We start from the raw sequence: 57,671 nt of genomic DNA on the forward strand, positions 1-57,671 counted from the left end.
TCAAAAAGTACACCTTATGAGAGCTACATTTTTCCATTATCCCCTTTTTTCATCCAAAAGAACTTTATACTCTCGTAATCTACGGTAAAAGGTAGCTTCGCTCATATCGCACTGCTGTAAAACCGCGGTAATGGACAGCTTTTTTTGTTGCCATGCGTTGACAATTTCTCCAAAATCACCAGGCAAGGGCTTTCCGGGTCTGCCGAATTTAATCCCCTTTGCTTTTGCGGCGGCAATCCCTTCTGCCTGTCGTTTTTTTATGTTTTCACGCTCATTCTGCGCCACAAAAGACAGGATTTGCAGCACCAGATCGGCAATAAAAGTCCCCATCAAATCTTTCCCGTTTCTGGTATCCAGCAGCGGCATATCCAAAACACAAATATCAACACCGATTTCTTTGGTAAGTACACGCCATTGCTTTTGGATTTCCTCATAATTGCGCCCCAATCGATCAATACTCAGGATATACAGCAGATCCCCGGCTTTTAGTTTTCGCACCAACCTTTTATAATGAGGACGTTCAAAATCCTTGCCGGATTGCTTATCCAAGAAAATATTTTTTTCGGGTACAAGCACTCTTCGTAAAGCAATCATCTGTCGGTTCTCATTCTGATCTGTGCTTGATACTCGCACATATCCATAAATGTTCATGTTACTTATTTCTCCCATCTTAAAAAATGATAAAAAGGAAGCAGGAATGGTATATCACCGCTCCTGCTTCTTGTTTTCTCTGCGTAACGTAATGATTTTCTGATTTTTCTGAAACTTCTCCACCATTTGCTCTTCGTTGAAGGAATACGGGTTGTCCTCGCACAGTTCGGCACAGAGTTGTCCAATTTCTTCCCGCAGCTCTGTGCAGTCTGGTCTGCGGAAGAAGCGGTGGTGCAAGGCTTACGTGTAGTCGTTCATGGTATTCTGCCCTCCTTTCCAAGACACACAATACCGGAAACATTCAGGAATAGCTGTTATGAAATGACTTTTTACAGTCGATCCCATCGCTGCGAAGTTGCTGGTACAAAGAATATCCCAGGCAACCAGCTTTGTACTCACATACAAACTGGAACCTTTTGCCTCCTTGTCATGATGACTCCTCCTTTTGTATACGGTAATTCCTGTCTGCTTTTGTTTCACACCTTAAGTATGACAGGTAAATCCCCACCTTACAATTGGAGGAGTCATTTCACATTGTCTATGGCAGTCGCGGAAAGTTATATCAGAAAGTTCCTAGTTGAAAATGGCTTTTTGAATAGGATGGATTATGCAGCGCAGATCACCGCTGCGCTTTTGATACTTCTATGTACTATTACAAAATTGTGTATACAAGTAATGTGGCATCAGTTAGGAGCAATAGGCCAGAAAGAGAGTTTCTATGAGTAACGAACAACAATGCCATTCTACGGGAAATGGGCACAGTACAGCAGCATTTTTACAGATGGTGTGACAGGAGAATCTGGAAAAACTACTGGAAATCCTGGTTCATGATCCTGATTTTGAACGGCTATAAATGGATACCAGTTACTGTACTGTAAAAATAATCAAATATTTGTGTTGAAATTCTGTATTGGTGACAATATAATAATAAGGCTTGCTATATTTTATTCCATTTATTTCTTTTCAAGGAAACTAATATAGTGGATCGAAACAGCTGCAAGATAAGCCGATATCCAAAGGCGAAATAGCAAAAAAAGAGAACAAAGTAACAGGGAGGTTGCTTGGTGAGTAGTTGGAGGAAGATGAGAAAGCGCGCACATGCCATGCTTTTGGTGTGTGCCATGCTGTTATCTCTATGCATGACGGATTTTGTGGTGCGCGCAGAAGAGACGCCCACAGGGCTTTGTGTCCACCATATGGAGCATAACGAGGAATGCGGCTATACGCAGAGGCAGGCGGGAACAGACTGCACCCACACCCATGATGACAGCTGCGGATATGTACAAGCACCGGAAGACACACCCTGTACCCATGTGCATGATGAGGTATGCAGTTATGTGGAGGGTCAAGATGAGATCCCCTGCGATCAGAACTGTATGGATACAGACAGTGATGGTATAGTGGATCATGTGGAGGGCTGTACCTATCGGCCTGCAGCAGAAGGCGTGCCATGTACCCATACACACGACGAAATATGCGGTTATGTAAAAGGTCAGGATGGGAACCCCTGTACCCATGTGCACGATGAAACATGTGGCTATGCGGATGCCGGAACCATAACAGATGGCGTTGCAGTGACTCGCGGTGTGGGTTCCGTTGTCCACAGTATGGTCCAGTTTGCGGCAGCCGACCAAGTGGATGCCACTCTCTACGATATCAAGGCCCAACTCCTCACCAGCCAGGATGATCCCGGTACAGATACCGAGTGGAGTACCTGGGACGACACTGTAACCGATACGAATATCCCGGAGAAAGAGCTGCATCTTCAGTATGAATCCGACTCCAGCAAGCGTATTTTGGATTACGGACCGGCCAACAGATGGCCCTCCCAAAAGGTAGGACTGATGACAGATGTGGGCTGATCCAAACTGGAGATCCGCCAGTGCCAGAATCCAAAGGACTCTGACCTTGACAGTCACAAAGAGGATCTGGGCAGCCGAAATCTGGTTAACCTCTTTTCCGGCAGTGTCACCGTACATGTGAAAAACCTTTATACGCAGCCCGCAGGTGATTTGAGGGTCAGTAAGATTGTGACTGGAGAAAATCCGGATACAACCACAGCTTTCCATTTTCGGGTCACTCTTACCGGTGAGTCCACGGATCCGGATACACAGCAGCCTATTTCCGGTTCGGATATTACAGGAACTTATGGCGGCATGACCTTTCAAAATGGTGTAGCTGACTTTACCCTTACCCACGGACAGACTGTTACGGCCAGCAGGCTGCCTGCGGGGCTGACGTACACAGTGACGGAAGAAGCGTCGGAGGAATATACTGCCATTTGGACGGGACAAAATGGAACGATCCAAACGAACGCAGTTGCGCAAGTTCATTGTATCAATGAGAAAAATGAAGACTCAGTCCCCGCTGGAAACCTGAGCATCACCAAGACTGTCACTGGAGAAGGCGATCGGGAAAAAGCCTGAACCTTTTCAGTGACCTTGAAGGATAGCACCGGTGCCAATCTGAGCGGCAGCTTCGCCTACTCGGGAAGCAAAACAGGTACGCTGACAAGCGGCGGAACCATCCAGCTCAGGCACGGGGAGACAGTAATCATTTCCGGAATTCCTGCCGGGACCCAGTACCTGGTGACCGAAGCCGAGGCCAACCAGAATGGCTATGAGACCACGGTAACCGGAGCACAGGGAAACATTATAGAAAATGCTACCGCTCAGGCTATGTTTACCAATGAGAAAAAAGACGGGGGCGGTGGCGGAGTTTCGGATCTCACCGGAAGCCTGAGTATCACCCAAACCGTTACCGGAGAGGGGGATCCAGAAAAGCCTGGACCTTTTCGGTGACTTTGAAAGACAAGAGCGGTGCTGATCTGAACGGCAGTTTCTCCTACTTAGGCAGTAAAACAGGTACGCTGACAAGCGGCGGAACCTTCCAGCTCAAGCACGAGGAGACAGTGACCATCTCCGGAATCCCTGCCGGGACCCAGTATCTGGTGACCGAAGCCGAGGCCAACCAGGACGGCTACCAGACCACGGTAACCGGGGCGGAAGGGATGATTCAGGAGGGTGTCCTTTCCACAGCGGTATTTATCAATGATTGGAGCAAGAGCACTACAACGCCGGAGATTCCAGATAACCAGGACGGCTCCAGAGACCCCAACACCCCTCAGACAGGGGATAACAGCCTGACCGGGCTGTGGGGAGTGCTGTGCGCAGTCTTCTTGCTTGGGCTGCTGCTCACCTGGATGATCGGCAAAGTTCAACAGAAGAAGCGAATCCAGAAATAACAAACCAGGGCGTCGGCGAGTTTCCTCGCCGACGCCCTGGTTCAAAATGGAGCTTTATGAAAAAACGAAAATTTACCCTTCGTCATGGGATCATGTTGGTCTGTACCCTGGGATTTTTTTTGTCCGGCGGGATGCTGCTGAGAGATTTGAGCCGTTCCGCCTGGGAACGGGCGGCCAATGAAAGATTGGCGCAGCGGGTGGAGCAGATGTCTCCCACTGTATCCCCCTCTCCCGGGGAAACGATCTCATCCCCGGAACAGGAGGATCCGCAGCGCAATTACCGACCGCTGCTAGAAGAAAACCAACATTTGGCTGCCTGGCTGACCATAGAGGGAACAGGAGTGGACTACCCCGTTTTGTATACACCGGAAGAACCAGAATACTATCTGCGGCGAGCTTTTGACGGCAGCTATGCAGTCAGCGGCAGTTTGTTTATTGGCACGGACTGTGTTCCCGATAGCAGTAATGTTTTGATCTACGGCCATGAGATGAAGGATGGATCCATGTTCGGTGAACTGGATCGCTATGCCCAGGAGGAGTATGCCAGGGCGCATCCGGAGATCTTCTATGACAGAATCTGGGAGGATGGAAGCTATGAGCGCCGGACCTTTTTGGTCATGGCAGCCGTCTACAGCCAGGTATACCAGGTAGAGCAGGAAAATGTATTCCGCTATTACTACGGTACCGACCTGTCAGAAGAAGCAGCTTTTGAAAACTATGTAACCCAGGTCGAGGCAGCATCTATATATGATCTGGGCGTTACTGCAAAATATGGGGATCGTCTGCTTACCTTATCCACCTGCAGCTACCACACACAGGACGGACGCTTTGTGGTTGTGGCTCGGGAAAGTACACCTCACACAGGCAAATTGCCATAAATTAGAAAAACCGATAAATCGCTACGATATATCCCATACATATCTTCCATTTATATCTGGTGTAAATGCAGCCTCAGGGAAGAAACGGATGGAATTAATCTATTCAAAAATGGGTGGGGCTTGGCTCAGATCTTCCTAAGAGCGTAGACAAGAATTTCAAGGATGGAGAATTATGAATTTAAAAGAAAAATTGTATTCAAAAGTTAGTGCTTATAATAAACCAGTTTCAGAACAAGATATTCGATTATTTGAGCAAAAATATAATATTTTGCTTCCACAAGAATTAGTAATATTTTATACAAGTATATGTAATGGATGCAAAATGCCAGATGGAAGTGAAATAAAAAAATTAGAAGAATGGGAGATAAATCCATCGTATATTATTAAAGATTTTCCATTTGAAGACTTTTGGATTTGGGAAAATGATGAGTCTTATGATGAGAGTAAGCTACAAGAAACTTTATTTGGGAATATTGAATTAGTTGACATTGGAGATTGCCAAACATGGAATATAATTGTTCAAGGGAAAAAGAAAGGAGAGATGTGGTTTTTTGCTGATGTAGGAATTCAACCATGTGTTCCACCAAAAGGAATGTTAGAGTGGATTGAAGGTTGGCTTGATGGAGATAACGAATATTTTGGTATAGAATAGAAGTGGACTTTGGGAGGTATATCATAAATGTATATCAATTATTTGGGCTATCAAGAATATGGAACACGCAGCGCCAAGGTGCTTTCAACGGAAAAAGAAACTTTAACCGAAACTAAATTGTCCCGGCTTTTTTCTATGATTAGACGCGAGAAAATCAGAAATGTCAATGCTGAAAATAAAGAAGATGGGATCTCTATCTGCATTTTCTTTAATGACACAAATTCACACATTGAAATTATTGATGAGGAAGAAGAAACTCGGTATATCTATGACAATATGCTGGGTGATGATAGTGACATTGGTTTGTTCGGCTACGATTTTCCAAAATGGTCCGTGTGTGATAATTTGGAAACAACAATCGATATTTTGAAAGAATTTATAGAAAGTGGTGAAAAACTTCCCACTGTTTCTTGGAGAGAAGATTGGTAAATAAATTTCCCTTTATTGGGAAGTTGGGCGGTGCGGAAAAGAAGCAACAAAAGAAGGAAAGCTGAAACCCATAAAATAACCTGAAACGACTCTCCCTCAAAAATTTTAAAGTTACTGTCCAAAACACTTGTCTTTATTCGTTTAGTAAATATGATCACCCCTGTTTTCGTTCCGAAGCAAAACCAGGCACTTTTGTTGCAATAGCCACCCAAACAGATTCTTGTGCGTCCAGAAGCAGCCAACCAGGCTGCCTTTCTTTTAAACAGATTTTTTAACCTTTTTGAGAAGGCAGCAGCCGTTCCCATGCCCGATAGATGCGCAGAATATTTTCCGGGTTCGCACCGGGGCCAAATTCGCATTGGGCGATACAGCCGCCGTCCTGCCACAGAGTTTCACAGACACTTGCAACAGCCGCATCAATTTCGGAAAGCGTGCCATGCGGAATGAGGTTCTGCCGATCAATCTCTCCCCAGAAGGTAAGCTTGCCCTTAAACTGTGCCAGGTTTTCCACACCCATACAGAAAATCTGGCTATTCATGGCGTCCAGACCAAGGTCAATCAGCTTTGGAATGATGCGCAGTGTGTTGCCGTCGGAGTGCATAAACATCTTTTTGCCGTGTGAATGGGCAATCTCAATGTAATCTCGGTACATTGGCCGGAAATACTGATCCCACAGCGCGGGGGAAATCAGCAGATCGTTCTGCGAACCCCAATCATCCATCATGTTCAGCGCATCCACATTGGTTTCAGCCCACTTTGTCAGCAGGCGGCAATAGAAATCGTGCATTCTTTCGAAAAAGTCCAGCATCGCGCGGGGCGGATCGAGCAGATCCATATAAAGGTTTGCCGTGCCGCGGATAAATTGCAGCTGCTCAAATGGGCGAGGACAACAGCCGCCGAACAGGAACTTATCCTTTTTCTCCGCGCAGGACGCGTTGACCTGCTCCACGTTAAAGGAAAGCAGCTCCTCGGGGATGTGCACATTTCCCACATCCGCCCAGTCGTCGTCCAGCACGATAGGGCGCTTGACCTCGCCGATCACGCCGCCATGAATATTTGTAAACACACAGCCCCACTCGTCCGTGTACTACCCACAGCATAAGGATCGCCCTGTGTGGGCGCAACCGCTTGATACTGTACCTGAGGGCCATCAAAATCCCAGATAAATTCCTGTTCCAGCTGCTTCATCGTTTCCGGATAATGCTCTGTTGCCCAAGGGAGCGTCCACAGCTGGCGCGGTGCCCTTTCTTCTGTATTGCGGAATTCCAATGTGCGCAGAACAAGCTCCTTTGATGTCATACTGTCTCCTCCATCCCACCATAGAAAGCAGTGCACAGGCTTTTTGTACCACTCTGTTCCCTGTTGTCCCCAGCGTCCGGCACCGCCTTTTTCGATAGTATACACCTCCCTTTCCTGCCACGTCAAACTCCAGATGAAATTCTCTGTATCGCCCGGCATATTTGCCCCAGCTTCCGGCAAGAATAGCCGTGGAGGTGTACAGCTTATGAAATTTGATGGAAAGCATGGAAAAAATACCAAAGGCTTTTATCTTGCTCTAGGCATCTGTCTTCTGGCTGTCGGAATCGCGGCCTGGACGACATATGACAGCGTGGTGAATTTTACCGCACGCGACGAAGCGCTGCAAAGTCAGCCGTCCTATCAGGCAACGGAAAAAACGGTAAGCGGCGTTAAAGAAAGCTCTTCCAGCCCGATTCTGAGCGCAGAATCCTCGCAGCCGGAAACATCGCAGACGCAGCAAAAACCGGAACCTGATCCCATTTCCAGCGCGCCTGAAAAAACAGAATCTTCTCAGGCGCCCGTGAAGGAACCGGAACCGGAGTCTGAAGCAGAGCCTGTGCAGGAAACAGCCGTGGAGCCCGAACAGGAGCCGGATCCTACTCCTGAAAGCCTTTCCTATCCGATCGGCAAAAGCGTATCGCAGCGATTCAGTGGGGACAACCCTGTTTATTCGGAAACCATGGGAGACTGGCGTGTGCACAGCGGTGCGGATATCCCGGCACAGGCTGGGGAAAACGTAACGGCGGCCTGCGCAGGCACCGTTTCAGCGGTATCGCAGGACGAACTGTACGGCGGCTGCGTTGTGGTCACACAGGGCGAACTGGAAGTGTATTACTATGGTGTGGATGAAATTGCGGTAAAAGCAGGTGACACCGTCGCGCAAGGGGATGCCATCGGCGTTCTGGGCAGCGTGCCGTGTGAAAGCGCCGACGGCGATCATCTGCATTTTGCCGTCAAGCGCGCGGGGGCATGGATCGATCCGCTTGAGCTTCTTTCCTGAGAGTCCGGCCATCGTTTCCCTTTCCTCCGGGATTCCTCGTTGACGCTCCCTCCTCTTGTGTGATAAACTGGAAAAAATATCTGGAAAATCGCAAGGGATGGGGGCGTCGCTGTGTCTGGGCTGAAAACGAATGGAGTTCTGCGCATAGGGCTGATTCAAATGAATTCTTTGCCCCGCGATCCCCGGCAAAACAGAAAAAAGGCGGAGTTTCTGATTCGCAAAGCTGCACTGGCAGGCGCTGATCTGGTGCAGCTTCCCGAAACCTGGAACACCGGTTTTTTTCCGAAAGAGGAACTGCTTTCCCTGGCGGAGCCGGAGGATGGAGAAAGCCGAAAGCTGCTTTCCCGCCTTGCCAAAGAGCTTCATCTGGCAATCGCGGGCGGATCCGTTTTAACCCGCCGCGGAAATCAGGTCTGCAATTCCTTTGTTTTTTACACCAGCGAAGGACGTCTGGCGGGAGAATACGACAAGATACACGCATTCTCCCCTTCGCAGGAAAACGTGTATCTCCAGGCAGGCAGCAGCCTGTGCTGCCTGGAAGCTGGAGGAATACGGGCCGGTGCGCTTCTGTGTTATGATCTCCGCTTTTGTGAACAGGCGAGACTTCTGGCCTTGCAGGGAGCGGAGCTTCTTCTGGTCTGTGCCCAATGGCCGCGTGAACGGATGGAGCATTGGCGGATACTGGCCCGGGCCCGAGCCATCGAAAACCAGGTATTTGTTTCAGCGGTCAACGGGTGCGGGTGTTTTGATGGTGTGCAAAGCGGGGGCGGCTCTCTGGCTGTCTCCCCATCGGGAGAAATACTGGGCCAGGCGGGAAAGGACGAGGAAATCCTTTTCACGCAACTGAAAACAGCCGAGAGAGCCGCACTCAAAAGGCAGATGGATCCTCTCAGCGATCGCAGGCCGCTTCTGTATGCGGGCCTTTGCCAGCCCGCGCCGCATCAATAAACGCTTTCCCGAACAGGGCGAAGCGGCAGCAGCCGCTCCGCTCTTTTTGTCATTTTCCCGAAAGGGAAATGAGACGAAGCTGTGACGAAAGTGTAATAAAAAAGATATTGGTATCTGTCGCCTTTTGTGGTAAAATAGTCGAAAGGCTGTCGGCGCTTTTGATGACTGCAAAAACTCGGCCGCGCCGTACCGGACGCCGCAGGCGGACATGGAAAAGCCCGCTTTGGGCGTACAAGGGAAGGGTTGGATGGTAAACAATGATTTTCAGCAGCTTGATCTATTTGTTTTTCTTCTTTTTGATCGTACTGCTTGCGTATTATCTTGTGCCGCGCAAGCTGAAAAATTTATGTCTGGTGATATTCAGTCTGGCATTTTATGCATGGGGTGAACCCGTTTATGTGGTTCTGATGATCCTCACCATTCTGGTGGACTTCTGCTGCGGACTTTTGATCGGCCGCTTTTCCGAACGAAGGGGTGCAGCCCGCGCCATTGTGCTGGGGAATGTTCTGATTAACCTTGGTTTGCTGGGTTGGTTTAAATACGCAGGGATGCTTGTCAGTACGTTTGACCAGATCACAGGGCTTGGCGTTTCCATCCCGGAGGTTGCCCTGCCGATTGGTATTTCCTTTTATACCTTTGAAAGCATTTCCTACTCGGTGGACGTTTACCGCAAAGAAGCGCCTCCGATGAAGAACATCATCAATTTTGCCACCTACCTGTCCTTCTTCCCCCATCTCGTAGCCGGTCCCATTGTGCGCTATGAGAAACTTCAGGCCCAGGTAGTCCAGAGACAGGAGACACTTGAGAAATTCACAGCGGGCATGATGCGTTTCTGTCAAGGTGTTTTCAAAAAGGTTTTGCTTGCCAACAATCTGGCAGGGCTCGCTGAGCGCGTCCAATACATGGGAAATCCCTCCACACCGGAAGCATGGATGGGCATTCTCGCCTACACCTTCCAGATTTACTTTGACTTCTCCGGCTATTCGGATATGGCCATCGGCCTTGGCATGATGTTCGGCTTTGAACTGCCGGAAAACTTCGATCACCCCTATATTTCGCGCAGCGTATCCGAATTCTGGCGCAGATGGCACATGACGCTGGGCGGCTGGTTCCGGGAATATGTATATATCCCGCTGGGAGGAAACCGCCATGGCAAACTGTCTACCGTGCGAAACCTTGCGATTGTCTGGGTGCTGACGGGACTGTGGCATGGAGCAAGCTGGAATTTCGCCTTCTGGGGTGCTTACTACGCCGTTCTTATCATTTGTGAAAAGCTCTTCCTGGGCAAGCTTTTGGAAAAAACGCCTGTCTTTATTCAATGGCTCTATACCTTCCTTGCAGCCGTGATTGGCTGGGTCTTTTTCTCCTATACCGACATCGGTGCAGCATTCCGTGTCCTCGCGGCCATGTTTGGATTCCCTGGAAGCGGAACCGACTCTCTTGGCGTATATGCTTTGCTGACATACGGCGCGACCATGCTGATTGCCGCAGTATGCAGCACTCCGGCGGCAGGAAATCTTCTGGAAAAGCTGCGCACCTCCGGAAAGCCCGGAAAGGTAATCTGGTGCACGGGATTTCTGGTGCTGTTCGTTGTCAGCATCGCATTTTTGGTGGATAATTCCTACAATCCGTTCCTGTATGCCAAATTCTGAGAAGCTGTTTTGTAAAACTGCAAGGAGTATTTTTCTATGAAAATACAAAACGTAAAGAACGAATGGAAAAAATGCGAACCCGAATATGCGATTCTCACTATCATCTTGCTGTTGTTTCTGGTGGTGGGAGCTGTGTGGATTATATTTGCGCCAAAGGAAGATTTCTCCGAAGATGAGAACCGCGCATTGGAGCCCACTCCCAAGATAAGCGTGGAGAGTTTGCTTGACGGATCCTTTATGGATTCCGTGGAAAGCTATATCGGAGACCATTTCCCTCTGCGCAAGCAGTTTATTTCCCTTTACAATGCCACACAATATGGGATAGGCAAGCGCGATGTGAGCGGCAACTACTCGTCCACTCCCGCGGAGGGCGGCGTTTATTTTGGGCGCGACGGGCATTTGTATGAAGTACTTCTGCCGGACCGTACCGGAATTTTCGAAGAGAACGCGCAGGCTCTTGTCAACTTTGCAAAAGCTGTGGATGTTCCCGTGTATTTTCTTCCCGCTCCATCCGGCAGCCAGGAACAGCCGGAAAAGCTTCCTCTCTTCGCACCAAACCACAGCCAGCGCGAAGAGCTGCAGCGCCTGAAAGAGCTGGCCAGGGACGAGGCGGTCGTTGTTGACACATTTGATGCTTTGAGCAGCATCAATGGAGACTACTATTACAAAACGGATCACCACTGGAATACTTTTGGCGCATACGCCGCTTATCAGGTGCTTTGCAGCGAAATGGGCCTGACCGCCACTCCGCTGGACAGCTATGAGCTGCGCACCGTAACACAGCCGTTTTACGGTACGCTGTATTCCAAAGCGGTTTCCTGGTTTCAGCAGCCGGATCGCATGTATCTGCCTGAACTCAAGCAGCCGCAGCAGATTACGCAGTATGTCAATGGGACCGGGCCGCGGGAAGGAATCTACTGGGAGGAATATTTGGAGCAAAAGGATAAGTACTCTGTCTATCTGGGCGGAAACCGCGGCGTGGACGTGGTGAAAAACGCGGATGTGACAAACGGCCGCAAGCTTCTTATCCTCAAGGATTCCTATGCAAACAGCATGATCCCCTTCCTCAGCACGAATTTTTCCGAAATTCATCTGATTGATCTGCGGTATTACAACTTTAATGTATATGATTATATGAAAGAACAGGGAATCACGGATGCAGCCGCCATTTACAGCGTCAAACAGCTTTGCGATGTATCCATTGCCAATAAGCTCATTGTTCGCTGAATAAAATTAAGTCTTTGAGAAAAGGCGCTTGGCTGCTCCCCCAGCCAGCGTCTTTTTTCTTTAAAATTGCCGCGGACGGATGCGGCCGCGCGAATTGACAAGAGACGGGATGCAGTCTATAATCAGGAGACAGGGGCAGGTTGACTGCCGTAATTTTGCCGCCGCGTCCTGCTTGGGGGACCGAACGGCAGCAAGGAGAGGATCGTAATGAAACAATTTCTGTGGGTTATGCAGGACGAGCTGGGCCTGCACGCACGTGTTGCGGGCGACTTGGTCAAATGCGTGAACTCCTGCACCAGTAAGGTAACTCTCGAAAAGGGTGGAAAACAGGCCGACGCCTCCCGCCTTTTCGCGGTGATGGCGCTGTGTGTCAAGCAGGGTGAGGAAATCACCGTCACAGTGGAAGGACCGCAGGAAGAACAGGACAGCGCCATGCTCCAGGAGTTCTTCCGCGATAACATGTAAGACGCCGGGACATGAGAAAGATCAGAGGAGTGGCAACCTCCGGCGGAGTTGCGTGCGGGCTTGTCCATTTTGTATACGATCCCGTGGCGGCCCCTGTCTTTTGCAAAGCAGCAGATGTACAGCAGGAGCTGGCACGTGTGGAGCTGGCCTGGGAAACCGCCAGAGAAGAGCTGGATCTTCTCTGCGGGATAGCAGGGCGCGAAATCGGCGGGGAATGTGAAAAAATATTTGAGATTCACCGGATGATGCTCGACGATGAGGATTACAGCGAAGCAGTCCGGCGGGTGATTCTGGAGCAGGGAGCATGTGCGGAATTTGCCGTGCGCCGCGCGACCATACAGCTTGGCGCAATGTTTTCCGGGATGGAGGATGCGTATATGCGCGCCCGCATCGCGGATGTGCAGGATATTGGCCGGCGCCTGCTCCATGCACTGAACCCCGCGCTTACCGTACAACCGCCTTTGCCGGAAGGCTGTGTGGCCGCCGCACCCTATTTTACGCCAAGCCAGATCCTTCAGCTGTGCGGAGACGGGGTGCGCGGCTTTTTGGCGCAGGAAGGATCCAGTAAATCGCACGCGGCAATTCTTGCCAGAATGCTTGACGTCCCGGCTGTAACGGCGCTCGGCGCGTCCTACAGCCGCTTATACGACGGGGGCATGGTGATCGCGGACGGTTTTACCGGAGACATCATCCTGGACCCGGACGATCGGGCGCTGGCCGCTTATCGGGAATACGCAAAGCGTCCCGCTGTGCGGGAGGAAACGCTCCGCCAGCTTTGCAGCCTGCCTGCCCGCACACGGGGCGGACGGCGTGTCGGTATCCTGGCCAACATCTGGAAAACCTCCGATCTGCCGCTGGTGGTAAGCAGCGGCGCGGAGGGCGTTGGCCTTTTCCGGACGGAATCGCTGTTCCGCAACCGCACGGAACCTCCCGGAGAGGAGGAACAGCTTCGGATCTACCGATCCGCAGCACGGCAGCTTGGTGATCATCCCATGACGGTGCGCACGGCCAGCCTTGGAGCACACAGCCAGGTTTCCTGCATCCCCTATGAAGAGGAGCCAAATCCTGTGATGGGAGTGCGGGGAATCCGCTTTTCTTTGGAGCATCCCGATCTCTTCTCCGCCCAGCTGCGCGCACTTCTGCGTGCCGCGGCAGACTTCCCTGTGGGTCTGACCTTCCCCATGGTTACAGGGGTAGAGGAGCTGCGCCGCGCAAAGGAGCTGCTGCATCATGCAATGGAAGAGCTCCGTGACAGGAATGTGCCTTTCTGCGAAAACATCCGTGTGGGGGTTATGGTGGACACGCCCGCCGCGGCGCTGATTGCGGAGGCACTGGCCCGGGAAGTGGATTTCTTTGATGTGGGAACCAATGGGCTGACGCAGTTTGCCCTTGCGGCCGATCGGGCCAATCCTGCGCTGACCACACTGTATGACTTTCATCACCCTGCTGTACTGGAGTTGGTAAAGCGGGCTGTATTTGCTGCGAAAAATGCCGGGATCCCTGCTATTATCTGCGGAGACGCTGCGGCCGATCCGCTGATGCTGGGCTTTTTCCTCAGTCTGGGAGTGGAAGCGCTTTCCGTTGCTCCATCCTCCGTGCTGGAACTGCGCCGCGCCGTTCGTTCCATGGAATAATGGGAAACGAACCGCGCGGCGGGTATCCTTTTTAAGGAGTGTGCCAATGATCAAGGAAAATCAGAGAATTTTCAATTTTCTCTTTGCGATTTTCAACGCTTTGCTGTGTGTGCTTGCCATGATCTGCGCATATGGCGTCCGTTTCTATGTTCTCAGCGGAGAACATGGCGTTCATTTTACCTACTATATGAAGCTGATGGCGATGACCGTCCCGGTGAATTTTCTGCTCTGCCAATCCTTCGGTTTGAACGATTCCTTTCGCCGGAAAAATCTGATTTCCGAAATCGGGAAAGTGATCGAGGTCAGCTTTCTGGATGTGATCTTTGTTTTTCTGCTGAGCTTTTTGCTCAAGGAGGTCAACGTCTCCCGCGCCACGGTATTATTGTTTGGTGCTTTTTATGCTTTGTTCTCCACCGCAGAACGTGTCGTGGTGCGCAAAACGCTTCGGGCCCTGCGCAGACACGGTTATAATCTCAAGCACATTGTCATTGTGGGATGGACCAGCATATCCGGCGATTTTTGCCGCAGGCTGATGAAAAACAAAAATCTTGGCTATTGGATCGATGGATATATTGCGGAAAAAAAGGCTGATATCAGCCCTCTTGATCTGCCATATTTAGGGGATTTTTCCTGTTTGCAGCAGCTTTTGGCTCCCAAAGGGATTGATGAAGTTGTTGTTTCCCTCGAAGAAAAAGATTTCAACCGTTTGGGTCATATCATTGAAATCTGCGAACAGGAGGGCGTCAAGTCCAGTCTCCTCCCCTTCTACACAAAATACCTTCCTATGCGTCCGTACATCGATGAGGTGGAAGGGCTTCCGCTGATCAACCTGCGCCGTGTACCGCTGGACAACCTGCTGAACAGCTTTGTCAAACGGGCCTTTGATGTGACAGCTTCCTTTTTGGGCCTTCTGATTCTTTCGCCGTTCCTGCTGGGGGTAGCGGCAGGAGTCAAACTGACCTCCCCCGGTCCAATCATTTATAAGCAGGAGCGCGTTGGGCGCAGCAAGAAAATTTTCACCATGTACAAATTCCGGTCGATGGCTGTGGAAGGAAATGCCGACACAACCACCTGGGGAACGCGGGATGATCCGCGCCGCACACGCTTCGGGACCTTTCTGCGAAAATACAGCATCGATGAGCTCCCCCAGCTTTATAATGTCCTGCGCGGAGACATGAGCCTGGTTGGTCCCAGACCGGAACGTCCCTTCTTCGTAGAGAAATTCCGCGAGGAAATTCCGCTTTACATGATTAAGCATCTTGTGCGTCCCGGTATCACCGGCTGGGCGCAGGTGAACGGCTGGCGCGGGGACACTTCCATTGAAAAGCGGATTGAATGCGATATCCATTACATTGAAAACTGGTCGTTTCTTCTGGATATCAAAATTCTGTTTCTTACGGTATTCCGAGGCTTCATCAACCAAAGTGAGGACGCCGCGTAAAGGAATACCGTTGCAATTATGAAAGAGCCGCCCGCTTTGCCGGCGCGGGGAAAGAGAGGAATTGAATTTGCTTCCTTACATGATTTTGCTTTTGTTTACTCTGGTTCTTGGTATTTTTCTTTGTGAATGGAAACGCAACTCCGCTTCCGTGCGCTCCCGCGATCTTATTTTCCTGTGCATCGCCGGTGCCGGGCTTACGATTTTTGCTTCTCTCCGTGGAAGCAGCGTTGGCATTGACTATCAAATGTACCGCGACTATTTCTTCGCCATGCGGGAGGGCGGCGCAAGCTATCTGGTTTCTTCCAGTAACCCCTACCGTTTGGAGTGGGGGTACAGCCTGCTGAACTACCTTGTCTCACTGGTTTCCAGTGATGTGCGGGTGTTTATGGCGGCAGCCGCCCTGCTGATTGCCGGTTTGACTTGTCTGTTTATCGCGAAAAACTCTCCTTCCTGGTGGCTGAGTGTATTTGTATTTGTCAGCTTCGGATTTTATAACAATTCTCTGTGCTTCATCCGCCAGAGCATTGCCATTGCGATCTTCCTCTTTGCCATCCCCTTCCTCAAGGAGAAGAAGCTGATTCCTTATCTGGTGATTGTGGTGCTGGCCGCCTCGTTCCATAAAGCGCTGTTTATCATGGTCGTGCTTTATTTCATCGCTCATATCCCCGTCACCTGGAAATCTCTGACGGTTTACGGAGCACTGACCGCTTTGGTTCTGATCTTCAGCTGGCCGCTCTTCCACTTCGTCACACAGTTTGTCTATCAGTATTATGCAACCGAGGAAGGCCTGTACTATATGCAGGGCCGCGACTGGCAGACTGCTTTTGTCCCTGTGGTTTATATGCTGGTGATCGTTGGGCTGCGGCAGTATCTGCTGAAACGCGATCCCAAAAATATAGTTCTGGTCAATTTCTCGATCTATGCGGGACTGCTCTACATCATGACCTGCAAGCACTTCCTGTTCCAGCGTTTCGGCATGCTGTTCTTTACTGCGGCAATCCTGGTCATTCCGGAGTTTCTCGTTTCGATCGATGCAAACCGCGATGAACTGGCAGAGCTCGAACAGGGCGGAGCGGCCAAAGTGGTCAAAAAGAACGCAGGCCGGAAAAAAACAGCCATCGAGCTGCGTGAGCGGCGAAGCGCCCTGCGCAACCGTAAATACTACTACCTGTACTCTGTGGCAGCGCTTATCTTTATCGGGGTGGTCTATTATATCTGGATGCTGATGCAGGATCGCACACTCCTTCTCCCCTATGTCACCTTCTTCCAAGGGTAAGGAGGCATCCCGCTTGAAACGCATTCTTTTCTGCGCCTCCACAGTATCCCACCTCCGGCGCTTCCATCTGCCGTATCTGCAGGCGTTCCAGGAAGCTGGCTGGGAGGTATGGGCCGCATCGGATACGGGGGAATCTCTGCCATATGCGGATCGCACCGCCATTCTTCCGGTGGTCAAGCGATTTTTCAGCCCACAAAATTTAAAAGCCGTAGGGGCGGCGCGGCGCCTGCTCCAGGATGGCCGGTTTGACGCGGTCAGCGTTCACACAACGCTGGCCGCGGCCGTGATCCGGGCTGCCGCGCTGACGCTTTCCAAACGTCCCATTCTGTTTTACACCTGTCATGGCTATCTGTTCGCAGAAACAGACGGTGCGGCAAAGCGTCTGGCTTACCTTCTGCCCGAAAAGCTGTGCGCCCGTGTAACGGACGTTCTAATGGTGATGAACGAGGAGGATCGCCGGATCGCGGTGAAGCACCGGTTATCCTCCGATGGGATCGTTCACTCAATCCCCGGCATGGGGGTAGACTTTTCCCGTTATTCTCCGCTGTCCCCCGAGCAGCGTGCCTCTCTTCGTGCGCAGTACGGCTACGCGCCGGAACACGTTGTTTTTGTTTATGCGGCAGAATTTTCCGCACGGAAAAATCACGCGCTGCTCCTGCACGCCTTTGCAAAGATGGCACGGGAATGTCCGAATGCCCGTCTGTTTCTGGCGGGAAACGGCGCTTTGCGGGAAGAATGCGTCCGCCTGGCCGGGGAACTGAACGTCTCCGATCGCGTATATTTTGCCGGGGAACTCAATGGTATGGGACCAATTTACGGCATGTGCGACGCCGCGGTTTCTTCCAGCCGGAGCGAAGGTCTTCCCTTCAATGTCATGGAGGCGATGGCAGCTGGCGTTCCCGTTGCGGCTACACGGGTCAAAGGACATGTGGATTTGATCCGACCGGGAGAAAACGGCCTGCTCTTTGCGCCGGACAGCCCGGAGGAGGCAGCGGCCGCCATGGCACAGCTGTGCCGCTCTCCCAATTTGCGCGCTAAGCTTTCAGCCTCGGCTGCCGCGGATCTGGATCGGTATGCCCTCCCCAATGTGCTGCCCCAGGTTCTCGCCATTTACCGGGAACGTTTCCCCCACGACCTCAGCTCTTTCTCAAAACCATGAAAGTGTTTTTTCACTTTCTTTCAATTTTCTTGCTTCTCCAGCAAAAAACTGTCTCTTGGATGAAACAAGCAGAGGATTCTCCTGCAAAACGCGGAGAAATCCATGCTGAGATTTGGAAATTGTGTGAATTTGGACGATTCTCACAGGAAAATTCTCCGATTTGGCTTTTTTGATTGAAAATATCGGGCAACCGTAGTATAATTCAATACATTAAAGCGAAGCTTGACTACATTGCGGATGGTTCGCGGCCAGCGGACATTTTCGCACCAGGAGGGTATGATGACCATGAAAAAACGTATTCTCGCGGCTTTGATGGCGCTTGCCATGCTTGGCGCCTTCTCCGGCTGCTCCAACACGGGCAACGGCGGCTCGGCTTCCGGCGGCAGCGACTCCGACACCATCCGGATCGGCGGCCTCGCTCCCCTCACCGGCGATGCAGCCAGCTACGGCGTAGCGGTGAACAACGGCATCCAGATGGCTGTGGAGGACATCAACGCCAACGGCGGCATTGACGGCAAACAGATTAAATACATCTATTACGACGAAAAGGGCGACACAACCGAAGCGACAAACGCCTATAACAAGCTGGTGCAGGACGATAAGGTGGTAGCCATCATCGGCGACGTAACCACGAAGCCCACACTGGCTGTGGCGCAGACCTCCCAGCAGGACAACATCCCTATCATTACCGCCACCGCCACCGCGGCTGAGGTAACGCTGACCGGCCCCAACATTTTCCGTGCCTGCTTCACCGATCCGTTCCAGGGAGAGCTGATGGCCTCCTATGCCTCGGAGAAGCTTGGGGCCACAAAAGTGGCTGTCCTCTCCGATATGGCGGACGACTACTCCTCCGGCATCGCGGAGGCCTTTGTGGCCAAGGCCAAAGAGCTGGGCATGGAGGTTGTCGCGGATGAAAAATACCAGGACGGCGATGTGGACTTCAAGAGCCAGCTGACCAACATCAAGGGCCAGAATCCGGACGTTCTCTTCCTGCCGGTCTATTATGAGGATCTCCGCCTGATCTCGGCACAGGCCAAAGAAGTGGGCGTGACAGCTCAGCTCTGCGGCGCGGACGGTTGGGACTCCGTTCTCACAGATAACTTTGATTCGAGCGTGCTCAACGGCGGCGTATTTTGCAGCCAGTACAGCACGGAAAGCACCGACGAGCGCGTGCAGAACTTCATCTCCACCTACAAGGAGAAATATGAGATGGATCCGAATATGTTCGCTGTTCTTGCCTATGACGCCACCAACATGATGGCACAGGCAATTTCCGACGCGGGCAGCACGGATTCCCAGGCTATCATTGACGCAATGGCGGCGCTGGAATACGACGGCCTGACCGGTCACATGACCTTCGATGCGGATCGCAATCCGCAGAAGTCCGCTGTGATTGTCTCCATTCAGGACGACACGTACAAATTTGTTGAAAACTACGATCCGGAGGCATAACGCCGGATTGTCTGAAATTGAATTTCATGCGCCCATGCGGCGCGTGCTCAAAAGGGGATGATTTCGATCACCCCCTTTTGGATTATCTTGAGGCAGGAGGGTCAGGGATGGATTTTCTCACACAGATCATCAACGGCCTGGGCCAGGGCAGCATTTACGCGCTTGTGGCGCTCGGCTACAGCATGGTCTACGGTATCACCCAGCTTATCAACTTTGCGCACGGCGACATCATCATGGTGGGCGCCTACACCACCTATGTGATGCTCATTATGGCCGGGACGCCGCTCTGGGCCGCGATTCTCGCGGCTGTCCTGTTTTGTGCGGTGGTCGGCGTCATCATCGAACAGGTGGCCTACCAGCGTCTGCTCAACAAAAATGCTCCCCGTATCTCCCTGCTGATCACGGCGATCGGCGTCAGCATGCTGCTGCAAAACCTGTATCAGCTTATTTTCAAATCCGACGCCAAATCCGTCTCCAATGTTCTGCCGAGCTTTCCAATCCCGGTGGGACCGCTGGAAATCAGCAGCGTCACGCTGATTACCATTGTGACCTCCGTTCTGGTGATGCTCCTGCTTCAAATTCTTGTCAAGAAAACGAGAATCGGCAAGGCTATGCGCGCCACCAGTGAGGACGCGGGCGCGGCTAAGCTGATGGGTATCAGCTCCCGCAATACGATTGCGTTCACCTTCGCTATCGGCTCCGGCCTTGCGGCGATCGGAGCGGTGCTGTACTGCGGCGCGTATCCGCAGATCACCCCGTATATGGGAAGCATGCTCGGCCTGAAGGCTTTTGTCGCGGCGGTGCTCGGCGGAATCGGCAGCATCCCCGGCGCAATGATCGGCGGCATCCTGATCGGCGTGGCGGAAAGCCTGACGAAAGCTCTTGGATGGTCGCAAATCACCGACGCTGTCGTGTTTGGTATTCTGATTCTGGTGCTTCTGGTCAAGCCCGCCGGGCTTTTGGGCCGGAACATCAAGGAAAAGGTGTAAGGAGGTGCGCTGGCTGTGACTAAATCAAAGAAAACGGGGCGAATCCCCAAAAGCAAGCTTCTCTCCTATGCCGTCAACGCCGGGCTTCTCCTGGTGTTCTATTTCCTGTTTTTCGCCCTGATTGCGAACGGTACCATCAATCGTTACTCCTCCGGCATTATGACCACGATGTTCATCAACATTATCCTGACCGTCAGCCTGAACCTGGTCAGCGGATTTCTGGGCCAGCTGGTGCTCGGCCACGCGGGCTTCATGAGCGTGGGCGCTTATACGGCGGCTCTGTTCACCCTTTACTCAGGCCTGCCGATCACGATCGCTTTCCCCATCTCGATTGTCCTCGCGGGCGTGATGGCCGCTGTGTTCGGCGTGATCATCGGTGTGCCTGCCCTGCGCCTGCGCGGCGATTATCTGGCTATCATCACACTGGGCTTCGGTGAGATTATCCGCGTGATCATCCTCGCGTGTGACTTCACCGGCGGCGCCAAGGGACTGCGCGGCATCCCAACAATCCTTCCCAAGGGCAGCGACGCTACCTCCCTCGCTCTGGCAAAATACTCCTACGTTTTCTGGCTTGCCGTCATCACTGTGGTGGTGATCTGGGCGTTTGTCCGTTCCCGTCACGGCCGAGCTGTGATCGCCATCCGGGAGGATGAGATCGCGGCGGAAGCCTCCGGCATTCACACCACCTACTATAAGCTGTTCGCCTTCGTGATGGCAGCATTTTTCGCAGGAGTCGCCGGTTCTGTATACGCCCATCACATTGGCGTGCTGGATCCGGGCAAATTTAACTTTGACTACTCCGTTGAAATCCTGCTGATGGCTGTTCTGGGCGGTCTCGGCTCTATCACAGGCTCCATTATCGCGGCAGTCGCGCTGACCATCCTGCCGGAGTTCCTGCGCGGCTTCGAGGACTACCGGATGCTGATTTACGCGGTGATCCTCATCATCGTGATGCTGTTCAAACCGTCCGGCCTGATGGGGCAGCGGGAGTTTTCACTGTCCGGTCTGGCCGCACGCCTGACGGCCAAAAAGAGAAAGGGGGAATAAGCCATGGCAGTTTTGGAAGCAGAAAACCTCAGCATTGTGTTTGGTGGCCTCCATGCTGTGGATGACGTCCATTTCTCTCTGGAAAAGGAACAAATCATGGGCCTGATCGGCCCGAACGGCGCGGGAAAAACGACGGTATTCAACCTTCTCACCGGTGTGTACACTCCCACCACCGGACAGATCAAGCTGGAAGGCCAAAGCATCCTCGGCAAAAAAACGCACCAGATCACCCGCATGGGGATCGCGCGTACCTTCCAGAATATCCGCCTGTTCAAAGACATGACGGTGCTGGACAATGTGCGTGTCGCCATGAACCAGAAAATGAAATATTCCGCTGCCGCCGGGATTTTCAGTCTTCCGTCCTACTGGCGGGAAGAAGCGGAGGTGGAGGAAAAGGCTTTGGAGCTCCTGAGCGTGTTCCATCTGGAGGATCATGCGTCGGATCGGGCCAAGAATCTTCCCTATGGCCAGCAGCGCAAGCTGGAAATCGCCCGCGCTCTCGCGGCGGAGCCCAAGGTACTCCTTCTCGATGAGCCTGCCGCCGGCATGAACCCGACGGAGACGGCAGAACTGATGGAGACTATTGAGCTGATCCGCTCCCGCTTTCACATCTCCATTCTCCTGATCGAGCACGACATGAGCTTTGTCATGGAAATCTGCGAGCATCTGGTGGTGCTCGATTACGGCCGTATCATTGCTTCGGGCTCTCCCGAGGAGATCCGCTCGAATCCAAAGGTCATTGCTGCGTATCTGGGAGGTGAGTGAGATGAAGGGAGAAAATGTGATGCTTGCCGTAAAGGATCTGGAAGTCTATTACGGCTCGATCCACGCCATCAAAAAAATCAGCTTTGAGGTGCGGGAAGGAGAGATCGTCACACTGATCGGCGCGAACGGCGCGGGAAAAACCACGACCCTTCACGCGATCAGCGGTTTGGTCAAAGCGCGCTCCGGCGAGATCAATTTCTGCGGAAACAATCTGCGTTCCATGGAAGCACACAAGATCATCCGTCTCGGTCTGGCACAGGTGCCGGAAGGGCGGCGTATTTTCGCCAGCATGACGGTGCAGGAAAACCTGGAAATGGGAGCGTACATCCGCCGCGACCGGGAGCAGATCCAACAGGATTATGAGCGTGTGTTTGAGCGCCTTCCCCGTCTCAAGGAGCGCCGCCGCCAAATTGCCGGTACACTCTCCGGCGGCGAGCAGCAGATGCTTGCCATTGGCCGCGCGCTGATGTCCAACCCGAAGATGCTCCTTCTTGACGAGCCTTCGATGGGCCTCTCCCCTCTTCTCGTCAGCGAGATTTTCAAAATCATCCGCGACGTGAACGAATCCGGAATGACGGTTCTCCTGGTGGAACAGAACGCGAAGCAGGCTCTTGAGATTGCGGATCGCGCTTATGTGCTGGAAACCGGAACCATCTCCATGTCCGGCGACGCTTCGGAGCTGGCCACCGATGAAAAGGTACGTGCGGCTTATCTGGGCGGCGCTCAATAAAAATACGAGAAAACAAACAGGGTGGATTGCCAAAATGGTAATCCACCCTGTTTTATGCCAAACTGCGATCCAGAGCACGCACCCAGTCTTCCAGAGAAAGTTCCGCTTCGGGGGAAGTCTGGTAAAAGGAGGCGTGAATCATCTGGTTTCCATGAACCAGAACTACGGTAGGAAAGACAGCGGTATATGCATTGGCGTAATCTGCTTGCAGGGAATCCGGGAGAGAAAGCGACTGGTAATATTTTTGATTTCTCCGCCAGTCGTACGATTCGTATTCCCGCGCCAGTTCACGCGCCATCCATGGCGCAGCCGTCTCATAATAATCCACCGTCAGCCCGCCGGACACGGTACGGCCATCCGCCAAACGCAGGGAGCCACTCTGGTGGACAGAGAGAATCTGTGGAGCCAGCCAGTCGGTATGACGCTCTACCGTGCTTTCCAGCGGTCCGCCGGTTTTCGGTTTCCACTGCGCATCCGGAACGAAATCCTCCATGGTGGCAAAGGGAAGCGTTTCCTCATAATCCTCCAACGGCTGTGTAAAATCGCCGTGTGCATCCGCATTCCATAAGGCAAGCAGGCAGCCGAAAAAAGTACAGAGCAGGAGTAAATAGGCCGCCAGCGAGCAGTGATAGCGCCGGGCACGCGTCTGCCAGTTCTTGTGATGATTCAAAGGCTGCCCGGCGCGCAGGCGCTTCCACAGACGGTGCAGCTGCACCGCGGAGGCCGCCGAACTGCCGATGCTCCACACCACCAGCACATTTCCCAGCAGGGAAACGGGCGTTCCGAGAGTAAGAAAAACGGCAAGCGGCATCCAGTTTCCCAGAATCAGAGGGTACAGAACAAGCCACAGCAGGAAGGACACCAAGCTTCCCACCGCGCGGCGCCGGATCTGGTTCATGGAGATCGCCTGTACACGCGGGTCGGTATGCAGCTCCACCTGCTCAGCATCTTCACAGGCATACAGATAAAAATCGCCGCGGCGCGCCACAAAATGCCAGCCATACTCCTCACTGAGCGAACGGGCTTCCTCATCGGGACCCGTATTGTCATCAAACACTCTTTTTTGAGGAGCTGCTTCGACACGGTAACGAATCCGGCGCGGTTCACCACACACAAAGCAGGCAAAACCCGCAAAAAAACCGTCCTCATCCAGGATCAGTCCCTGTGCGGCCATGCTTTGCAGCCAGCTCTCCGTCGCTTCCACATCATACCCCGGACAGGGCGGGAACCGCCAGGTGCGGCGCGGCTCCTGTGTCTTGCTGCTCATCTCTTCTCCTCCCTTCGCTCTCTGCGTCTGCTACACAGCGGCGCAGACGCTCCACTTCGCTCTGATACGCCTCCTCTCCCTTCTTCGTAATGGAATAGGTGCGTTTTCGTCCATCGGAAGCGATCTCCTGAATGTAGCCTTCCTTCTCAAACTTTGCAAGAACGGTATACAGGGTAGCTGGACCAAGCCGCAGAACCCCCTGTGTTTTCCGTTCGATGAAAGCAGCCGCATCAATCCCGCACATAGGTCCACGGCGCAAAGCCATCAGCACATAAAACATGGACTCTGTTAAGCTTTCCAGCGCTTTCTTTGGCATGAAATTTTTCCTCCCATCAATATCGTTTCATGATATCATCTAACGATATTATAAATTTGCAGACACCCTTTGTCAAGCTTCCCGCAGCGCAAAGATTTGTTGTTTATCATTCTGTGCCTTTACGGAATTTTGAGAGGTTTTGGTTTGACAGCCAGGGCAATCAACGGCTAAAATGAATGTATCTATAAACCATTTCATTCGGCGTCCCTCTTACACTATCACCAATGCTTCGCGATGGCAGCGGTACCGAACGTAAGCACCGCAAAGCTGGCAAACACAACAACAGGAGGAAACAACCATGAACGAAATCACACTGGGCCGCACCGGCCTGAAGGCCCCCCAAATCGGATTGGGCTGCATGCGCATTGCCGGCATGGAGCTTTCTCAGGGAGAAAAGCTTATTCGCACCGCGATGGAAAACGGCATCCACTTCTTTGACCATGCCGACATCTACGGCGGCGGAGAGTGCGAGAGCTTTTTCGCCAAGGCATGCGGAATGAACAGTTCCCTGCGCGAGAAAATGATTTTGCAGACCAAATGCTCCATCCGCCCCGGCTGCTTTGATTTTTCAAAAGAACACATTCTCAAAAGCGTGGACGGCAGTTTGAGCCGCCTGCATACAGACTATGTGGACTTTCTGCTTCTTCACCGCCCGGATGCTCTTATGGAACCGGAGGAAGTCGCGGAAGCCTTCCGGGTTCTGAAGGAATCCGGCAAGGTCCGCTATTTCGGCGTCAGCAACCAGAACCCCGGGCAAATGGCGCTCCTGAACAAATATTGTGACAACGCCATCCAGGTCAACCAGCTTCAGTTCAGTATTGCCCACTGTGGTATGATCGACGCGGGACTCAATGTCAACATGGACAATCATGAAGGCGTGGTGCGCGACAGCGGCGTACTGGAATACTGCCGCCTGCATGACATCACCATCCAGGCATGGTCGCCGTTCCAGTACGGCATGTTCGAGGGCGTATTCCTGGGGAACACCGAGAAATACGCAAAGCTCAATGAGATCATCGATCGCCTTGCAGCGAAATACGGCGTGAGCAACTCCGCGATTGCCGTGGCATGGATTTCCCGTCACCCGGCGAAAATCCAGACCATTGTGGGAACTACCAATCCCGAGCGCCTTGCCGGCATCTGCGCTTCCTGCTCTGTGACGCTCACCCGGGAAGAGTGGTACGAGCTGTATCTGGCCGCCGGAAAGAAACTGCCATAAAAAAGCAGCGATGCTTCTCCCGCCCTGCGGCGGCGGAAAGCATCGCTGCTTTTTTACTTATTTGAGAAATGTTTTATAATCCGCGTAATTATCCGCGAGCAGACGCGGTGTGTCAAGACCGTATGGACAATGATTCGCGCAGTGGTTGCAATGGATGCAGTTTTCCACGCGCTGCATTTTCTCCTGATTGTCCTCGCTCAGCCAGCCCTGCGTCGGAGAACGGCGCAGCAGCAGGGACATACGCGCCGCCGTCGGGATATCGATCCCAGCGGGACACGGCAGGCAATAACCGCAGCCACGGCAGAAATTGCCCGCCAGCTCCTGGCGGTCGTGTGCAATGACGGCGGAAAGCTCCGGCGTCATAACAGGCGGATTCGAGACATAGGACAGGAATTCCCGCAGCTCGCTCTCCCGCTGGACACCCCAGATCGGCAGCACGTTCTCATACTGCGCGAGATACGCATAGGCGGCGGCAGAATTGGTGATAAGGCCGCCCGAGAGCGCCTTCATTGCCACAAAGCCGACATTCTTTTCCGCGCAGAGACGCACCAGCTCCTCCTCTTTCGGATCCGCCAGATAGCTGAACGGGAATTGCAGCAGATCGTAAAGGCCCGATTCCACTGCTTCACGCGCCACAGCCAGACGATGGTTTGTTATTGCGATATGGCGGATTTTCCCCTGCTTTTTCGCTTCCAGCATGGCCTCATACAGTCCGCTTCCATCACCGGGCTTTGGACAGAGGGGCGGATTGTGGAACTGGTACACATCAATATAATCTGTGCGCAGCAGGCGGAGACTTGTCTCCAGATCCTTCCAGAAGCCTTCCGCCGTCTGAGACGGTGTTTTAGTCGCCAGGAAAAGCTCCGCGCGCTTCCCTCCGCCGAAGGCTGCACCCAGCTTTTCCTCACTGTCCGTATAGCTGCGGGCCGTATCAAAATACCGGATTCCGCCGTCAAACGCCTGGTGCAGCAAGCGCACCGCTTCCTCCTGTGTGATCCGCTGGATCGGCAGCGCACCGAAGCCGTTTTTCTCCACCCGGATGCCCGTTTTCCCCAACAAAACAGATACCATGTTTATTTCCTCCCTTTTGCTCACGAGGTTTTACTCCCCCTCCCCGCCGCGTGTCCGGCGGCGGTAGGCCAGGTATTCCTCCAGAATCACAACAGCGGCCACCGCGTCGACTACTGCTTTTCTCTTTTTGCCGCGTGTATTCGTATCATTCAGATAGCTGTGCGCCGTCACAGTCGTCAGGCGCTCATCGCGCAGAGCAACGGGCAGGCCGGTCAGCGCTTCCAGCGCGGCGGCAAACTCCCGTGCGCCCTGAGCGCTCTCGCCTTCGCTGCCGTCCATGTTGCGCGGCAGACCGACCACGATCTCGCCTACGGCAAGCGCTTTCGCTTTGTCCGCCACAGCCTGCGCCAGCTTTTCCCGGTTGTACTGAGTGATCACCTCGACCGGGCTCGCGAGGATCTCTCCCTCGTCGCACACAGCAAGACCTGTGCGGGCCTTCCCCAAATCCACTGCCAATATCTTCATTTTCTCCACCAATCCTGTTTGGCCAGCGTTGAGGTTTCCGGCGTCAGGTGCGACGCATCGTTCAGCAGCACAATGCGAGCCTGGTCGTCGTCGGTAAATTCCAGCACGCTGATCCCCGTATTGTCCGACCAGGGCGTTTCATTCAGATGGTCGATTGAACCGTGCAGCAAACGGCAGATCAGGTTGCGGATGGCGCAGCCGTGCGAGACAACGCAAACCGTCTGCCCGCGATGGTCGTGCACCACTGACAGGATGCCGCGCCAGATCCGCTCGTACACCTGCCGCATTGTCTCCCCGTGCGGAGCCTCAAAATTTGCGGGATCGCGATACCAGCGCTCATTCTGTTCCGGGAAACGCACCGGCAGCTCGTCCCACCGCGTTCCGTTGTAATCGCCGCCATCGATCTCGATCAAATCCTCATACGTCTCCACCGGGAGATGATGAAAACGGTTGACCGCTTCCGCCGTCTGGCGCGCCCGGAGAAGCGGGCTGCTCACCATAGCGTCCAGCTTCGTGTTGCGCAGGCGCAGACTCAGCAGATCCAACTGCTTTTTGCCGTTTTCGCTGACTCCGCAGTCAATCCGGCCCTGGAAAATCAGCTGATCATTTCCCACAGATTCACTGTGTCGGATCAAAATCACCCTTGTCTTACGTCCAAACAAACGGCGGAACACGGCCAGAGCCTGCGTTTCATCAAAACCGCCGAAAACGTTCGCGTAATTTTTCACGCCCGTCAGCCGTTCCCGCAGGCCCAGAATCTCCTCCTCCGTCATCGAGACGCCGGAGCAATCCGCCAACGCGAGAAAGACTTCCTCAAATTTCTCTCTGGAAATACCGAGGAGACGAAGCAGCTTCTCCGCATGCTCCGCTTTGCGCTCCAACGAGAGATCCAGCAAAGACGGGGCAAACACCGCACAAGCTCTTCCATGGGGAATGTGAAACCGTTCCGTCAGCACATAACCGAGCGGATGCGGGTAAGCTGTTCCAAGGGCATTGAGCACAAAACCAGCTTGCAGCGACGCGGTATAGAGTGCTTCATGGCTCTCTTCCGTCAGCTCCTCCCCCTCATACAGAGCAAGGAGGCGTTCCCACAGGACGGGCAGGCAGCTCTCCGCGAGAGCTGCGGACATCGCGCCGCAATGTGGGGAAAGGTAGCCTTCCATCGCATGGCAGAACGCGTCAAGCCCCGTGGAAATCGTCTCCGCGCGGCTCATGGTGAAGGTATATTTCGGATCGCCGAAGGCAAAAACGGCGTAGAGATCGTCTCCCTTGCAGGAGCGCTTGCGGCCCGTGCGATCCGTCAGCACGGAAACGGCGCTCACCTCGCTGCCCGTCCCGCTCGTCGTGCCGACCAGAACAATCGGCAGCGCGCGGTTTCGGGGCGTGCTGGTGTAAAGGGCCTCCCCCTCCATGCCGGGATTCGCGGCCAGCACAGCCACAGCTTTGGCCGCGTCCATTGGCGAGCCGCCGCCGATCCCCACCACAAATTCCGCGCCAAACTCCGCGCACATCCGCGCGGCTTGCTCGCAGTCGCTCAAAAGCGGGTTTTCCCCGATCCCGTCAAACACGCGCCACGCAATCCCCACGGCATCCAGGGCGGCAGTGACATCCGCCTGCGCCCCGCTCTTCACCGCGGAGGAACGCCCCGTCACAAGCAGACAGCGCTTTCCCAGCGGCGCAAACCGCTGGGCGTTCCGACAGACAGCATCCCGCCCGCCAAGCAGGCGGACGGGAAGATAAAACTGATCCTCCAACAAGATCAAAAGCCTCCTTTTCCCGCGCTTACCACGGGCGGATCCCGCCGGTCAGCTCTGTGACGGAAGCAAGCTTCTCCTCGTCCAGATACCGGTTCAACCCCTCCAAAATCTTGACGGGAGCATACGGATCCGTAAACAGAACCGTGCCGATTTGCAGCGCCGAAGCACCCGCAAGCAGCATTTCCACCGCGTCCTGCCAGGTGGCGATGCCGCCCAGACCCACAACCGGAATCTTCACCCGCTGGGACGCCTGCCAGACCATGCGCACCGCGACGGGAAACACGGCCGGGCCGCTCAGGCCGCCGGTGTTGTTGCGGATGATGGGGCGGCGCGTGCGGATGTCAATGCGCATTCCTGTCAGCGTATTGATGAGGGAAATCGCGTCGGCTCCGGCCGCTTCCGCCGCCGCCGCAATCTCCCCGATATCCGACACGTTCGGGGAAAGCTTGACCATCAGCGGCTTTGTGCAATGCTTGCGGACCGCCGCCGTGATGGCTCCCACGCCCTCGCAGGAGGTGCCGAACTGCACGCCGCCCTGCTTGACGTTCGGGCAGGAAATATTCATCTCAATCATATCCACGTCGGAGTCGGAAAGCTTCTCCGCCATGGCACAGTAATCCTCCGGCGTATTGCCCGCGATGTTCGCGATCACCGCCGTGCCCTGCTGCCGCAGCCACGGAAGATCCTCCCGGATGAAATGATCCACGCCGGGGTTTTGCAGGCCGACGGCGTTGAGCATGCCCGAAGGGGTCTCCGCGATACGCGGGGGCGGGTTGCCGGGACGCTCCTGCAAGGTAATCCCCTTGCAGGAAATGCCGCCCAGCGTGGACAGCGGGTAAAATTCCGCGTACTCGCGCCCGAAACCGAACGTGCCGGAGGCCGCGATCAGGGGATTGGCCAGCTCCACGCCGGCAATGTTGACTTTTAAATCCGCCATTTTCGCTCCTCCTCTCAGTCAAACGCGACCAGACGCGCGTCAAACACGGGGCCATCCTTGCACACATGGCCGTGCCGCCAGCCGCCGTCCTCTGTTTTCAGCTTACAGGCGCAGCCAAGGCACGCGCCTATCCCGCAGGCCATGCGCTGTTCCAGAGAAATCTGGCACTCAATGCCGCGCTTTTCGGCCTCCGCCGTCAGCGCGCGCAGCATCGGGGTGGGGCCGCAGGCAAAGATCGCTTCGCAATCCTCCGGCAGACACTCCGTCACCAGGCCGTGATGGCCCGCGGAACCGTCGTCCGTTGCAAGAATGACCTGGTTGCCGTTCTTTTCGAAATCCTCCTGGAGAATCACCGCGTCCTTGTTCCGGAAGCCTGTCACCACCGTGGCGTTTTGCCCGAAAGGCTTTGCCGCCGCGACAAGCGGGGGAACGCCAATGCCGCCGCCGACAAAGCAGACCTTGCGGGTGGTATCCCCGAGAGCAAAGCCATGGCCGAGCGGAGCGAGGATATCCCAGCTGTCGCCTTCCTTCGTCTGCGCGAGAATGGCCGTACCCTCCCCGCGAATCTGGAATACAAAGCGCAGCCGATCCTCCTCGATCGCACAGATCGAAATCGGGCGGCGCAGCGTCTTGCCCGGAACAAAAATCTGCGCAAACTGACCCGGCACGGCGGCGCGGGCCAGCTCCCCGGCCTCCACCCACGCGCTGAACACATCGGCGGTCAGCTGCTCAAAGCGAACCACACGGCATTGCCGTACATCGTATTGCTTCATGCGGCACCTCACTCCGGCAGGCGGATTTCGCCCACCTCGCTCATGATATCGTCACGCATCCGCACAGCCTCCGCGGCAGCAGCCTTCGCGTAATCCTCGGGCGCGGCGTCCGTCTTTTTCCAGGCGCAGAGGATGGAACGCGAAGCATTCACGATCGCGCCCAGGCCGTTTTTATCAAAGCCGGGTGCCACGTCCTTCGCGCCGCCGCCCTGCGCGCCATAGCCCGGCACAAGGAAGAAGGTGGAGGGCATGGCCGCGCGCAGCTCACCGAGCTGGGCCGGATATGTCGCGCCGACAACGGCTCCCACGCCGGAATAACCGTACTTTCCGGGAAGAGAGGTTCCCCATTTTTCACAGAAGGCTCCCATAGCGCGATAGACCGTTTCGCCGCTTTCCAGCTTTTGATCCTGAAGCTCTCCGGAGGAGGGGTTTGACGTCTTGACGAGAACGAAAATTCCCTTGTCCTGCGCGGCGCAAACCTTCAAAAGCGGATCAATACCATCGGTGCCCAGGTACCCATTGACCGTCAGGCTGTCGGCTCCGAACGCTTCCACCAGCTTATCCTCCACAGCCGTCAGGCCAAGATGAGCGGTCGCGTAAGCCTCCATGGTCGCGCCGATGTCGTTGCGCTTGCCGTCCAGAATGACATACATGCCCTTTTCCTGCGCATAGCGGATGGTTTCGTGCAGCGTGCGCACACCCTGCCAGCCATACATTTCATAGTAGGCCGCCTGGGGCTTGACCGCCGGGACAATCCCGCACAGCGCGTCAATCAGACCTTTGTTGTATGCGAGAATCGCGGCCGCCGCGCCCTCTAGCGTCTGGCCGTGCGCCGCATAGGCTTCCTCCTTGAGATAGGCCGGGATATAATCCAGCTTGGGATCCAGCCCTGCCACCGTCGGGTTTTGCAGCGCGGCAATCTTTTCGATCATCTTGTTCAGAGACATCTGTGATACCCTCCATCCTGTTTTCTTGCCATATGGTTCTATCTTGGATCCCCGTCGGGGAAATTCCATTTTCCGGTGCTTTACACACCCTCACGCCAAACAAAGCGGCCGCCGCAGATGGTAGCTTTCACGCGGCCTGTCAGCTCCCTGCCCTTGAACACCGCGTTGCGGCTCTTTCCGTGCAGAGAATCCGGGTCGACCGTCCAGACTTCATCCGGGTCAAACACCACCACATCGGCGGGCGCGCCCTCCGCAAGCGTTCCCGCGTGCAGGCCAAGCAGGCGCGCGGGGGATGTGCTCATCAAACGGATCAGCTCCGTCATCGTCAGCAAACCGGGCTTGACCAGGAAGGTAATTCCCGCCGCCAGCGAGGTTTCCATCCCGATACTGCCGTTCGGCGCTTTCGCAAAATCCGCCTTCTCCTGCGGCGTGTGCGGCGCATGGTCCGTCGCAATGGCTTGCAGCGTCCCGTCGCGCAGCGCCTCAATCACCGTCAGGCGATCCTCCTCTGTGCGCAGCGGCGGACTCATGCGCTTGTCCGCGTCACGATCCCGCAGCTCCTCGTCCGTCAGGGCAAAATAATGCGGAGCCGTCTCACCTGTCACCTGCACGCCGCGCCGGCGGGCATCGCGGATCAGTGCCACACTCGTCTTTGTGCTGACATGACAGATGTGCACGGGCACACCGTAAGCAGCGGCCAGAGCGATTTCACGCGCCGTACCGCAGTCCTCAGCCGCCGCCGGAACGCCCGGCACACCCAGCGCCCGGCTCACCGCGCCCTCGTTCATCAGACCGCCAGCCGAGAGATACAAATCCTCACAGTGCGACACCACAGGAACACCCAGCTCCGCCGCGGCCCGCATCGCCTGCGCCATCTTGCGGGAATCCACCACGGGACGGCCGTCATTGCTGAACGCGCAGGCGCCCGCCTCGCGCAGAGCCTGGAAATCGCACAGCTCCGCCGCGTCTCCCAGTCCCTTTGTGATGGCCGCCGCCACATATACGTGCGCGTCGGCATTCGCCGCCTTGTCCAGAATATACCGGACAGTTTCCGGCGTATCCACGGCAGGCTTTGTGTTCGGCATACAGAGCAGGCTGGTCACACCTCCCGCCGCCGCCGCACGGCATCCGGAGAGAATGTCCTCTTTATCCGGAAAACCCGGATCGCGCAGGTGCACATGCATATCCACCAGGCCGGGGGCGGCATGCAGGCGTCCTTCGCCATCAATGATCTCCGCATCCTTCGCGTCAATCCTCTGGCCGACGGCGCGAATCGCCCCATCCTCCACCAGGATATCCGCCACAGCTCCGTCCCGGCGCGAGGCGGGATCGGTCACTTTCATATTCTTCAGCAAAATTCTGCTCACTCTTTCACAACCCTTCCGTGACAATTCGACGCGCGCCGGAGAACCTGTCCTTTGCGCCGCCGCCTTGTTTTATTATACAATAGGGAAGCCGCTGTGACAAGGCTTGCCATGCGGGACGGCGGGGAAAACACTCTTGATTTATACCCACCCCAGCAAAAGCTGTTCCGTGATCGCCAGCGTTTCACGTGCCACACACGCGGGGAGAAGATAAAACGGTGTGCGTCCCGGTACTGCATACGACGCAATCCCCTCACGCTGCGCCAGAAGCCAGGCGCGGAATTCATGGTATTCGTCCGTGACAATCAGCATCGGCTCAGGCAAATCATTTTCCTCCATCACTGCTTTGCTGAACGCGATATTCTCCTCTGTATCCGAGGATTCCGCTTCCAGATAAATCCGGGAGGGCTCTACCCCTTTTGCAATCAAACCATCGCGGATCGCGGCGGCTTCGGAAATGTCCTCGCCCGTTCCCTGCCCGCCGGAAGCCACCACAGACAGAGACGGATGCTCCAGAAGATACTCAGCCGCACGGTCTATCCGAGCCTGCAAATCCGCGCTCGGCACGGTGCCGTTGACCTTGCTTCCCAGCACCACCACCGTTCCCGACGGATCCTCCGGCGGCGCGCGCAGCGCCCCCACCGTCATGCAGGCAAAAAGGGAAAAAGTATACACTACAGACAGGATAAAAACAGATAATATTACTTTTGGTATCCACTTTTTCTGTTTCTTTGCTGTCCAGGCCGCTAACCGGGGCCAAACATGTGCCCCAACCGCCAGAACGGCTCCCGCTGCAAGTCCCACCCATGTTCCAAGGCTCCACACACCGGCAAAGACAGCCGGCAGCAGGAACAGCGCACACAGCACCAGTCCGGTAAAAAAAAGAACACTTCTCATATGGTTTCTCACAACACTCCCCCTTTCCGTCCAGCGCACCTGCGCGGAAATGATGTTTTGCACAGTATACCAAAAGATCCTGAACAGGGTGTGAATTCTACAAAAAATATGGTCCGGCACGCTCTCAGAGCGATGCCGGACCGGAGGGGAACATTCAAAAGATCGGAGGTTTGCGTGGGAAAATCCGCAAGACCTCCCGGCGTAATCAATCAGTAACGGCTGCGGGGAACATAGGTGGTATGCAGCAGCTCATGTGCTTTGTGTCCGCCGGGCTCACCAAGGAATTCCTCGTAGGCCTTTTGGATCAGCGGATTTTCATGGCTCTTGCGCAGAGGCATATTGGCGTCCTGTGTATAGAGCGCCTGCGCACGCGCCGCGCGCAGATCGGTAAAGTTGCGCACGGACGAAGGCTGGATCGGCTGGCCGCCGCCATTGACGCAGCCGCCGGGGCAGCACATAATCTCAATGAAATGATAGCCGCCTTCGCCGTTCTTCACCTTCGTGAGAACTTCGTTCGCATTATTCAGACCGCTCACAACGGCAACCTTCACATCCATGCCGGCGATCTTGTAGACCGCTTCCTTGATGCCCGCGCCGCCGCGCACTTCCTGATATTCAATGCTTTCCACACTGCGGCCCTCGAGCGTATCGGCAGCCGTTCTCAATGCAGCTTCCATTACGCCGCCGGTCGAGCCGAAGATGACGGCCGCACCGGTGGATTCACCCATCGCCGGGTCAAACGCTTCGTCCGGCAGGGTATTGAAGTCAATACGGCAGAGCTTAATCAGACGGGCCAGTTCACGGGTCGTCAGAACGATATCGGTATCGGCGATTCCCTCGCCCGCGCCCTCCATATCGTCACGATGAATCTCAAACTTTTTCGCCGTACAGGGCATGATGCTGACGACAACAATCTTGCTCGGATCAATGCCTTCCTTCTGCGCGAACCATGTCTTGATCATCGCGCCTGTCATCTGCTGCGGCGATTTGCAGGACGAAACATTCGGCAGAAGCTCCGGGAAGTAATGCTCACAGAACTTGACCCAACCGGGCGAGCAGGAGGTGATCATCGGCAGCGTACCGCCGTTCTTCACACGCTCGATAAACTCGTGCGCTTCCTCCATGATAGTGAGATCCGCGCCGAAATCCGTATCAAACACCTTTTGGAATCCGATGCGGCGCAGGGCGGCAACCATCTTGCCCTCCACATTCGTGCCGACCGGCATGCCGAAGCACTCACCCAGCGTGGCGCGGATGGACGGGGCCGTCTGGACCACAACATACTTTTCGGGATCGTTCAGGGCGGCGAGCACGTCGGCGCACTGATCCTTCTCTGTGAGAGCGCCCGTCGGGCAGGCGACGATGCACTGGCCGCAGGACACACAGGGAACATTCGCGAGCGGCTGCTCAAACATGCAGCCGATATGGGTATCAAAGCCGCGGCTGTTCGGGCCGATGACGGCCACATGCTGGTTTGCGCAGGCGGCGACACAGCGGCGGCAGAGAATACACTTGGAATTGTCACGCACCAGATGATAAGTGCTGTCGTCATAGGTGGAATCCGGCATCGCGCCCTCATAGCTGGTGGAATCCTCCACGCCAAGCTCCTGGCAGAGCGTTTGCAGTTCACAGTTGTTGCTGCGCTTGCAGGTCAGGCAAGCTTTGTTATGCACGGAAAGCAGCATTTCCAGCGTCATTTTGCGGGATTCGATGACCTTCGGGGTATTGGTGTAAACCTCCATGCCCTCATTGACCGGATAGACACAGGCGGCTACAAGGGAACGGGCCCCCTTGACCTCGACCACGCACATACGGCATGCGCCGATCTCATTGAGATCCTTGAGGTAGCACAGCGTGGGGATGTCGATCCCGGCGCTCTTGGCGGCCTGCAGGATTGTATAGTCAGCCGGCACCGAGAGGGGCATGCCGTTGATTTTGACATTTACCATATTCATGAACTCTGGCAGCTCCTTTCTTATCTCTTCTCAATCGCGCCGAACTTACATTTCTCCATGCAAGCACCGCACTTGATGCACTTCTTCGTGTCGATCACATGAGGCTGCTTGACCGTGCCGGTGATAGCGCCCACCGGGCAGCTTCTGGCGCACAGCGTGCAGCCGCGGCACTTGTCGGGATCGATGTGATAGTTCGTCAGGGCCTTGCAGACGCCGGCCGGGCAGCGCTTCTCCGTCACATGCGCGATGTACTCGTCGCGGAAATATTTCAGCGTGGAGAGCACAGGGTTCGGGGCCGTCTGGCCCAGCGCGCACAGGGAGTTCTCCTTGAGATAATAGCAGAGCTTCTCAAGACGGTCGATATCCTCCAGCGTACCGTTGCCGCTGGTGATCTTGTTCAGAATCTCAAGCAGGCGGCGGGTACCCACACGGCAGGGCGTACACTTGCCGCAGGATTCGTCGACGGTGAACTCGAGGAAGAATTTCGCGATATCCACCATACAGGTGGTATCATCCATGATAATCATGCCGCCGGAGCCCATCATGGCGCCGATGGCAAGCAGGTTGTCGTAATCGATCTTGACGTCCATCTCCGAGGCCGGAATACAGCCGCCGGAGGGGCCGCCCGTCTGCGCCGCTTTGAAGGTATGGCCATTCGGCACGCCACCGCCGATCTCCTCAACGATCTCGCGCAGGGTGGTTCCCATCGGGACCTCCACCAGGCCGGTATGCTTGATCTTGCCGCCGAGCGCGAAGACCTTCGTGCCGGAGGAACGCTCGGTGCCGATCGACTTGAACCAGTCGGCGCCGTTCAAAATGATCTGCGTGATGTTGGCCCAGGTTTCCACGTTGTTCAAAATGGTGGGCTTCTCAAACAGGCCCTTGACAGCCGGGAACGGCGGACGGGGACGCGGCTCGCCGCGCTTGCCCTCGATGGAGGTCATCAGCGCCGTTTCCTCACCGCATACAAACGCACCCGCGCCAAGACGCAGGGAAATGTCAAAGTTAAAGCCGGTACCAAAAATATCATTGCCGAGCAAACCGTACTCGTGCGCCTGGTCGATGGCGATCTGAAGGCGCTTGACGGCGATCGGATATTCCGCGCGGACATAAATATAGCCCTGGGACGCGCCGATAGCGTAGCCCGCGATGGCCATGGACTCAAGCACCACATGCGGGTCGCCCTCCAGAATGGAGCGATCCATGAACGCGCCGGGGTCGCCCTCATCGGCGTTGCAGCAGACATACTTCTGATCCGCTTCATTCGCGGCGGCAAAGCCCCACTTCACGCCGGTCGGGAAGCCCGCGCCGCCGCGGCCGCGCAGGCCGGAGGCTTTGATCACGTCGATCACCTGCTGCGGTGTCATTTCGGTGAGCACCTTGCCGAGTGCCTGATAACCGTCGACGGCGATGTACTCATCGATGTTCTCCGGATTGATCACACCGCAGTTGCGCAGGGCGATTCTTCTCTGCTTGCCGTAGAAGGTCGTCTCATTCAGGGACTTGACGGAATTATCGTCGACCACCGTCTCCTGATAAAGCAGGCGTTTGACAATACGGCCCTTGAGCAGATGCTCCTCCACGATCTCAGGGACGTCGTCAGGCTTTACCATGCTGTAAAACGCGCCCTCCGGGTACACGACCATGATGGGACCGAGCGCGCACAGGCCGAAGCAGCCGGTGCGGATAACATTGACTTCCTTTTCCAGGCCGTGCACCAGAATCTCTTCCTTGAGCCGCTCGATGACCAGCTCGCTGTTCGAGGAGGTACAGCCGGTACCGCCGCAAACCAGTACATTAGAACGATACAATACAGCCGCCTCCTTTACTGTGTATTCGCGCCGATGGTGTACTCTGTCACCACATTGCCGTTGACAAGGTGATCGTTCACCACACGCACGGCTTTTTCGGCAGTCATCTTGACATAGGTGGTTTTCTTGTCACCCTCGATCACTTCCACCACGGGCTCATACTGGCAGATGCCGATGCAGCCCGTCTGCGTGACCATAATATCCTGAAGGCCGCGTTTGGCGACCTCTTCCACAAAGGCGTTGAGCACCGGGCGGGCGCCGGCGGCGATCCCGCAGGTGGCCATGCCGACCTGTACGCGGACGGATGCTCCGCTCTCTGCGCGCAGTCCCACCTGCGCGCGTGCCTTGTCGCGGATGGCCTGAAGCTCAGCTAAAGACTTCATTATGATGTTTCCTCCCTTAATAGTTCTGCTGTCTGTTCCTCCAGAAAACCGGCGATCCACTCGGAAACCTCCGGGGCGCTCAGGGGAACCTCCCCCAGTACCTGCCGGAGCTCTCTGGTGTCCAGGACAAACTCCCTGCCGTCCCGGATCCGCCGGTATACAAAATCAAGCTGCGGGTTGCAGGTGATCAGCAGCCGCACCGTGCCGGAAATGTCCCCCAGCGGGATCATATCGACATGCGACGGTACAAACTGCGCCGTCAAAACCGTCCCCTCCCCTTTTTGAGAACGAATCGAAAAGCTGCCTCCCGTCATTTCCGCCTCCATCTTGAAGAGGGGAACCCCCAGCCCCACCTTGCGCGTGGTGCGGGTGGTATAAAACGGGTCGATCACACTTTTCACCTGCTCCTGCGTCATGCCGCAGCCGTTATCCTCCAGTGTAATGGAAAGCCGATCGGCGGCGGAATCCTCCTGCACGGTCAAGCGCACAAGGGACGCGCCCGCGGTGATGGAGTTCTGAGCGACATCCATCACATTGAGCGCCAGCTCACGCATCGCCGCTCTTGTACTTTTCCAGGATGCCGTCGATATCCTCCGGCACCAGACGGCCATACACCTCGTCGTTGATTGTCATGACGGGCGCCAGGCCGCAAGCCCCGATGCAGCGGCAGGCCGTGAGCGAAAACATGCCGTCCGCCGTGCATTCCTCCGGCTGGATGCCAAGATTCTTGCTGATCGCGTCGAGCACGTTTGCCGCGCCCTTGACGTAACACGCTGTTCCCAGGCAGACGGAAATATTGTACTTGCCCTTCGGCGTGAGGGAAAACTGCGAATAGAAGGTCGACACACCGAACACTTCCTCCAGCGACACCCCCAGGCCGCGTGCGATCATCGTCTGCACCTCCACCGGAAGATAGCCGTAAACCTCCTGGGCTTCCTGCAGGCAAGGCATGATCGCCCCACGCTCATCCTTGTGACGGGCAATAATCGCATTCAGTTTTTCTTCCTGCTCCGGCGTACCGCTGAAGGGCAGGTTGCTGATACGTTTCTGCATTCTCTTTCCTCCCTAGACTGTTGCAATGCTTGGTGTTGCGAATTTCGTAAAACGGAATCGCGGCGCCATTTTGGGGTAAATAGCCACATTCCGACTCATTTTACATGGTACAGTATAACATAACGTTTCTGTAAAATCCAGAACTTTCTGTAGTTTTCGCTAAAATAAATCGCTCAAATCGTTAATTATTTAACAATATGAAAATTTTCGATTTTGTATTACTTAGTACAAAATCTTTCTCTTTTCGCAATTCGACGAAAAAAATCGCTCATTTTACAGAAGCAAAGCTTTTTTCTTGCCGGAAAAGACAAAAAAGCAAAAAATTCACTCGTTAAAAATATATCAATATATGGTATTCTCCATATTTTTTCTTACCAAATAAAAAAGAAATCGTTTATTTTATCTTTTTCCCATTTGCAGCTTTGTTCTTTTTCTCTGCCGGCGTATCATTCAGAGGCGCAGCGGCCGCCTTCTCCCCATCCAGGATGATACCAGCGGGCAGGCAATTCCCCGTTCAGGACAGCAATCAGAGCCTGCGGCGTGTTCTCCGGAAGCTCCAGCCACGCCGCAGGATCCGGCATATTTTCCAGGTAATGGGCATCCGAATCCATCAGAAGCAGCTTTCCCATAAGCTCCGGATTGGTGCGCAAAAGCGCGCGCGGATCTCCCTGCGGACTGATCTCCGCCGTGTGGAAATCCGGTTCCGGAGGAATCGCTCCTAAACTCGCGATCAAACTATAAGAATCACGGTCCACATGCGCCGGAAACGCCGTTCCTCCCAGCTCCCGCGCTTTTTTGGCGGCTTCCTCCGCTGTGACAAAGGAGGCGGCGAGAAGCATGCGCTCCTCCTCCCCCACCGGCTCGTCGCGGCTGTCCAAAAGAAACTGGCGGCCAAAAATTTCCGGGCGGTTTTGCAGCGGCGGGCTGTTTTCTTTGACAAAAGCTTCAAACGCTTCTGCCGCCTTCAGCGTGGGAAACAGGCACACCACATGGGCTTCCTCCGCGGTGCACAGCTCCATGCCCGGCACAACAACAAGGCCCGCGGCGCGCCCCGCCTCCATGACGGCTTTGGCATTTCCGCAGGCATTGTGGTCGGTGACGGCAATCAGCTGATACCCCAGCAATACCGCCATATTCACCAGATTATTTGGTGTCATGTCATCGCCGCCGCACGGGGACAGGCAGGAATGCAGATGCAGATCGTAGAACACCTTCACGGCATTTCTCCCAGCAGCGCCGCCACACGCAGCGACGTGCGATAGCTGCCCTCCGTTACGCGAAGCACGGGGATCTCCTCCACTTCGGCCCGCTGCTTTGCGTTTTCATCCAGCGGCGCATCCTCTGTCAGAAGGATGCAGGCCCCATCCTTGAGCGAACAGACCGCGACAGCGTTCAGGTTTCCCATCACCGTCATCCAGACCGCGCTCTCCGGCAGGCGCGCCATCACCCAGCTGAGCAAATCACCCGCATAGCCCGTTTTCACTTCACGCGACAGATCGCCCTCCACCAGAACCTCCGCGCCCAGCTGCTCTGCCAGTTCACGCACCGTCATTTCAGGCCCTCCCTTCCTTTTTCACCCGCGGCATGACCGCCGATCGCTCCCAGGACGTCCGCCATGCTTCGGATTTCCTCACGCAGCACAAAGATGCAGTCGCTCTCCTTGGCTTCTCCCTTCACCACGTCCTCCGCCAGCGAGCGGCATGAGGGCGCGCCGCAGGAGCCGCAGTCCAGTCCGGGGAAGCTGCCGCAGATCCGGTCGATATCGGACATCATCTGCAAAGCCTGTTCCATATCATCCGACAGCTTGAGCACGGGCGCAAATTCCAAATCCGTCTGCCAGTGCAGCGCGTCGCGCACCTCCTGCTCCAGATGGTTCCGGGAAACGGGAAGATACCGCCGGAGTCTTTGCAGCCGCGCCTTTGCCACATAGGCGTTTTCCACGGTCAGCACGCCGCCGACACAGCCGCCCGCGCAGGCGTTCAGCTCGATGAATTCCAGCTCGCGGATCCGCTCGTCCTCCAGCTCCTCCAGCACACGGATCACGTTTTCAATGCCGTCGGCCGCGAGATATTTATCGTTCAGCAGAGCGGCGCTCTCGCCCCCGCTGGAAGCCCAGCTCACGCCAATCACTCCGGCTCCCTGCAGTGCCTCGGTTTGATCCAGATGCTCCATTTTTTCTGTCAGCTTCGGGAAAATCTCGCTGATCGCAATGGCGCCATCCACCTCGGAGCGCTCAAAGTTCACCGGAACGCGCACGTCCGTCACCTTCGCCGGGCAGGGGGTGAGAAAGAATGCGCCGATTTTTTCCCTGGGTAAGCCGGTGCGCTTCTGGGCCTCATCCTTGGCCAGGCGCGCCGCGAACTCCATCGGGGATCCCAGGGGCAGCACATGGCTGCACAGATCGGGAAACCGCACACGGATCAGCCGCACAACCGCCGGACAGGCCGAGCTGATCACCGGAAGCCGCAGCGTTCCCTCACGCATCATCCGGCGCGTCGCTTCCGACACAAGCTCCGCCGCCCGGGCCACCTCAAACACATCGTCAAAGCCCAGCCGTTTGAGGCCGGTCAGGACGATGTCAATATCATCGAGATGGTTGAACTGCCCGTAGAGCGTGGGGGCAGGCAGAGCAATTTTATACTCGAAACCATTCAGGACGGACAGCGAATCATACTGCGCCCGTTTGGCATGGTGCGGACAGACACGGATGCACTCGCCGCAGTCGATGCAGCGTTCCGAGATAATGCATGCCTTGCCGTCCCGCACACGGATGGCTTCCGTCGGGCAGCGCTTGATGCAGTTGGTGCAGCCCATACATTTCTCGCTGTCGAGCGTCACCGAATGAAAAAAGCGATCCAATCTGAGGATCCCCCTCTCTGCGGCTCCGCAGCGCTCAGGCGTATACCTTCATGAAAAGAGTTGTCCCCTCTCCCACTTTGGTGTCGATGCGGAGTTCGTCCGTGTATTTCTTCATATTCGGCAATCCCATGCCTGCGCCGAAGCCGAGATTGCGCACATTGTCGGGGGCGGTGCTCCACCCCTCCTGCATGGCCTTTTCCACGTCCGGGATCCCGGGTCCGTGATCCCGCAGGACAATCTGCACCTGCTTTGGATCCACATCCACCACGGCCTCACCGCCGCCCGCGTGAATGACCATGTTGATTTCCCCTTCATACATGGCGATCGCCACCTTGCGGATTGCATCGGGGTTATAGCCAAGCTGCTTGAGCTTGCGTTTGACATCGCTGGAAGCTTCTCCCGCACGGGTGAAATCGTCTCCCGGCACCTCATACCGCAGGGTCAGCGTATTCATTTCTCCTCACACTCCCCGCGCAGTCCTCCGGCAAACAGCAGGCCGCAGGCGGTAAACATCCGGTAATCGGTTTTCAGCACGATGATATCGCGCGAACGGGCCAGATCCAGAATGGCTTCGTCGATCTCTTTCCCGCGGACAAACACCACACAGCGCATGTCCATCATCTCCGCCGTGCGGATCACCTGCGGGTTGCACAGACCCGTCAGAAGCAGCGCCTGATCCTTGACAAACGCCAGCACGTCGCTCATCATATCGCTGCCGCAGGCCGTCTTGATCTCCGTCTCCATATCTCCTTCGACCAGAACCTTGGCGTTCAGAATGCGTACAACCTCACGTACCGTCATACTGGTTCCTCCCGTTTTGCAGATTCTCTTAAATTTTATAGAATTCCAGTATAAAACTATAGAAAATGGTTGAATCTATTATACCAGCGGCGCTTCAAAGGCGCAAGAGGGCGGCGCAAATTTCCTGTAAACGGGCGCAAAAAGGCCTGCAACTCCCTTTGGAATCGCAGGCCTTTCTCTTTTATTCCAAATACAGCATCATGGCTTCCCATGGGCGCAGAGCTCCCGCGTGGGACGGATAATTGGCAATCAGGGTGCGGGCGTTTTTCCACTCCGCCTTCGGCTCCCAAACGGTTTCCTCATCGCTGAAATTGCATACCACCAGAAGTTGTTTTCCCTCATAGGCACGGCGGTAAACAAAAAGCTTCGGATGATCCGGCTCCAACAGTGTGAAGTCTCCATGCGCGAAAACAGGCAGCTCCTTGCGCAGTTTCAAAAGCTTCTGATAATAATGGAACACGGAATCCGGATCGGCCAGAGCCGCCTCGGCGTTGATCGTTGTATGGTTCGGGTTCACTGGAATCCACGGCGTCCCCTCGGTGAATCCGGCGTTTTCCCCGGCGGTCCACTGCATGGGCGTGCGCGCGTTGTCGCGGCCCTTCGCATAGATGGAACGCATGGTCTCCTCCTCCGGACGGCCTTCCTCCTGACACCGCTTGTAAAAATTCAAAATTTCCACATCGCGGTACTGATCGATCGGCAGACGCACGTTCGTCATGCCCAGCTCCTCGCCCTGATAAATGTAGGGCGTCCCCTGCATGCCGTGCAGCATGGTTCCCAGAAGCTTGGCTGACTGCACACGATATTCCCCGTCGTTGCCCCAGCGGGAAACCACACGGGGAAGGTCGTGGTTGTTGAGGAACAGGCTGTTCCATCCGCAGCCGTGCAGCCCTTCCTGCCAGCGGGCAAAGCTCTCCTTGAATTTTACAAAAGGCAGCGGACACAAATCCCATTTCTCTCCGCCCGGCTTCTGATCCAGCATCATCTGCTCAAACTGGAACACCATGGAAAGCTCGCTGCCGTCCGGAGCGCTGTACAGCTTCGCGCGCTCCAGATTGGCACCCCACGCCTCGCCCACTGTGACCAGGCAGCCCTTCTGGAAGGTCTCCCGGCTGAGCTCCCGCAGGAATTCATGCAGGCGGGGGCCGTTTCCGGTGATCTCCCGATCCGGCTCCTTGGCGATCTGATCAATGACATCCAACCGGAAGCCCTCCACGCCCTGCTCCATCCACCAGAGGATCATGTCATAAATCTCCCGGCGCAGAGCGGGATTTTCCCAGTTGAGATCCGGCTGCTGCGGGGCGAACTGGTGGAAATAATACTGTCCCAGCTCCGGAACCCACTCCCAGGCCGGGCCGCCGAACACGGACTGCATCCCGTTCGGATACCGGTCCGGCGTGCCGTCGCGCCAGACATAGTAATCATGGTACGGCGATTCCTTATCGGCCTTGGCCTTCAAAAACCACGGGTGCTGGTCTGAGCTGTGGTTGAGCACCAGGTCCATCATGATCCCAATGCCGCGCTTTTTCCCTTCCCGAATCAGTGTGCGCATATCCTCCAGGGTACCAAACAACGGATCGATGTCCCGATAATCCGAAATATCATATCCGTTATCCACCTGCGGGGAAGCAAACACCGGCGAAAGCCAGATGAGATCGATCCCCAGCTCCGCCAGATAATCCAAACGGCGGATAATCCCGTTCAGATCGCCCACGCCGCTGCCCGTTGTATCCTGGAAACTCCGGGGATAAATCTGATAGACAACGGCGGATTTCCACCAATCCTTTTTCGTTTTGTCAAGCATGCAGCTGCTCCTCCTTCTGCTGATATGTGCGCCGGTTTCTTCATGGGGAAGCTACAGAAGGAGCTCCCGCAGAAGCGCCGCATAGTCGGCCCCAGAACAATACAGATCCCACTCCGGACGCACCGCCAGATCATCCGTATTCAAAAAGCAGGTATGAATTCCCAGGCTCCGTGCAGGGGCAATATCGTCGCTGGGGCTGTTGCCCACCATCAGGCAGCGCTCCGGCCCAACGCCTGCCGCCTGAATTGCCAGCCGGAAATAATCCGGATCCGGCTTTTTGATTCCCTGATCGGAAGAGATAAAGATTTTATCAAAGCGGTTCCACAGCCCCAGCCGCCTCATTTCCGGCTCTGTGAACAGACGCTGTGCGTTCGAGAGGAGGAACACCCGTTTTCCCGCACCGCGCAGCGCATCCAGCAGCTCAAGGGCGCCGGGGTACAGCTCGGATTCGTCGGTGGAACAGGCGCGCAGCATCATTCCGACCTGGCGCAATGTCTCATTGGAAACTTTTCCTACCCCTTTTTCCGTGAACAACGCCTGGAAAACAAGTTCAAACTGAACCTCAACACACTGCTTCCCGGAGGCCTCTCTTGCCACAGCCTCCTGCTTTTCGATCTGCCTGCGGTACGCTTCCCGCAGGGTCTGCGGGGTATAGGACGCACCGTAATACCCATACAGGTAGGAAAGCGGTTTCCATACACGGTCCAGATTTTCCTCATCGGTATGAATGCGGATCAGCGTCCCATACAAATCAAAAAAGACTGCGTCAATCATTTTCATCCGTGTATTCCTCCTTGATACAGCATTTCAGCGCCGGACGCAGACGCCGCCCGGCGCAAGGAAACCATCATGCAGGCCGCGGGAAAAAAGCGCTTCCCGGCCCTGCGCGATCTTCCAGTCCGTGTCTCCCGCGTTCAGCAGAACCTCCACCTCCCCGCGGCGATACCACACAAACCGGCTGTCCGGCTCTGTTTGGATGAAATCCAGTTCCCCGCCCTTCAGGTCCGGCAGGGTGCGGCGCAAATCAATCAGACATTTCACCTGACGGATACGCTCCTTATGTTCCGGCGTTTCCAGTTCGTCCCACGGCATACAGCGGCGGCAGTCCGGGTCATGGCCGCCGGGCAAGCCAATCTCCGTGCCGTAAAACAGGCTGGGGCTGCCGGGAAGGGTCAGAAGCAGGGTGAGCTGCTGGAAAAAGCTGTCCTCGCTTCCCGCGCGCGTGAAGAGCCGATCGGTGTCATGGGAATCCAGCAGGTTAAACAGAACCTCCGTTGTCTGGCTGCGGTAGCGCCCCAGACATTCATACAGGCTCCAACCGAGTTCCCGCGCTGTGCGCTGTGGATGGGAAAAGAAACCGGCCACCGCCTGACGGAACGGATAGTTCATCACCGCGTCATACTCATCGCCCTCCAGCCAAGGGGACGCGTCGTGCCAGATCTCGCCCAAAAGATACACGTCTGAGCGGACCGCCAGCACACGCCGGCGCATCTCCCGCAGAAAATGGTGGGACACCTCGTTCCCGACGTCAAAGCGGATACCGTCCACGCCGTACTCCCTGACCCACCGCTCGCACAGGCCGCAGAAATACTCGATTACCTCCGGATGATTGGTGTTCAGCTTCGGCATCTGATCGGAAAAAGCGAAAGAATAATACCGGCCGTCGCGGGTATCCCGTCTTTCTTCCGGAAGCGGCCAGCGGTTGACCAGGAACCAATCCCAATAAGGGGACGAAGGCCCCTTCTCCACCACGTCCCGCCAAGGAGCGAACAAGGCCCCGCAATGATTGAACACCGCGTCCACCATCACCCGGATCCCGGCGTCGTGTGCCTCCTGGACCAACGCGGCAAACTCCTCGTTGGTGCCGAAGGCCGGATCCACCCGCTCATAGTTTTCCGTATCGTATTTATGGACGGATCCCGCCGCGAAAATAGGCGTCAGATACAGCCCGTTTACACCGAGATCCCGCAGATACCCGAGCTTTTCGCGGATCCCGGCCAGATTCCCGCCGAAGCGCTCCCCGTTTGTCACCGGGCCGGTGCGCCACGGCGTTTCTCCCGGCTCCAATCCAGCGCGGCGGAAGCGGTCGGGAAAAATCTGATACCAGACCGTGCCGCGCACCCACTGGGGCGGGGATGGAATGTCTGAGGGGTTCATCCATGGCTGGTAAAAGGCAGCCGGAGCGCCGTCTTTCTGCTGCTCTTCCGGCGTACAGAAGCCATCCTCACCAAAAAACCATGTTTCGCCATTCTGATGGAGCTCAAAATGATACCGGCACCGCTTGTATGGCGGGCGGATCACCGCCGTCCACCAGCAAACATGCCGCAGGCGCAGCGGCTGGGGAAGCTCCACCCGTTCGCCGTGCCACCGCTCAGCTCCGCCCAGGATCCCAGCCTCGAACGGATCGCCCCAGTGCAGAAAGACTTTTTCCACCTCGGGGTCGGTTTGCAGGCGAATCACCAGTTCATCCTTGTTCCGGGCATAGCTGTAAGGGGCTTGCGCCCGATGGAAAACCGCTGCAAAATTCATCGGTCTTTCCTCACCTTCTCCCCGGTTTCCCACGCCTGCGGGCGTTCGAGTGCTTCATAGACGCGCAGCAGCTCCCCGACGCTCCACGCCTGCGCAAAGCAGCCGCGCGAAGCGGTGGGGTTCTCTCCGTCATAGATCTCGGGAAGCTGTCCGGCGCAGCCCTCGCGAAGCGCGGGAATCAGGGCATCCAGCCACTCCCGGACCTGTTTGACAGCCCTCAATGTATAATTATTTACCTTTAAATAGGACAAGTAAAACGCTCCCAGCGGGAACGGCCACACCGTCCCCTGGTGATACGCGAGATCGCGCTGCTCCTGCTCCCCGCCGTAAGTGGGATGAAAGGACGGATCACATGGAGAGAGCGTGCGCAGCCCCACAGGGGTGTAAAGCTCCCGCAGCACCGTATGCACCACCTGCTTCTCCTGTTCCGCGCTCAGCATGGAAAACGGCATGGACACCGCCCAGATTTGATTGCAGCGGATCTGGACGTCCTCCGGGCCCCCGGAGACCAGGTCTCGCAGCGCTCCCTTTTCCTCCATCCAGAACTCCCGGGCAAAGCTTTCCCGCACCTGCTCCGCAAGGGCGGCGTATTCCTCCCCGCTTTCTTCCATGCGCGGGGCAAGATGTTCCAGAATCCGCAGCGCGTTGTACCAGTAAGCATTGATCTCCACCGGTTTTCCATGGCGCGGGGTCGGCAGAATTTCCCCAATGCGCACATCCATCCAGGTCACCTGATCCAGATCCTGTCCGGCGGCAATCAGGCCGTCGCTGTCCATATGGATCCCGTAGTCCGTTCCATGCCGGTACGACTCCACAATACGCTTCATCACCGGCCAGGCCCGGCGCACAAATTCCCAATCCTCCGTCCTCTGTACATACAGCCAGACGCAGTTGACAAAAAGCAGCGCCGCATCCACCGTGTTATAGAGCGGTTCGTGGCCTCCCTCGGGGAACAGGTTCGGCATCAGCCCGCCGCGCTCGTGCTCCAGGAAGGTTTCCAAAATACTGCGGGCATCCTCGAAACGGCCAGTTGTCAGCGTGCAGCCGGGCAGGGCAATCATGGTGTCGCGTCCCCAATCCTCAAAGAAGGGATAGCCCGCGAGGATCGTCTTGGCCCCGGTGGACTGGCGCTGCACAATGAATGCGTCCGCGCTCACCGCAAGCTGCCGGGCAGCGGGATGATACAGGCCGCTTTGCTTTTCAAGCCGCCGCAGCCGCCTCTGCGCCCCGCGCAGAATCGAGGATGCGGAGGGTACATTTTCTTCCAGCGAATAGACAATCTCCAGCTTGCGCCTTCCTCCGTCGGACAGCGTAAAGCGGATCCGATGGTTGGCCGCCGTAAGCCCCTGTGCGCGCCGTCCGTCACAGACGTCATAATCGTATTGCAGCGTCTGAAAGCGGATCGCCAGAGGTTCGACGCGCCCGTTGGTAAACAGCCGCATCCGCAGGCCCGCGGACTCCACCGCGTGGTCCCGGAATACAAACGGCTGCCCCGGATCGAGATCCCGTCCCTTCGGCACAAATTGCAGCCAGGGCGTTACCGTCAGGGCGCAGGCTGAGCCGGACTCATTTTCCACTTCATAGCGCACAACCAGCGTATTCTGCTCCCAATCCAGCGCAAGCACCTTTTCCACCTGCACGCCCTGCGTCTGATATCGCCACCGGGGCAGGCCGTCCACCTCCACACAGGAGAGATGCTTCCAGCCCTCCTCCTCGGGTGCGTCCGCGAACCGCTGGCTGGACAGATGCACATTGCATCCCTGCACAGTGAGCACCTCTTCCAGCCGGTGAATCAGATTCCACCGTTGGTTTGGCGGAACGGTGCAGGCCATCAGAACCGCGTGATCGTTGCGGCTGGCCCCGCCGATGAGATTCTGCGACGAAAAGCCGCCCAGCCCGTTTGTCAGCAGCCAGCAGCTTTCCTGTCCCCTCACACCGTCTCGAAAATCCTGTTTTCCATAGAGTAAACGCATGTGTGGCTTCCCTTCTCCTTTTATCGCTTATGGCCTGTTTTCAAGCAAGCCCCAAAATCAAAGCACTCCCCGGCGCGGCCTTGGCCTCCTGTACCGGATGCGGGGCGCGCCACCAGAAGCTCTGTTCGCCGTCCGCCAGCAGTTCCCATCTGCCGTCCGGCAGAGGAACGGATACCGCGCGGGAGGAGGCGTTATCGATCAGCAGAATCCGCTTCCAAGGTCCTTCCGGATTATCCAGCTCAACCACCGCACAGCGGGGAGCGGGGATGGACGTGTGCAGCACGCGCTCCCGCGCGCGGGTACTTTTGTCGCACAGGGCGGGGATCTGCTTGCGCAGGGCAATCAGTCCTTTATAATACTCCACCAACTCCCTGTTTTCCCATGCCCTCTGCCAATCCAGCCGGTTCAGCTCAATGGGGGATCGGAAGGTATTGTCCTCCCCCTGCTTGGTTCGCCCGAACTCCTCGCCGGAGAGGAAGAACAGCCGCCCCTGGCAGGTCATACAGATAGCTGCCGCGAGACGGTTCGCCCGCAGGACCTTTTCAGTGCCGTGTTCCCAGTCCAGATTGGGATCGAGTGTGGCCACCAGCTTATCCCAGAGCGTCATATCGTCATGACAGGACAGATACGTAATCACCTGGGAGGGAGCGGCGGCGTGAAAAGCGCCCGTATCTCCGCACCAGGCTGTCACACTTTGCAGGATCCGTTCCTCAAAGTTCCGTCATGAACCGTAAACACATCGCCGTCCTGCGGAGTCAGGCGCACATATCCCTTCTCCTTCTCCGGCTTCAGGGGCTCCCCGTTCCGCTTCACGGAGAAATTCTCTGCGTAAGAGGGAACACGCAGATACAAAGTCATACCGGACGGCCCATGGTAGGTGACGGAAGCGTTTCCTTCCCACGGCATGGAGGATTCGCAGGAGAGCGAAGCCTCCCCCTGTGAGGTGAAAAACTGCGCTTTGTTCCCCACATAGAGATGCTGATATACGGCGTCGCCGTCCTGCGTATACACATATCCGCCCAGTCCGCAGAGTGTGCGGATGACATTGGGCGGACAGCAGGCACAGCCGAACCATTTCACGCGCTCCGGCTCCACCGACTCATGATCCTTGCGGTAACGCGCTACATCCGGCTTGAGCATCAGAGGGTTGACGTAGAAATAATGCTCGCCGTCCTCGGAAATTCCGCTGAGCACATTATTATACAGGGCGCGCTCCATCACGTCCGCATATTTCGCATCGGGATCCAGCTTGAGCATCCGCAGCGCCCACATGGCAAGCCCGATTGCCGCACAGGTTTCCGTATAGCAGGTATCGTTGGGGAGATCGTAGTCGATTGTGAAGCGCTCGCCTTCCCCCTGGGAGCCCACGCCGCCTGTCAGATACATGCGCTTTCCCGTCACATTGTCCCAGAGTGTGTCAAGCGCGGCTTTCAGCGTGGGATCCTGCTTTTCCAGCGCCACATCCGCCGCGCCGGTATAGAAATACATCGCGCGCACCGCATGGCCTTCCGCTGTTTTCTGATCCCGGATCCTGGCGTGCGCCTGGTGGTAATCCGCTTCAAGCCAACGGTTTTCGCGGCTCAGCTCCAGAAAACGCTCCTCCTCCAAAAATGCGGGGCGTGTGCCGCGGTTCTCCACAAAATAATCCGCCAGCTCCAGATATTTCTTCTCCCCGGTCGCATGGTACGCCTTCATCAGCGCCAGTTCAATTTCCTCATGGCCCGGGTAGGAATCCAGCTTGCCTTCTTCGCTGCCGAACACCGAGCGAATCAGCTCCACGTTCTTTTCCATCACCCGCAGAAGGCGATCATCACCCGTGACGGCGCGGTACGCCACGGCTGCCTCCAGCATGTGGCCTGTGCAGTACAGCTCATGGCCGTGGGCAATCTCCTTCCATTTCCGATCCGGCTTTTTCAGGATATAGTGCGTGTCGAGATAACCGTCTGCCTGCTGGGCTTTTTCAATAATACCGATCGCTTCGTCAAGCGCCGCTCGGATCTCGGGACTGTCCTCATAAATCAGGCTGTAGGATGCCGCTTCGATCCACTTGGCCACATCGCTGTCCTGAAATTGATACCCATAGAACTCTCCTTCCTCCATGCCGGCGGCAATTTTAAAGTTGCGAATGGCATGGCTGGGTTCCGCGCCCGGCTCCCGATCGTTGAGCACCCTCCACTGGTAGGGTACGACCTTTTCCACCGCGTTTCGGATCCTTTTGTTCCAGAATCCATCATCCACATGAATCTGGCGGATCCCAATCTCCTTTGCTCCCATTGTTTTCATCCTCCCAACTTTTTATTGGGGAAACCGCACGGCAAATTCCGCGGATTTCCCAAGTGCGGAACTCTGTTACTTCCCGCCCATAGAGCGGGATTTTTCCGCACAGACACGCATAGCCTGCATTACACTGCTGCGCAGGCCGGTTTCTTCCAGCACCTGCACCGCCTCAATGGTTGTACCCGCCGGAGAACAGACCATGTCCTTCAGCTCACCGGGATGCTTTCCCGTTTCCAGCACCATCTTTGCGCTGCCCAGCACCGCCTGCGCGGCAAAGGAGTAGGCCTGCGCGCGCGGCATTCCTTCCGCAACGGCAGCATCCGCCATCGCCTCAATGAAGAGGAACACATACGCAGGCGAACTTCCGCTGACCGCCACCACGGCATCCATGAGCCGTTCGGGAATCTGTTCGGCACGCCCGAAGCTCTCCAACAGCGCCCGGCATGCGGCAAGCTGCGGCTGCGTCACCATCGCGTTCGGGCACATGGCCGTTACACCCTCTCCCACCATAGCGGGCGTGTTGGGCATAGTGCGCACAATCGCGGTTTCTTTTCCCAGATGCTCCTCCAGCCAGGCAAGCGTTTTGCCGGGCGCAATCGTTACAACCAGCTGGTTTTCGTGCAGGCTGCCGCGAATCTCTTCGGCTACCTCCTCATAAAACTGAGGCTTCACGGCCAGCACGAGAATCTCCGTTTTCTCCGCTACCTCGGTGTTGCTCTCCGTAACACAGATGCCGAGCGATTCCGCCGCGGCGCTCCGGGCCGGAGCAAATGCGTCGGAGGCCAGGATTTCCTCCTTTTGGCACACACCGCTGCGGATCACCCCGCCAATCATTGCTTTTGCCATGTTTCCACAGCCTATAAATCCGATTTTCATCGCTGTTCCTCCTTTTTCTGCCGTGCGCCGTTTTCGCGCGCCTTCCCCCATCAGGAGAAGGACTGCTCGGTGCGCGCGATAATTTCGTCCTGCAAAGCCTTGCTCAAATTGCGGAAATGATCGCTGTAGCCCGCAACACGCACAATCAGATCCTTATACTCTTCCGGATGCGCCTGCGCGTCCAGAAGCGTCTGCCGATCAATTACGTTGAACTGGATATGGTGGCCGTCCATATTAAAGTAAGTGCGGATCAGGTTGGCCATCTGCATCAGCCCCGTCTCGCCCGCCACCACGGAAGGCGTGAATTTCTGATTCAGCAGCGTGCCGCCCGTGCGGATATGATCCATCTTCGCGCAGGAACGGAGAACCGCCGTCGGGCCGTGCGTATCGGCTCCCTTCTCCGGGGAAATGCCCTCGCTCACAGGCTTATGCGCCCGCCTTCCGTTCGCGCTCGCCAGCATGACTTCCCCGAAGTACACATGGCAGGTGGTCGGCAGCATATTGATCCGGTAAGAGCCTCCCCGCTGGTTCGGACGGCCCGTGACCGCTTTCTGGTAATAGCCGAACACATCCTGCATGACAGCATCCGCGAAATCGTCGTCGTTGCCGTATTTGGGGGTGAAATTCTGTACCAGGCTGAGGATCTGCGGATCGTTCACAAAGTCCTCCCGCATGGCGCGGAGCAGCTCCTTCATCGGGATGTTTTTCTCCTGGTAAACCTGATACCGGATCGCCGCGAGACAGTCCGTCACCGTGCCAATGCCGACGCCCTGCAAATAGCTGGTATTGTAACGGGCGCCGCCTGCGTTGTAATCCTTGCCCTTTGAAATGCAGTCGTTTGTGATGATCGACAGGAACGGCACCGGCATGTAATTCGCATAAATGCTCTCGATGATATTGCTGCCCTTCATCTTGATGTCCAGGAAGTAATCGATCTGCTTGTGATAGGCATCCAGCAGCTCTTCATAAGAATGAAAATCCTCCGCGCTGCCCAGCGGAAGGCCAAGCTGCCGGTCTGCTACATAATCATACCCGTTATAGAGAGTCAATTCAAGAATTTTCGGCAGATTGAAATAGCCCGTCAGGATATACGCCTCGTTGCCGAAAGCGCCTGTCTCCACGCAGCCGCTCGTTCCGCCGCGGCGGGCATCCTCAATGGACTTTCCCGCCGCCAGAAGCTCCTGCAAAATCGCTTCCGTATTATAAAAAGCGGGCTGCCCCCAGCCCTTGCGGCTGATCTCACAGGCGCGCAGCAGGAATTTCTGCGGCGTTTTGCGGCTGATCTGCACGTTTGAGCTGGGCTGGAGCAGCTTCATATCATCCATGCAGTCGAGAATCAGATAGCTGACCTCATTCACACCGTCGGTGCCGTCCGGTGCGATGCCGCCGGTGTTGATATTGGCGAAATCTGTATAGGTTCCGCTCTCCTTGAGCGTGATGCCGACCTTGGGAGGCGCGGGCTGGTTGTTGAACTTGATCCACAGGCATTCCAGAAGCTCCAGCGCCTGATCCCGCGTAAGCTTTCCCGCGTCCTTATCCGCTTTATAGAAAGGATATACATGCTGATCCAACCGGCCCGGGCTGTAGGAGTCCCAAGGGTTGAGCTCGCTTGTCACAGCCAGATGCACAAACCAGTACATTTGCAGCGCCTGGTGGAACGTTTCCGGCTTATGTGCGGGAACGACTGTGCAGTTTTCCGCGATTGTCAGCAGCTCCGCCTTCCACTGCGGATCCGTCTCCTCCTGCGCCATGCTCCGTGCCAGCTCCGCATAGCGCTGTCCCAGAATCATCACGGCATCGCAGGCAATCGACATGGCGGAAAGTTCTTCTTTCTTGTGAAGCGCTTCCGGATCGCCCATAAAATCAAGCGATTCCATGGCTTTTTGGATCTCTTCCTTGTAATCCGCAAAGCCCTTGTGATAGATCTTTTCTGAGCCTACGGTATGGCCGGGGCCGCGCTGCTCCATAAACTCGGTGAAAATCCCGCACTCATAAGCTGCCTTCCATTCGTCGCTCATACTGTTCAGAATTTTGTGACGGATGGAACGGTTCTCCCAATAGGGAATGATGGTTTCCTCCTGCGTTTTGAGATCCTCAGGCGTGACGGCAAACCGGATCAGTTCCCGCTGATCCATGATCCGCATATCCTCCACCGTGTGGCAGCAAAGCTCCGGGAACGTCGGCGCAGACTGCGGGCCATCGCCCTTTTCGCCGACAATCAGCTCGCCTTTTGGAATGGAAATCGATTTGTTTGCAAAGAAATGCCGGAGGGTAAGCGCGCGAAGCTCCGGAATAGAAACCGTCCCCTCATATTTCTGATATGCTTCTGTTTCCAGCACGGCGCGTTCCATATAAATGCGGGGCTGCGTATTCAAACTTTCCTCCCGCAGACGGCGCACCCTCTCTGTGCACCCGTGCTGTTCCTGAGCCGTACGCCCGCCCTGTTTCTCCTGTACTTCCATTTTCTGTCATCCCTTTCTTCGTTGTTTGCATGTATGCCGGCCGTCCAAACGGACGCATTTATCCTCCAATGACAACCTGGGAATAGCCTGCCTGCCGGAACAGCTCCGCCAGGCTTTCCAGCTTTTCCTGAGATGGAACGCGGAACAGCTCCCCCTGCCCGGAGCGCCCCAGCTTCCGGTATTTCTCCTGCCCGAAGGTGTGGTACGGAAGCAGGTGGATTTTTTCTGCCCGCACCCCCTCCTTCAAAAGTTCCACCACAGGAAGCACATCCTCAGGTTCCGCGTTGATCCCTTCTACAAGGGGGATCCGCAGACGCAGACGCGCCCCGTCCCGGCTCAGGCAGCGGAGATTTTCCAGAATCAGCCGGTTATCGGCCCCTATCCATTTTTTATGTTTTTCCGGATCCATGGCTTTGATATCATAAAGGAAACAATCGGTATATGCCCGGATCGCGTCAAACCGTTCATAAGGAGCCATCCCGCAGGTATCCACAAAAATGGAGATCCCTTCCTCGTGCAGCAGACGGCACAGACGGATTACCTCGTCAAACGGCTCCGCAGTCATCACCTCGCCGCCCGAAAGCGTCACACCGCCTCCCGACTGCTCATAAAACATCAAATCCTTTTTGGCCTCATCCACAATCTGCTCGGGGCTCATCCCCTTTCCCGAGAGCTGGCGCGCTCCCGCCGGACACACCCGGACGCAGACACCGCAGGAAACGCATCTCTCCCGATCCACACGGACGCTGTCCCCCGCCGCTCCCCGCGGACAGGCTGCCGCACACGCACCGCACTGGGTGCATTTTTCCGCATCCCAGAGAAGCTGAGGCTCCGGCTTCTGGCTTTCCGGATTGTGACACCAGGCGCACCGCAGAGGACACCCTTTAAAAAATACAGTGGTACGGATCCCGTCTCCGTCATGGATGCAATACTTCTGGATATTGAAAACAGGCAGGCTGACCATCCTTCCGCCTCCTTATTTCGCTTTTGAATTTTAATTATATAGAAATTATCCTCAATCATATTCATTTTTATGAATACGGTTATAAAAGCATCACGCCGCAATGTCAAGCACTCCTGCGCCTTTCATCCCTGTAATATCAATTTCACCAGAGTCTTATTTCCGTCCACGTCTCAAACGTCATACCTTTCATTTCACTTTTGTGAAATACACATCTTGACTTTCTTCCGGGAAGCCGATATGATTCAAGATACAACATCATTTTCACGGCACCAAAAGACCTGCGTGCCGGAAGGGAGGAGCTGTATTTTGGATACCAATGCAGCCATCGGCACAAAAGTCAAGAATCTGCGCATAGAGAAAAAGATGACGCTCAAGCAGCTGAGCGAGGGAAGCGGCCTGTCCGTGGGATTTCTTTCACAGTTTGAGCGGGGCCTGTCCTCCATCGCGCTGGATTCCCTGGAAAAGCTTTCCCGCATCCTGGAGGTCCCGCTTTCCGAGCTGTTCAAGGATCCCATTCACAGCGAAACAACCGATCCCATTGTTCATGGGGTGGAGCTGGCTTTTACGGAAATCAGCCCTCAGATCTATCAAAGCATTCTTCGTTCCAGTGAAGTTCCCCGACAGATGCTCCCCCGCGTTTTCACCCTTCTTCCGCTGGATTCCATCGAGGAGAACAATATCGAGCTGTACTGCCATGAAGGGGAAGAATTCGTCTATGTGCTGGAAGGAGTTGTCACCTTCTTTTTGGAAAACGCACGCTATCTGCTGTACCCGGGGGATTCCATTCATATCTCCTCCACGCAGCGGCACAACTGGGCTAACCACACCTCACGGAACGCCAAAATTCTGACCATCAACACGCCCAACCCTTTGAACACACAGGAAGGCTAAAAAGCAGAAAACGCCGTCCACGGCACATCCCTTTCAGGGAGTGCAGCGTGGAACGGCGTTTCTTTTATTTCGCCATAGCGGCTTCGATATCCTCCAGCTTTCTTGGGATGGAAGCGGAAAGATTCTCGCATCCGTTCTCCGTCACAAGGCAGTTATCCTCCAGGCGGAATCCGATCCCGCTGTCCTCATCGTAAATGCCGATATCAACGCAGAACACCATGCCGGGTGCGACGGGATGCGTCATATCCACATCGTCGTGCACATCAAAGCCGACATGATGCGCACCGCCGTGCCACATGTACTTCCCAATCTCGTCGTAGGACTGAAGCTTTCCGATCGCCTTGAGCTGTTCAAAGCAATACTTCCGCGCCGTCTGGTCAACGGAAGCCATCGGCATGCCCGGCTTGATTATGGAGAACATGTACTCCGAGGTGCGGTAAGCACACGCATACAAGGCCGCTTGCTCCTTCGTAAACTTTCCGTTGCACGGCCAGCCGCGGGAGACGTCGTTGACCTCATGATCCCAGCAAGCGCCCACATCGTTGAGCACCATATCCCCATCCTGCGCCTGTCCTGTGTAGCTGTAATAATGGATGCAGAAATTGTTCTTTCCCGCTGAGATGATGGACGGGAAGCCCGGAACCAGCACGCCCCGGCTCGTCAGCGCATGGTCAAACTCCGCCTTATATTCATACTCATACATCCCCGGACGGGAGGCTTTCATCATCGCCAGGATTCCGGCCCGCGTCACCGTCATCGCCTGCCGCATTGCCGCAATCTCACACGGCTTCTTGAAGGTGCGCTGGCGGCGAAGCTGAGGCAGCAGGCTACGGATTTGCAGCCCTGGATACCGCCGGGCCGCGCTGTGTGCAAAGCGGTGCGTTTCCCCCGGCTCTTCCTCAGGTGTATGAAGGAACAGATCCAGCCAGAGTGTGTCAAACTCACCGTTTGTAGCCGCGCGGCGGAAATCGTCCTCAAAATTCTCCACACAGCGGATCTCGGTGATACCGGACTGCGCCGCAGCCTCCTCTGCCGTAGGACGGCGGCCTGTCCAGCGCTCCTTCATGGCGTCATGGGGCAGG

56 protein-coding genes (1 of these 56 running past the window's edge) are annotated in these 57,671 nt (G+C 55.7%); 23 read left to right on the plus strand and 33 right to left on the minus strand.

Annotated features, from left to right (window positions below):
• Positions 1 to 36 precede the first annotated feature (36 nt).
• On the minus strand, positions 37 to 651 hold the full coding sequence (locus tag B5F35_RS04905) for a recombinase family protein (protein WP_087238648.1): 615 nt from the start codon (positions 649 to 651) through the stop codon (positions 37 to 39).
• Between the two features lie 1,082 nt (positions 652 to 1,733).
• Between B5F35_RS04905 and B5F35_RS04920 the strand changes: the two genes are divergently transcribed.
• The 7 genes from B5F35_RS04920 to B5F35_RS04950 all read left to right on the plus strand — a co-directional run bounded on the left by B5F35_RS04920 (position 1,734) and on the right by B5F35_RS04950 (position 5,854).
• Entirely contained in the window at positions 1,734 to 2,513 is a 780-nt protein-coding gene (locus B5F35_RS04920) for a hypothetical protein (protein ID WP_087238654.1), read from the plus strand.
• A gap of 117 nt (positions 2,514 to 2,630) precedes the next feature.
• Positions 2,631 to 3,077, plus strand: a complete 447-nt coding sequence (locus B5F35_RS18400; protein ID WP_140401148.1) for a DUF7601 domain-containing protein — start codon at positions 2,631 to 2,633, stop codon at positions 3,075 to 3,077.
• A 9-nt stretch (positions 3,078 to 3,086) separates the two neighbouring features.
• Entirely contained in the window at positions 3,087 to 3,452 is a 366-nt protein-coding gene (locus B5F35_RS04930) for a DUF7601 domain-containing protein (protein WP_087238658.1), read from the plus strand.
• Entirely contained in the window at positions 3,449 to 3,895 is a 447-nt protein-coding gene (locus tag B5F35_RS04935; protein WP_140401149.1) for a DUF7601 domain-containing protein, read from the plus strand. The genes B5F35_RS04930 and B5F35_RS04935 overlap by 4 nt, the downstream gene beginning before the upstream one ends.
• 56 nt (positions 3,896 to 3,951) lie before the next feature.
• Positions 3,952 to 4,773 carry a class B sortase gene (locus B5F35_RS04940; RefSeq protein WP_087238663.1) on the plus strand — a complete coding sequence of 274 codons (822 nt, stop codon included), beginning with the start codon at positions 3,952 to 3,954 and terminating at the stop codon, positions 4,771 to 4,773.
• Positions 4,774 to 4,945: 172 nt separating this feature from the next.
• The gene (locus B5F35_RS04945) at positions 4,946 to 5,425 is read left to right on the plus strand and encodes an SMI1/KNR4 family protein (protein WP_087238665.1); all 480 of its coding nucleotides are present in this window, start codon (positions 4,946 to 4,948) and stop codon (positions 5,423 to 5,425) included.
• 27 nt (positions 5,426 to 5,452) lie between these two features.
• Positions 5,453 to 5,854 carry a hypothetical protein gene (locus B5F35_RS04950; RefSeq protein ID WP_087238667.1) on the plus strand — a complete coding sequence of 134 codons (402 nt, stop codon included), beginning with the start codon at positions 5,453 to 5,455 and terminating at the stop codon, positions 5,852 to 5,854.
• Positions 5,855 to 6,125: 271 nt separating this feature from the next.
• Here B5F35_RS04950 and B5F35_RS04955 read toward each other — a convergent pair whose 3' ends face one another.
• Together B5F35_RS04955 and B5F35_RS18985 are read right to left on the minus strand one after the other, a co-directional pair.
• Positions 6,126 to 6,920 carry a uroporphyrinogen decarboxylase family protein gene (locus tag B5F35_RS04955; protein WP_206424011.1) on the minus strand — a complete coding sequence of 265 codons (795 nt, stop codon included), beginning with the start codon at positions 6,918 to 6,920 and terminating at the stop codon, positions 6,126 to 6,128.
• Positions 6,893 to 7,153 (minus strand): hypothetical protein, encoded by a 261-nt coding sequence (locus tag B5F35_RS18985; RefSeq protein WP_206424012.1) that lies wholly within the window; start codon positions 7,151 to 7,153, stop codon positions 6,893 to 6,895. The genes B5F35_RS04955 and B5F35_RS18985 overlap by 28 nt, the downstream gene beginning before the upstream one ends.
• Before the next feature lie 205 nt (positions 7,154 to 7,358).
• On the opposite strand from B5F35_RS18985, the gene B5F35_RS04960 reads away from it, so the two are divergent.
• From B5F35_RS04960 to B5F35_RS05025, 14 genes are all read left to right on the plus strand, one after another.
• Positions 7,359 to 8,153, plus strand: a complete 795-nt coding sequence (locus tag B5F35_RS04960; protein WP_162611333.1) for a M23 family metallopeptidase — start codon at positions 7,359 to 7,361, stop codon at positions 8,151 to 8,153.
• Between the two features lie 111 nt (positions 8,154 to 8,264).
• Positions 8,265 to 9,101, plus strand: a complete 837-nt coding sequence (locus B5F35_RS04965; RefSeq protein WP_140401150.1) for a carbon-nitrogen family hydrolase — start codon at positions 8,265 to 8,267, stop codon at positions 9,099 to 9,101.
• A gap of 257 nt (positions 9,102 to 9,358) precedes the next feature.
• Positions 9,359 to 10,753 (plus strand): MBOAT family O-acyltransferase, encoded by a 1,395-nt coding sequence (locus B5F35_RS04970; RefSeq protein ID WP_087238673.1) that lies wholly within the window; start codon positions 9,359 to 9,361, stop codon positions 10,751 to 10,753.
• A gap of 36 nt (positions 10,754 to 10,789) precedes the next feature.
• Positions 10,790 to 11,980, plus strand: a complete 1,191-nt coding sequence (locus tag B5F35_RS04975; RefSeq protein WP_087238674.1) for a DHHW family protein — start codon at positions 10,790 to 10,792, stop codon at positions 11,978 to 11,980.
• A 207-nt stretch (positions 11,981 to 12,187) separates the two neighbouring features.
• Positions 12,188 to 12,445 (plus strand): HPr family phosphocarrier protein, encoded by a 258-nt coding sequence (locus B5F35_RS04980; protein WP_087238676.1) that lies wholly within the window; start codon positions 12,188 to 12,190, stop codon positions 12,443 to 12,445.
• An 11-nt stretch (positions 12,446 to 12,456) separates the two neighbouring features.
• Entirely contained in the window at positions 12,457 to 14,079 is a 1,623-nt protein-coding gene (gene ptsP, locus B5F35_RS04985) for a phosphoenolpyruvate--protein phosphotransferase (protein ID WP_087238678.1), read from the plus strand.
• A gap of 46 nt (positions 14,080 to 14,125) precedes the next feature.
• Complete coding sequence (locus tag B5F35_RS04990) at positions 14,126 to 15,520, plus strand: undecaprenyl-phosphate glucose phosphotransferase (RefSeq protein ID WP_087238680.1); 1,395 nt, start codon at positions 14,126 to 14,128, stop codon at positions 15,518 to 15,520.
• A gap of 67 nt (positions 15,521 to 15,587) precedes the next feature.
• A complete protein-coding gene (locus B5F35_RS04995) occupies positions 15,588 to 16,796 on the plus strand; it encodes an EpsG family protein (RefSeq protein ID WP_140401151.1) in 1,209 nt (402 codons plus the stop codon).
• 13 nt (positions 16,797 to 16,809) lie between these two features.
• Entirely contained in the window at positions 16,810 to 17,955 is a 1,146-nt protein-coding gene (locus B5F35_RS05000; protein WP_162611334.1) for a glycosyltransferase, read from the plus strand.
• Between the two features lie 285 nt (positions 17,956 to 18,240).
• Positions 18,241 to 19,407 carry an ABC transporter substrate-binding protein gene (locus B5F35_RS05005; RefSeq protein ID WP_087238843.1) on the plus strand — a complete coding sequence of 389 codons (1,167 nt, stop codon included), beginning with the start codon at positions 18,241 to 18,243 and terminating at the stop codon, positions 19,405 to 19,407.
• Between the two features lie 107 nt (positions 19,408 to 19,514).
• Entirely contained in the window at positions 19,515 to 20,396 is an 882-nt protein-coding gene (locus tag B5F35_RS05010) for a branched-chain amino acid ABC transporter permease (protein WP_087238686.1), read from the plus strand.
• Between the two features lie 15 nt (positions 20,397 to 20,411).
• The gene (locus tag B5F35_RS05015; RefSeq protein ID WP_206424013.1) at positions 20,412 to 21,443 is read left to right on the plus strand and encodes a branched-chain amino acid ABC transporter permease; all 1,032 of its coding nucleotides are present in this window, start codon (positions 20,412 to 20,414) and stop codon (positions 21,441 to 21,443) included.
• A 3-nt stretch (positions 21,444 to 21,446) separates the two neighbouring features.
• A complete protein-coding gene (locus B5F35_RS05020; RefSeq protein WP_087238687.1) occupies positions 21,447 to 22,208 on the plus strand; it encodes an ABC transporter ATP-binding protein in 762 nt (253 codons plus the stop codon).
• Between the two features lie 19 nt (positions 22,209 to 22,227).
• Entirely contained in the window at positions 22,228 to 22,938 is a 711-nt protein-coding gene (locus B5F35_RS05025; protein ID WP_087238847.1) for an ABC transporter ATP-binding protein, read from the plus strand.
• 52 nt (positions 22,939 to 22,990) lie between these two features.
• On the opposite strand, the gene B5F35_RS05030 is transcribed toward B5F35_RS05025, so the two are convergent.
• Positions 22,991 to 24,205, minus strand: a complete 1,215-nt coding sequence (locus B5F35_RS05030) for a DUF2812 domain-containing protein (RefSeq protein ID WP_087238689.1) — start codon at positions 24,203 to 24,205, stop codon at positions 22,991 to 22,993.
• Positions 24,144 to 24,521: a PadR family transcriptional regulator gene (locus B5F35_RS05035; RefSeq protein ID WP_087238691.1), complete on the minus strand. Its 378-nt coding sequence runs from the start codon at positions 24,519 to 24,521 to the stop codon at positions 24,144 to 24,146. Before B5F35_RS05035 ends, B5F35_RS05030 begins: the two co-directional genes overlap by 62 nt.
• Before the next feature lie 298 nt (positions 24,522 to 24,819).
• Here B5F35_RS05035 and B5F35_RS05040 point away from each other — a divergent pair, with 298 nt between their 5' ends.
• Complete coding sequence (locus B5F35_RS05040) at positions 24,820 to 25,740, plus strand: aldo/keto reductase (RefSeq protein WP_087238693.1); 921 nt, start codon at positions 24,820 to 24,822, stop codon at positions 25,738 to 25,740.
• Between the two features lie 57 nt (positions 25,741 to 25,797).
• Here B5F35_RS05040 and B5F35_RS05045 read toward each other — a convergent pair whose 3' ends face one another.
• The 27 genes from B5F35_RS05045 to B5F35_RS05175 all read right to left on the minus strand — a co-directional run bounded on the left by B5F35_RS05045 (position 25,798) and on the right by B5F35_RS05175 (position 55,698).
• A complete protein-coding gene (locus tag B5F35_RS05045; RefSeq protein ID WP_087238695.1) occupies positions 25,798 to 26,811 on the minus strand; it encodes an aldo/keto reductase in 1,014 nt (337 codons plus the stop codon).
• Between the two features lie 30 nt (positions 26,812 to 26,841).
• Entirely contained in the window at positions 26,842 to 27,276 is a 435-nt protein-coding gene (ruvX, locus tag B5F35_RS05050) for a Holliday junction resolvase RuvX (RefSeq protein ID WP_087238697.1), read from the minus strand.
• Positions 27,273 to 29,033, minus strand: a complete 1,761-nt coding sequence (locus tag B5F35_RS05055) for an iron-containing alcohol dehydrogenase (protein WP_162611335.1) — start codon at positions 29,031 to 29,033, stop codon at positions 27,273 to 27,275. The genes ruvX and B5F35_RS05055 overlap by 4 nt, the downstream gene beginning before the upstream one ends.
• 25 nt (positions 29,034 to 29,058) lie before the next feature.
• Complete coding sequence (locus B5F35_RS05060; RefSeq protein WP_087238701.1) at positions 29,059 to 29,970, minus strand: dihydroorotate dehydrogenase; 912 nt, start codon at positions 29,968 to 29,970, stop codon at positions 29,059 to 29,061.
• A gap of 14 nt (positions 29,971 to 29,984) precedes the next feature.
• Positions 29,985 to 30,743, minus strand: a complete 759-nt coding sequence (locus B5F35_RS05065) for a dihydroorotate dehydrogenase electron transfer subunit (RefSeq protein WP_087238702.1) — start codon at positions 30,741 to 30,743, stop codon at positions 29,985 to 29,987.
• An 8-nt stretch (positions 30,744 to 30,751) separates the two neighbouring features.
• The gene (gene pyrF / locus B5F35_RS05070) at positions 30,752 to 31,690 is read right to left on the minus strand and encodes an orotidine-5'-phosphate decarboxylase (protein ID WP_087238704.1); all 939 of its coding nucleotides are present in this window, start codon (positions 31,688 to 31,690) and stop codon (positions 30,752 to 30,754) included.
• Between the two features lie 80 nt (positions 31,691 to 31,770).
• Positions 31,771 to 33,057 carry a dihydroorotase gene (locus tag B5F35_RS05075; RefSeq protein ID WP_242969406.1) on the minus strand — a complete coding sequence of 429 codons (1,287 nt, stop codon included), beginning with the start codon at positions 33,055 to 33,057 and terminating at the stop codon, positions 31,771 to 31,773.
• 138 nt (positions 33,058 to 33,195) lie between these two features.
• Positions 33,196 to 33,951 (minus strand): YdcF family protein, encoded by a 756-nt coding sequence (locus B5F35_RS05080; protein ID WP_087238705.1) that lies wholly within the window; start codon positions 33,949 to 33,951, stop codon positions 33,196 to 33,198.
• Positions 33,952 to 34,160: 209 nt separating this feature from the next.
• On the minus strand, positions 34,161 to 35,906 hold the full coding sequence (locus tag B5F35_RS05085; RefSeq protein WP_087238707.1) for an NADH-dependent [FeFe] hydrogenase, group A6: 1,746 nt from the start codon (positions 35,904 to 35,906) through the stop codon (positions 34,161 to 34,163).
• A 20-nt stretch (positions 35,907 to 35,926) separates the two neighbouring features.
• On the minus strand, positions 35,927 to 37,717 hold the full coding sequence (gene nuoF / locus B5F35_RS05090; protein WP_087238709.1) for an NADH-quinone oxidoreductase subunit NuoF: 1,791 nt from the start codon (positions 37,715 to 37,717) through the stop codon (positions 35,927 to 35,929).
• A gap of 14 nt (positions 37,718 to 37,731) precedes the next feature.
• A complete protein-coding gene (locus tag B5F35_RS05095) occupies positions 37,732 to 38,100 on the minus strand; it encodes a (2Fe-2S) ferredoxin domain-containing protein (protein ID WP_087238711.1) in 369 nt (122 codons plus the stop codon).
• On the minus strand, positions 38,100 to 38,654 hold the full coding sequence (locus B5F35_RS05100) for an ATP-binding protein (protein WP_087238713.1): 555 nt from the start codon (positions 38,652 to 38,654) through the stop codon (positions 38,100 to 38,102). Before B5F35_RS05100 ends, B5F35_RS05095 begins: the two co-directional genes overlap by 1 nt.
• On the minus strand, positions 38,647 to 39,153 hold the full coding sequence (locus B5F35_RS05105; RefSeq protein WP_087238715.1) for an NADH-quinone oxidoreductase subunit NuoE family protein: 507 nt from the start codon (positions 39,151 to 39,153) through the stop codon (positions 38,647 to 38,649). Before B5F35_RS05105 ends, B5F35_RS05100 begins: the two co-directional genes overlap by 8 nt.
• Positions 39,154 to 39,599: 446 nt before the next feature.
• Positions 39,600 to 40,370, minus strand: coding sequence for a PHP domain-containing protein (locus tag B5F35_RS05110; protein ID WP_087238717.1), 771 nt, complete (start codon positions 40,368 to 40,370; stop codon positions 39,600 to 39,602).
• Positions 40,367 to 40,705, minus strand: a complete 339-nt coding sequence (locus tag B5F35_RS05115) for a DRTGG domain-containing protein (protein ID WP_087238719.1) — start codon at positions 40,703 to 40,705, stop codon at positions 40,367 to 40,369. The genes B5F35_RS05110 and B5F35_RS05115 overlap by 4 nt, the downstream gene beginning before the upstream one ends.
• Positions 40,702 to 42,012 carry a [Fe-Fe] hydrogenase large subunit C-terminal domain-containing protein gene (locus B5F35_RS05120; RefSeq protein ID WP_206424014.1) on the minus strand — a complete coding sequence of 437 codons (1,311 nt, stop codon included), beginning with the start codon at positions 42,010 to 42,012 and terminating at the stop codon, positions 40,702 to 40,704. Before B5F35_RS05120 ends, B5F35_RS05115 begins: the two co-directional genes overlap by 4 nt.
• Positions 42,013 to 42,046: 34 nt before the next feature.
• A complete protein-coding gene (locus tag B5F35_RS05125) occupies positions 42,047 to 42,466 on the minus strand; it encodes an ATP-binding protein (RefSeq protein ID WP_087238721.1) in 420 nt (139 codons plus the stop codon).
• On the minus strand, positions 42,463 to 42,813 hold the full coding sequence (locus B5F35_RS05130) for a DRTGG domain-containing protein (RefSeq protein ID WP_087238723.1): 351 nt from the start codon (positions 42,811 to 42,813) through the stop codon (positions 42,463 to 42,465). Before B5F35_RS05130 ends, B5F35_RS05125 begins: the two co-directional genes overlap by 4 nt.
• Positions 42,814 to 42,994: 181 nt before the next feature.
• A complete protein-coding gene (locus tag B5F35_RS05135; protein ID WP_087238725.1) occupies positions 42,995 to 44,617 on the minus strand; it encodes a glycoside hydrolase family 13 protein in 1,623 nt (540 codons plus the stop codon).
• A 51-nt stretch (positions 44,618 to 44,668) separates the two neighbouring features.
• Positions 44,669 to 45,397, minus strand: coding sequence for an HAD family hydrolase (locus B5F35_RS05140; protein ID WP_087238726.1), 729 nt, complete (start codon positions 45,395 to 45,397; stop codon positions 44,669 to 44,671).
• Between the two features lie 27 nt (positions 45,398 to 45,424).
• Positions 45,425 to 47,146, minus strand: coding sequence for a glycoside hydrolase family 13 protein (locus B5F35_RS05145; protein ID WP_087238728.1), 1,722 nt, complete (start codon positions 47,144 to 47,146; stop codon positions 45,425 to 45,427).
• Positions 47,143 to 49,119, minus strand: coding sequence for an amylo-alpha-1,6-glucosidase (locus B5F35_RS05150; RefSeq protein ID WP_087238730.1), 1,977 nt, complete (start codon positions 49,117 to 49,119; stop codon positions 47,143 to 47,145). Before B5F35_RS05150 ends, B5F35_RS05145 begins: the two co-directional genes overlap by 4 nt.
• A 40-nt stretch (positions 49,120 to 49,159) precedes the next feature.
• Entirely contained in the window at positions 49,160 to 49,810 is a 651-nt protein-coding gene (locus B5F35_RS05155; RefSeq protein ID WP_087238732.1) for an alpha-amylase family protein, read from the minus strand.
• Entirely contained in the window at positions 49,807 to 51,393 is a 1,587-nt protein-coding gene (locus B5F35_RS05160; protein ID WP_162611336.1) for a glycoside hydrolase family 127 protein, read from the minus strand. The genes B5F35_RS05155 and B5F35_RS05160 overlap by 4 nt, the downstream gene beginning before the upstream one ends.
• 75 nt (positions 51,394 to 51,468) lie before the next feature.
• Positions 51,469 to 52,272, minus strand: coding sequence for a pyrroline-5-carboxylate reductase (gene proC / locus B5F35_RS05165; RefSeq protein WP_087238736.1), 804 nt, complete (start codon positions 52,270 to 52,272; stop codon positions 51,469 to 51,471).
• Between the two features lie 50 nt (positions 52,273 to 52,322).
• The gene (gene hypD, locus B5F35_RS05170; RefSeq protein WP_087238738.1) at positions 52,323 to 54,734 is read right to left on the minus strand and encodes a trans-4-hydroxy-L-proline dehydratase; all 2,412 of its coding nucleotides are present in this window, start codon (positions 54,732 to 54,734) and stop codon (positions 52,323 to 52,325) included.
• 58 nt (positions 54,735 to 54,792) lie between these two features.
• A complete protein-coding gene (locus B5F35_RS05175) occupies positions 54,793 to 55,698 on the minus strand; it encodes a glycyl-radical enzyme activating protein (RefSeq protein WP_087238740.1) in 906 nt (301 codons plus the stop codon).
• 306 nt (positions 55,699 to 56,004) lie between these two features.
• On the opposite strand from B5F35_RS05175, the gene B5F35_RS05180 reads away from it, so the two are divergent.
• Complete coding sequence (locus tag B5F35_RS05180) at positions 56,005 to 56,589, plus strand: helix-turn-helix domain-containing protein (protein WP_087238742.1); 585 nt, start codon at positions 56,005 to 56,007, stop codon at positions 56,587 to 56,589.
• 64 nt (positions 56,590 to 56,653) lie between these two features.
• Here B5F35_RS05180 and B5F35_RS05185 read toward each other — a convergent pair whose 3' ends face one another.
• Positions 56,654 to 57,671, minus strand: partial view of an aminopeptidase P N-terminal domain-containing protein gene (locus B5F35_RS05185; protein ID WP_087238744.1) — the 3' portion only. The gene runs 224 nt beyond the window's last position; the window shows 1,018 of its 1,242 coding nt (coding positions 225-1,242); the start codon falls outside the window, past its right edge; it ends in the stop codon at positions 56,654 to 56,656.

The sequence above is a fragment of the Anaeromassilibacillus sp. An200 genome (genome assembly GCF_002160025.1).
GTDB classification, from domain to species: Bacteria; Bacillota; Clostridia; order Oscillospirales; family Acutalibacteraceae; genus Caccousia; species Caccousia stercoris.

Bases quoted from the DNA above. Each gene is read 5' to 3' on its own strand.
- B5F35_RS05025 (WP_087238847.1), top strand. From the start codon at position 22,228: ATGCTTGCCGTAAAGGATCTGGAAGTCTATTACGGCTCGATCCACGCC.
- B5F35_RS05080 (WP_087238705.1), bottom strand. From the start codon at position 33,951: ATGAGAAGTGTTCTTTTTTTTACCGGACTGGTGCTGTGTGCGCTGTTC.
- B5F35_RS05125 (WP_087238721.1), bottom strand. From the start codon at position 42,466: ATGAATACGCTGACCCTGCGGTATGAGGTGCCGGGAGACGATTTCACC.
- B5F35_RS05060 (WP_087238701.1), bottom strand. From the start codon at position 29,970: ATGGCGGATTTAAAAGTCAACATTGCCGGCGTGGAGCTGGCCAATCCC.
- B5F35_RS05140 (WP_087238726.1), bottom strand. From the start codon at position 45,397: ATGAAAATGATTGACGCAGTCTTTTTTGATTTGTATGGGACGCTGATC.
- B5F35_RS04905 (WP_087238648.1), bottom strand. From the start codon at position 651: ATGAACATTTATGGATATGTGCGAGTATCAAGCACAGATCAGAATGAG.
- ruvX (WP_087238697.1), bottom strand. From the start codon at position 27,276: ATGAAGATATTGGCAGTGGATTTGGGGAAGGCCCGCACAGGTCTTGCT.
- B5F35_RS05160 (WP_162611336.1), bottom strand. From the start codon at position 51,393: ATGGGAGCAAAGGAGATTGGGATCCGCCAGATTCATGTGGATGATGGA.
- B5F35_RS05005 (WP_087238843.1), top strand. From the start codon at position 18,241: ATGAAAAAACGTATTCTCGCGGCTTTGATGGCGCTTGCCATGCTTGGC.
- B5F35_RS04980 (WP_087238676.1), top strand. From the start codon at position 12,188: ATGAAACAATTTCTGTGGGTTATGCAGGACGAGCTGGGCCTGCACGCA.
- ptsP (WP_087238678.1), top strand. From the start codon at position 12,457: ATGAGAAAGATCAGAGGAGTGGCAACCTCCGGCGGAGTTGCGTGCGGG.
- B5F35_RS04950 (WP_087238667.1), top strand. From the start codon at position 5,453: ATGTATATCAATTATTTGGGCTATCAAGAATATGGAACACGCAGCGCC.
- B5F35_RS04945 (WP_087238665.1), top strand. From the start codon at position 4,946: ATGAATTTAAAAGAAAAATTGTATTCAAAAGTTAGTGCTTATAATAAA.
- B5F35_RS05115 (WP_087238719.1), bottom strand. From the start codon at position 40,705: ATGACGGTGCGTGAACTGGCAGAGCAGCTGGGCGCGGAGGTTCTGGTG.
- B5F35_RS18985 (WP_206424012.1), bottom strand. From the start codon at position 7,153: ATGACATCAAAGGAGCTTGTTCTGCGCACATTGGAATTCCGCAATACA.
- B5F35_RS05065 (WP_087238702.1), bottom strand. From the start codon at position 30,743: ATGAAGCAATACGATGTACGGCAATGCCGTGTGGTTCGCTTTGAGCAG.
- B5F35_RS04920 (WP_087238654.1), top strand. From the start codon at position 1,734: ATGAGAAAGCGCGCACATGCCATGCTTTTGGTGTGTGCCATGCTGTTA.
- pyrF (WP_087238704.1), bottom strand. From the start codon at position 31,690: ATGTCTCTGAACAAGATGATCGAAAAGATTGCCGCGCTGCAAAACCCG.
- B5F35_RS04940 (WP_087238663.1), top strand. From the start codon at position 3,952: ATGAAAAAACGAAAATTTACCCTTCGTCATGGGATCATGTTGGTCTGT.
- B5F35_RS05145 (WP_087238728.1), bottom strand. From the start codon at position 47,146: ATGAATTTTGCAGCGGTTTTCCATCGGGCGCAAGCCCCTTACAGCTAT.
- B5F35_RS05030 (WP_087238689.1), bottom strand. From the start codon at position 24,205: ATGAGCAGCAAGACACAGGAGCCGCGCCGCACCTGGCGGTTCCCGCCC.
- proC (WP_087238736.1), bottom strand. From the start codon at position 52,272: ATGAAAATCGGATTTATAGGCTGTGGAAACATGGCAAAAGCAATGATT.
- B5F35_RS04970 (WP_087238673.1), top strand. From the start codon at position 9,359: ATGATTTTCAGCAGCTTGATCTATTTGTTTTTCTTCTTTTTGATCGTA.
- B5F35_RS05105 (WP_087238715.1), bottom strand. From the start codon at position 39,153: ATGCAGAAACGTATCAGCAACCTGCCCTTCAGCGGTACGCCGGAGCAG.
- hypD (WP_087238738.1), bottom strand. From the start codon at position 54,734: ATGGAAGTACAGGAGAAACAGGGCGGGCGTACGGCTCAGGAACAGCAC.
- B5F35_RS05040 (WP_087238693.1), top strand. From the start codon at position 24,820: ATGAACGAAATCACACTGGGCCGCACCGGCCTGAAGGCCCCCCAAATC.
- B5F35_RS04990 (WP_087238680.1), top strand. From the start codon at position 14,126: ATGATCAAGGAAAATCAGAGAATTTTCAATTTTCTCTTTGCGATTTTC.
- B5F35_RS05045 (WP_087238695.1), bottom strand. From the start codon at position 26,811: ATGGTATCTGTTTTGTTGGGGAAAACGGGCATCCGGGTGGAGAAAAAC.
- B5F35_RS05135 (WP_087238725.1), bottom strand. From the start codon at position 44,617: ATGCTTGACAAAACGAAAAAGGATTGGTGGAAATCCGCCGTTGTCTAT.
- B5F35_RS05020 (WP_087238687.1), top strand. From the start codon at position 21,447: ATGGCAGTTTTGGAAGCAGAAAACCTCAGCATTGTGTTTGGTGGCCTC.
- B5F35_RS05085 (WP_087238707.1), bottom strand. From the start codon at position 35,906: ATGAATATGGTAAATGTCAAAATCAACGGCATGCCCCTCTCGGTGCCG.
- B5F35_RS05175 (WP_087238740.1), bottom strand. From the start codon at position 55,698: ATGGTCAGCCTGCCTGTTTTCAATATCCAGAAGTATTGCATCCATGAC.
- B5F35_RS05150 (WP_087238730.1), bottom strand. From the start codon at position 49,119: ATGCGTTTACTCTATGGAAAACAGGATTTTCGAGACGGTGTGAGGGGA.
- B5F35_RS05100 (WP_087238713.1), bottom strand. From the start codon at position 38,654: ATGCGTGAGCTGGCGCTCAATGTGATGGATGTCGCTCAGAACTCCATC.
- B5F35_RS04975 (WP_087238674.1), top strand. From the start codon at position 10,790: ATGAAAATACAAAACGTAAAGAACGAATGGAAAAAATGCGAACCCGAA.
- B5F35_RS05095 (WP_087238711.1), bottom strand. From the start codon at position 38,100: ATGAAGTCTTTAGCTGAGCTTCAGGCCATCCGCGACAAGGCACGCGCG.
- B5F35_RS05130 (WP_087238723.1), bottom strand. From the start codon at position 42,813: ATGACGGTACGTGAGGTTGTACGCATTCTGAACGCCAAGGTTCTGGTC.
- B5F35_RS05035 (WP_087238691.1), bottom strand. From the start codon at position 24,521: ATGCCAAAGAAAGCGCTGGAAAGCTTAACAGAGTCCATGTTTTATGTG.
- B5F35_RS04960 (WP_162611333.1), top strand. From the start codon at position 7,359: ATGAAATTTGATGGAAAGCATGGAAAAAATACCAAAGGCTTTTATCTT.
- B5F35_RS05010 (WP_087238686.1), top strand. From the start codon at position 19,515: ATGGATTTTCTCACACAGATCATCAACGGCCTGGGCCAGGGCAGCATT.